Source organism: Alteribacillus sp. JSM 102045 (genome assembly GCF_041949975.1).
GTDB lineage: Bacteria > Bacillota > Bacilli > Bacillales > Marinococcaceae > Alteribacillus.
Genome location: NZ_JBHFQG010000017.1, coordinates 1 through 57,671, shown reverse-complemented (window position 1 = coordinate 57,671; position 57,671 = coordinate 1). Strand labels below are relative to the sequence as shown.

The following is a 57,671-nucleotide window of genomic DNA, read 5'->3' as shown; positions in this document are numbered from 1 at the left end:
GATTCGAACCTGGAATACGAGAACCGGAATCTCGCGTGATATCCCTTTCACCATAGGCGCGATCTGTATTTCTAAAGTAAGACAACGTCAATTTTATATGAGTTTTATTATAGTGTCAATAGTGAATTTGAACGTAATGCCATATCAAAACGGCAGCTATAGGACTGCAGCTGCCGCCTTTTATTCTTCTACTTCTTCCTTCGCACCCTCTTCAAGCATTTGTTCAAACTTCTCACCAATTTGCTCTTGGGTATAGCCTAATTGATGAAGTCGTTTCGTAAAGTTTTGAGCATATAGTTTAGTTCGTTGTGCCATTTTCTTATATTTTTTTGGTTCTGCCGCATTTTTCGAAGTTTTGGCACGGTTTTCAGCATTTGACATAATACTTTCTACGACGAACAAACCTTTCCAAATCTCATCTTCGTTAAATTGCTCGGTATCACTGTCCAAATGAGAAATAACTTCCTGATAAAAGGATCGAAACTCCTTAAAGTCAATTTCTTCATCCATATTTAAGTATTCCTGTACTTGTTCATATAATTTTTCCATTTTATGGTCCGTCCTTTATGTATTAATCTTCAGCTATTATATCATACCATTTTTTATGATAGTCAAGCTAAAGAAAAGAAGAATTACCGCCCACCACTTAAAGTGAAGACGGTAATGGTACGCGTTTTATTCACAATATTCATCAAATGCTTTTTCAAGCTGCTGAACAACTTCAATAGGCTCATGCCCTTCAATCTCATGCCGTTCGACCATTCTTTGAATTTCTCCATCTTTAACAAGCGCAAAGGATGGGGAAGATGGCGGATAGCCTGTAAAATAAGAACGAGCTTTTTCTGTAGCTTCCTTGTCCTGCCCCGCAAAAACTGTTACGAAACGGTCCGGTTTCTTCTCATAATTTCGCATATAAGCAGCCGCTGGTCGAGCAATTCCCCCTGCACAGCCGCAAACAGAATTAATCATTACAAGAGTAGTTCCTTCCCCACCTAAAACCTTCTCTACATCTTCAGGTGTAGTCAGAGATTCATATCCGGCTTCTTCCATTTCTTTTCTTGCCGTCTGCACAACATCATTTATCATAAAGTTAAAATCCATTATATCCTTCCTTTCCTATTCGGATTCATCATTCTTTTCTTATTGTATCGAAAAAATGGAAATGACGGCAAGTAACTTTACTTCAAAATAGTATAAAAAAAGGAAAACAATTATTTATTCAATGCTTCATTTAAATTATCTATATTATTCTCCATAATACTAAAATAATTCTCTCCACCAGCTGCATCATCTTCAGTGAGTGACTCCAAGTTGTGCAAATATAATGCCTCTGCCCCGACTTCCTTTTGAACTACTTGTGCTACTTTAGAAGATACATTTTGTTCAAACATTACATGATTCAGCCCGTTTTCTTCCGCTAAATGGATTATGTCTTGTAATTGTTTTTGAGAGGGTTCATTTGATGGAGAAAGTCCTGAAATACCAATTTGCTGCAAACCATACCTCTCTTCCCAATACCCATAACCTGAGTGAGACACTAAAAATGTGTTATTTTCCGTTTGAGAAGCCGTTTCTTCAAACTTCTCATGAACACTTTCTAATTCTGATTCTAGTTCTTTATAATTTTTTTCGAATAATTCCTCTTTATCAGGTCGGAGGTTAACGAGTTCATCTTTAATTTTTTCAGCAGCTTCCGCTGCAAGAAGAGGATCTAACCAAACATGCGGGTCCTGGTCACCGTGGTAATGGCTATCTTCTTCTGCATTCTGCTCTTCTTTTTCACCGCTCTCATGCTCTTCATGATTTTCTTCTATGTGTGGTTCACTTTCATGATCATGTTCTTCTTCCTCGTGTTGGCTGCCATGATTATCTTCTGATTCTCCATGCCCTTCAAAAGTGTTTAGTTCCATATTTTTTGTTACCTCAATAGATGCCACTCCTTCTTGCTCTGCTGTTTCTCTAACAGCAGCCGCAAAACCTTCCATGCCAGCTCCGTTATAGATAAAAGCATCCGACTCCGCCACTTTTACCATCGTTTGTGCGGTTGGTTCAAAGCTGTGTACGTCACTTCCTTCTGGTACAAGGTTCTCCACTTGCACCTCTTCTCCACCAATTCTTTCTGTAAACTCTTCCCAGGGATAAAGAGTTGTATAAATTTGAAGGGGTTCTTCCCCGTTATTTTCTTCACCACCTGTATTGTCCTGGCCTTCTGCTCCGCATGAAGCCAAAGAAATAGAAGCTCCCAACAAGAACAGAAGAAATGCTTTCTTTTTCATTTTTGTTCTCCTCCCGTAATTATTACGTTTTAGCTTTTAGAATTTTATCGTAAAAATTACGATTTGTAAACAAGAACCATTCTGTTTTATTTGAATGAAACATACATTTATAACAAATTGTAAAAGCCGTTCCTTGTTTTGGAACGGCTGATAGCGATGATTAATATATGTTCTCTTTATCGGGGTTAAATGTCTCAAGTTTTTCTTTTATCGATGCTAAAAACCTGCCGCACACCAAGCCGTCTAAAATACGGTGGTCCAGAGATAAACAAAGGTTTACCATGCTGCGGATTGCAATCATATCTCCTTCCATGACAACTGGCTTTTTATTAATTGATTCAACAGACAAAATAGCTGCCTGAGGATGATTAATAATCGGCATCGACTGAACAGAACCAAATGAACCTGTATTATTAACAGTGAACGTTCCGCCTTTCATTTCGTCACCGCTTAATTTCCCAGTTCTCACTTTCTCAGCCAGCTCATTTATTTCCTTGGCAATACCTTTAACACTTTTTTCATCGGCATTTTTTATGACAGGAACATACAAAGCATCTTCAGTAGCTACTGCTATGGATATATGAATATCTTTTTTTTGAATAATTCTGTCTCCGCCCCAAACAGAATTAATTTGTGGAAATTCTTTTAAGGCTTCAATTACTGCTTTTATAAAAAACGGTAGAAAAGTTATAGAAAACCCTTCTTTTTGTTTAAAGTCATTTTTTACACGGTTCCTATAGGAAACAAGATTTGTGACATCAGCTTCCACCATTGTCCAGGCATGGGGAATTTCTTGTTTGCTTTTCACCATATTAGCTGCAATCGCTTTTCTCACACCACTGACTGGTATTTCTATATCATGAACATCTGCTTTAGATTTTTCTTCTGGTTTTTGGTCATAAGTCGGATACTGTTGTGGCACATATTTTTGTTCTTTGTTTTGTTGGGGTTTTTCTGCTGAAGCTTCAGCTTTTTCAGAGCGTATAATGCGTTCTATATCTTTTCTCGTTATTCTTCCGCTTCTGCCGGTGCCCCCCACTCTCGATAAATCGATGTTGTGTTCCTGGGAAAGCCTCATTACTGCAGGAGAATACCTTTTTTTCATAGTTGAATTACCAGAATCTTCAAGCTCTTGGGCTTGGACTGGTTTTTTTGGTTCTTCTACTTGTTTTGCTTTTTCTTCAGTCTTTTGTTCTGTATCCATATAACATATGAGATCTCCTACCTGAACCGTCTCATCTTCTTTTGCAACAATTTCTGTAATAGTACCTTTATAGGAAGAAGGCACTTCTGCGTTCACTTTATCTGTCATCACTTCAGCTATTGGATCATATTTATTGACTTTGTCACCAGGTTCCACTAGCCACTTTGTAATGGTCCCTTCTGTTACACTCTCACCTAGCTGGGGCATTTTAATTTCTTCGGGCATTTGACCCCTCCTTTCTAAAATTCTGCTAAATCACGTATTGCTTTTTCCACTTTTTCTGGATTTAACATAAAGTATTTCTCCATTGTAGGAGCATAAGGCATTGCAGGCACATCCGGCCCTGCCAGCCGCTGAATAGGAGCATCTAAATCAAATAAGCAGTTTTCTGCAATAAAAGCTGATACTTCGCTCATAATACTGCCTTCTTTATTATCTTCTGTTATAAGAAGTACTTTCCCCGTTTTTGCAACAGCTTGAATAATTGCCTCTTTGTCTAGAGGATATATTGTTCTTAAATCAAGAATCTCTGTTGATATTCCGTCCTCTTCCAGCTTTTCTGCTGCCTGTAAAGCAAAATGAAGGCACAATCCATAACTAATCACCGTAACATCTGAACCTTCTTTTTTAATATCTGCTTTTCCAATAGGCAGGGTGTAATCTTCATCAGGTACTTCTCCTTTTATTAAACGATAGGCCCTTTTATGCTCAAAAAATAAAACCGGATCGTTAGCACGAATTGCAGCTTTTAATAGACCTTTCACGTCATATGGAGTAGACGGCATAACAATTTTCAGTCCGGGCACACTGGCAAAAAGAGCTTCCACTGATTGAGAATGATACAGTGCCCCATGAACCCCGCCGCCATATGGTGCTCGAATCGTTATGGGACAATTCCAATCGTTGTTTGAGCGATATCTTATTTTGGCTGCTTCGGAGACTATTTGATTCACCGCAGGCATTATAAAGTCTGCAAATTGCATTTCTGCAACAGGTCTCATCCCGTACAGTGCAGCTCCAATTCCGACCCCGGCGATAGCAGACTCAGCTAAAGGAGTATCGAGAACTCGTTCGCCTCCAAATTCCTGATAAAGGCCGTCTGTAGCCCGAAACACCCCGCCTCTTGCTCCAACATCTTCCCCTAATACAAAAACTTTTTCGTCTCTTCCCATTTCTTCGCGCAGAGCCGCTGTCACAGCTTGAATATAAGTTAAGACAGCCATTACACCTCACCGTCCTTTTCAGCATATACATGCAGCAGGGTGGATTCTGGATCTGCATATGGAGCTTCTTCTGCTGCTTCTGTTGCTTTGTCTATTGTTTTTCTTATATCTTCCAGCATTTTCTCTTCTTCATGATCTGTTAGTACATTTGTTTCTTTTAGATATTTTGCAAATGTATGAATAGAGTCCACCTTTTTGGCATCTTCAACTTCTTCTTTTGTACGATAAGATCTGTCATCATCGTCACTTGAATGGGGAGTCAGCCTATATGATACGGTTTCAATCAAGGATGGGCCGCCTCCATTTCTAGCACGGTCTGCTGCTTCTTTAACAGCTTCATATACAGCCAGCGGATCATTTCCGTCTACAGTAATTCCAGGCATTCCATAGCCTATTGCTCTATCAGATACCTTTTCACAGGCAAGCTGTTTCTCAATAGGAACTGATATAGCATACTTGTTGTTTTCACACATAAAGATAACAGGCAGCTTATGAACACCTGCAAAATTAGCTCCTTCATGAAAATCACCCTGGTTGGATGATCCCTCTCCGAATGTAGTTAAGGTTACAAAATTCTTTTTTTCCATTTTCCCTGCAAGCGCAATACCCACTGCATGCGGGACCTGGGTGGTTACAGGAGAAGATCCTGTTACAATACGATTTTTTTTCTGCCCGAAATGACCCGGCATTTGGCGGCCGCCTGAATTAGGATCATCTGCTTTAGCAAAACCTGACATCATTAAGTCTTTTGTTGTCATGCCAAAGCTTAGTACAAGACCCATATCACGATAATAAGGCAGTATATAATCCTCTTCCTTATTTAAAGCCATAGCTGCTCCTACTTGAGCTGCTTCTTGTCCTTGACAGGAAATAACAAAAGGTATTTTCCCGGCTCTATTTAACAGCCACATTCTTTCATCAATCTTTCTTGCTAAAAGCATTGTTTTATACATTGATAAAACTTGCTCATTGGATAACCCAAGATGTTCGTGTTTTGTTGAGGTCATAGTATTACCTCCTTCAATAGAATTAAGAGTGAATTGCTTTTCCTTCTACTCCAAGTGCCCCTTCTCCTAAAATCTCAGATAACGATGGGTGGGGATGAATCGTTTCACTAATTTCAAAGTTTGAAGCATCAACTAGTTTTGCAAGCGCCGCTTCAGATATTAAATCTGTGACATGCGGTCCGATCATATGAACTCCAAGCAGGTCATCGTTTTCTTTGTTGACTACAAACTTTACAAATCCATCAGCATATCCGTAAACAAGAGCTTTTCCAATAGCTTGAAAGGAAAATTTGCCCGTTTTGATATCATACCCTTTTTGTTTTGCTTGTTGTGCTGTCAAACCAATACTTGCTGCTTCCGGCCTGCTGTACGTACATCTGGGAACGCTGGTGATATCAAGCGGCATAGGCTGCTGCGACATTAAATGCTCGACAGCAATTAAGCCTTCTCTTGAAGCAACATGTGCAAGCTGCAAGCCTCCAATAACATCTCCAATAGCATATATATGAGATTCTTTTGTTTGGTAAAATTCGTTAACGGCAATATAACCATCTTCTATTTTAATATCCGTATTTTCTAATCCGATATCTTCTACATTTGCTTTTCTTCCTACGGACATCAACAATGTTTCTGCCGTGAAGGTTGTTTCCGTTCCATTTATTTCAGCAGTAACCGATATATTTTCATTTTTCTTTGTTTTCTGCGGCAATATATTTGCATTTGTAACGATCTTTACTCCGCGTTCTGAAAGCCTCCGGGACATTTCATTAGAAATATCTGCATCTTCTCCGGAAAGGATTCTGTCTGAGTATTCTAGAACCGTAACATTCACATCAAAATCTGCTAACATAGATGCCCATTCAATGCCTATTACCCCGCCCCCTGCAATAATGACTGAAGAAGGAAGCTCTTTTAGATGTAAAGCTTCATCGGATGTTAATATTTTTTCACCGTCCACCTCTATTCCCGGAAGCAATCGCGGACGTGATCCTGTAGCGATAATGACATTTTTAGGAATCAGCATGATGTTTTCTGATCCATCTTTCATTTCAACTGAAATTGTTCCCGGGCTAGGAGAAAATATAGAGGGGCCAAGAATACGCCCGTGCCCTTCAAATATATCTATTTTTCCTTTTTTCATTAGGGTCTGTACACCCTTATAAAGCTTGTTTACAATATCGTCTTTTCTTTGCTGTACTTTTTCAAATTGTAAATCTATCTCACTAACGGATATACCGTATTGATGACTATCTTTAATCGTTGCATGAACTTCTGCACTCCGAAGCAATGCTTTACTCGGTATACAGCCTTTATGTAAACAAGTTCCTCCTACTTTCTCTTTTTCTACAACTGCTGTTTTAAGCCCACTTTGAGCAGCTTTTATTGCTGCAACGTATCCACCGGTACCAGCTCCTAGTATGACCAGGTCATATTCTTCAGCCATGATTGTCGCCTCCTTTTATGATCTACCCATAATTTTTTGGCAGTTCTTCTCTTCTTAACACTCTTAAAGCCCCTTGAGCTAAGGCAAAGTGTTCATGTTCTCCAGGATATCGATATACTTCTGCCAGCTGACATGATTTATTATCTCTTGGCAAACCCAATTATTATAAGCGATTCCTCCTGTTAGAACAATAGCATTTACCTGCCCCTTCATTCCAGCAGAAAGGGATCCGATTTCTTTTACAATTTGATAAACCATGGCTTCTGATACTAACTTCGCTTTTTTATCACCTTTTAATCTTTTATTGTCTATTTCCATGAAATCATTCGTACCAAAATAACTTACCAGACCGCCTTTTCCAGAAGTGAACTGCATGATTTCCTTCTTCACTGTACATTCCCGAAAAACAACTTTCAATGATATCTGCAACTGGTAATGTCCCTGAACGTTCAGGAGCAAAAGGACCGTCACCATTTAAACCATTATTAACATCAACTACTTTTCCCTTATAGTGGGCTCCTACAGTAATTCCACCACCCATATGAGCTACAATAAACGTTCCTTCTTCATAAGCAATGCCTGCTTTTAAAGCAGCCTGTCTGGCTACCGCTTTCTGATTTAAGGCGTGAAAAATACTGCGGCGCTCAAAATGCTGATGACCGCTGACTTTTGCTTTTTCAGACATTTCATCTACTACAACCGGGTCGACAATAAAGGCAGGTATATTAAGCTGTCTTGCGATACTCTCTGCAATAGGGGCACCATAGTTTGATGCGTGCTTTCCGTGCACATGATTTTTTAAATCTCTCAGCATTGTTTCATTTACTATATACGTACCGCTCTCTATTGGTTTTAACAATCCTCCTCTTGCAACCACCGCATCAAATTTATTAAAATTTATCTCTTCTTTATCAAGAGCGCTTAATATTTCGTTTTTTCTAGCTTCCAAAACCTCTCGGTCTTTGGTTTGCTGCCGGGAAGATAATTTAAGGTCCCTGATTGTATTGTCCATTAATTGTCTTTCATTCTCAAATACACTAACTTTAGTGGAAGTTGAACCTGAATTAATGGTAAGGATTCTGCTCAACTTGGTTCCTCCTTCCTGCAGTTACTGAGATCGCCTGCTGAGAATGTGGTAACCATTTCTTAAAAATTGCTTTCGGGAGTTTTTCATTTTTTCAATTCTTTCTTCAGCCAGTCTGTCAGCTGCTAAGTAAGTTGGAATACGGTCTCTTTTGGAAATGTCAATCACTTGTTCTATATTTTCATAAACCCCTTCTACTTTTTTCATTGCTCGATCTCTATTGTACCCGTACAGTTCATCAGCTACGTTTATAACTCCTCCTGCATTAATAACGTAATCGGGGGTATAAACGATCCCTTTTTCATGAAGCATTTCTCCGTGTTCATTTCCTTTCAATTGATTATTGGCCGCTCCAGCAACTACTTTTGCTTTTAATCTGTTTATTGTATCATCATTAATAACAGCACCTAAAGCACAGGGACTGAAAATGTCACATTCTACATCAAAAATATTATCTGGCTCTACTGCTTTTGCATTAAAATCATTAACAGCCCGATCTATTGATTCTTTATGAATGTCTGTAACGATTAAGGTCGCTCCTTCTTCATATAAATGTTTACATAAATGATAAGAAACATTTCCTACACCTTGAACTGCAATTGTTTTACCTGCCAACTCATCAGAACCAAATGCCTCTTTGGCTGCAGCCTTCATTCCGACATAAACACCATACGCTGTAACTGGGGAGGGATTACCACTAGATCCAAAAGCTGGAGAGATGCCAGTGACAAAATCTGTTTCATCATGAATGATGTCCATATCCTCCACTGTTGTTCCGACATCTTCTGCTGTTATATAACGTCCATTCAGTCCTTGAATGTACCGGCCAAAAGCACGGAACATTTCTTCATTTTTATCTTTACGGGGGTCTCCAATAATTACCGTTTTGCCTCCGCCAAGATTTAAACCAGCTGCTGCATTTTTATAAGTCATCCCTTTAGCAAGCCGTAAAGCATCTTCAAAAGCTGCTTCTTCGGAGTCATACATCCACATTCTTGTACCTCCAAGTGCAGGTCCAAGCGTAGTATCATGAATAGCTATAATTGCTTTTAAGCCCGATGCATTATCTTGACATACAACCACTTGTTCGTAATCATGCTTTTCCATCGTCATAAACAATCTCATTTTCCAGCGCCCCCTGTTTGTCTAATATGTTTACCCATGTTCAATAACATGACATGCCATTGCAATAGAGTGAAGTTTGCTTTCTGTAAGAGTCTGCTCTTGATGTTAACACTATTGGTGCTTTAGCCCCGGCAATTATTCCCGAACTTTAGCATTTGAAAAATAAACAAGAGATTTATACAGAACATTTCCAATTTCTACAATCGGAACAAGCATTATATCCGCGTGTCCAGCTACTTTGCTCTGTACTCCTCTATACTCAGCTGCATCAATAGAGATAGCATTATCAAGAGCTAAGGGTCCGTCTATATAACAATTCTCAATCTGGCCTCTTCTATTCATCTGCGTTAGCGCCGCAGCATCAAGCGTCGCCTGTATGTCCGGATTTACTACCTCTACTGCTGTTAATGCAGCTACTTTTGGATAATGAATTCCCATCGACCTTGCTGTAATTACTGAATTTTTAACTATCTCCATCTTTTTAGATAAATCAGGTGCAATGTTCATTGCAGAGTCACTTAAAAATAATAAACGGTTAAAATTTGGCACTTCAAAAACAGCTACATGAGAAAGGACACTTCCTGTCCGCAGACCATTTTCCCGGTTGAGTACAGCTTTTAATAATATATTGATCGGCACCATACCTTTCATGAGAATATCCGCTCTTCCCTTATTTACAGAAGCTACTGCAAGAAAAGCTGATTCCGTTTCATTTCTTGTAGGAATTACTTTTATTTTTTCTGGTTCATTACCATCTTTTTTTTAAAAATGGATCTGATTTTTTCTTCATTTCCATATAACCTGAACATACCAAGATTCTGGTCTACGGCAGCTAAAACTACGTCTATGACTCTTTCATCGTCTGCAGCTGCTACAGCGATCTTTTTTTCTCCATAAATAGAAGCTTTTTTTAGTACATCATTTAAGTTCATTTCTTTTTTCTCCTTCTGCTGCTCTACTATGTATAAATGCAATTAGCATGCCAATGACTTATATATTTTGAAACCGCTTTATTTGTAAAGAGGGGTCCTTCAAATAGCATGCAATTTTTTCATACTAAGAAAATTATTGCATGCTATTATTTTCAATATTATGCTTTTTCATTTTGTAATACAAATTCCGTACAGAGATGCCTAATTGTTCAGCACTCCGAGTTTTGTTATTTTGATTGTTTTGTAAAGTTTCTAGAATTTTATTTTTTTCAAATGCATCAAGATCTTCTTGTAAAGTGTTTTGTTCGCTGCTGCTTTTAAGCGATATTGCTGGCTGTTTTACGTTTTGAAGATGCAGGGAAGGCAAATGTCCAACTTTTATCGTTTGTTCGGTAATTTGCATGGAAATAAGAGCTCTTCCTAAAATATTTTCAAGTTCCCTCACATTTCCCGGCCAGTCATACCGATATAGAACTTCCATAGCTTCGGTTGAAATTTCAGAGACATTTCTGCCAAAATCTGCATTAATTCGCTCTAGCAGGTGCCTGCATAACTCTTTTAAATCACTTTTTCTTTCCCTTAAGGCAGGAACATATATTGGCATTCGGTTTAATCGATAATATAAATCTTCTCGGAAATTTTTTTCATGTACAACTTTTTCAAGATTCATATTCGTCGCAGCGATTACTCTTACATCGATATTTATGGATTTTGTCCCACCTACTTTAACAATTTCTCCTTCTTGCAGGACACGTAATAATTTAGCCTGGGTAGAAGGAGCCATTTCTCCGATTTCATCCAAGAAAATACTTCCTTTATCTGCTTCTTCAAACAATCCGCGTTTTCCACCTTGTTTTGCTCCGGAAAACGCCCCTTCTTCATAACCAAAAAGTTCACTTTCTAATAATGACTCTGAAATAGCTGCACAATTTACCCTTATAAATTTATTAAATTTCCGGTCACTTGCATTATGAATAGCATGCGCAAATAATTCTTTCCCGGTACCCGATTCCCCTCGAAGCAGCACAGTTACTGGTACTCCTGCGCTCATTTTTGCTTGCTGCAGAGGTACTTGCATTTCTTTAGAGGTACCAATTATATCTTCGAAATTGTATTTTGCTTCTAATGTCCGTATAAGCTTTCGAGCACGCTTTAATTCTTCAGTTAATGATCGTATTTCTGATACGTCGTGTAAAACACCAACGCTTCCTTTCATCCTTCCGTCCACTATAATGGGGGCCACATTAACTATAACGTCTTTTTTCTTCGGCCCAACTTTCATCCTTACTCCCCGCACAGGTTTTCTTGTTGTCAAAACCTGCATATGCATACTATCTCCTTCTGATATATCAGTATGAGCTGGTTTACCGATAACTTCCTTTTCAGAAAGTCCTGTTAAACGTGTATAGGCAGGATTAATCATGGTACCATACCCGTATTCATCTACCACTGAGATGGCTTCCTCTGAAGAATGGATGATCGATTCTAACATTTGCTGAATACTTTTTAAGTTGGTAACCTCTTCTGCCATATTCGCAATATCTGTAACATCTTTAAAAACAGCTAATGCCCCTATACAAGCATTTTGATGCCATAAAGGAAGACGTGTCGTAATAATAGATCTGCCATTTTGAAAAGTTAGCTTTCGGTTTGTTTCTTCTTTACCGGTTTGTATAATTCTTTTCAGCCCACTTTCCGGCAGTATTTCACCAATCAAAGAACCTTCTGCCTTCGTTTGAGGAATTTCAGTCATTTCAGAAGCAGCCCTGTTAAATAAAATAATTTTTTCTTCATCATTTATAGCAATCATACCGTCATGGGTCGAATGTAAAATAGTAGATCGTACTCTGTCATGTGTTTGTAGAGTTTGAATTAATTGTTCTTTATCATGTATCAAGTCATAAAGAACATTAGCCACTAAGGCTGGAATGACTAAAAATTGATTTTTAGAATGTGAATAAATCTGCTGAAAAATTTTGTCTTCTCCCGTTGCCTCAATAACCATATCCGGATTTAACTGTAATAATTTTTCCCAACTTTCGGAAGTAGAGATCCCTGCTTCCTTCGCTATTATCATTCCAGGGGCTGAAGAATTCACATCAGCTAACCCTATTATTTTAAGTCGTCCGCTCTCCATCAGCATTTTAAAAAGAGCGGTTCCTCCTTTTCCTCCGCCTACAATAATCGCTGTCTTCACACCCATCCCCCTCACCTTTGTGCTGTACACCTTTGGACATTATTGTATAAATAGCGTACAATTAAAAAAGAAACTTGGCAAAGCCAAGCCTACACAGTTATTGACCAGGGAGAGATATTGCTCATGCGGCTGATTGCTTTATTAATATTAGTTATTCCCGGTATTATGGCAGCTTTAGGCATAAAGTTAATGAGAGATATGCTCTTTCAAATTTTACAGCCTCCCTTTCCTTTTTTATGGCTGCAGTTTATTGCCGGTTTAGGAATGCTGGTATTAGGGATTTGGTTTATTTCTGGTTTTGTTCTTTATCGAGACCGCAAAAATAAAAAAGTAAGCCTTCCGTTTCAATCGAAAACAAAAGAAACTGATCCAAGCAGTAAGTAACGGTTGATTCTGGCTACGGAGTCAACCTTTTTTTATTCCAGTTTTTCTCTACGCCCCCAATGATCAATCTCCTTTAATATAGAGACTTTTTGAATAAAAGAATGAATGGAGTTTTTTTCTGCAAAGTAAGTCATCAAAAGAAGAATACCCGTTAACAAAATTTGATACATGGCAGGGGTATATTGCATGGCCACCCATGCCATTATTCCGCCAGACAATGCTGCCCCATTATCTCCAAGCATTCCTTTTCTCGTCATTTCGATATATCCCCAAACAGCCATTACTATAACAATATAAATTTGAATGCTTATAGATATTGACCCCAGCAGAAATAACATAAATATTAAATAATGAATACTGAACCATTTCCAAACTCTTAATGGTCGTGTGTCAAGGGAATTACATACATGCGGGGACAAAATCAATAATGAAAGTGCTATAAGAGTTTCTGCTTGTACAATGTTATTGACTAAACATAAGCTGAGACCCGAAGCAGCTCCTACTAAAACGATTTTTGTAAGTCCCGTTGTCCATTCCCTTTTTTGAAATAAGAACTGCAAATGACCTTTTATTCCTTTTGGAAAACGAGTGCCGAATATATCATCAATCCACCCGGCTGTCCAAAGACCGCCTACATAAATAAGAAAAGCGAATAGATCATTTGGCGGCCACAACCAAATAAAATTAATAACAGCAATGAATAAAACTATCCCAACGGTAAACGGAATATGAGTTTTTTTGTAGTTAAGGGATATCCAGCTGAATTTAAACGAAATATTTCTTACAACCGGCCAGGAAAGTATTATAATGGTGCTTACGAGTATGATTTTCCATATTTCCATAAGCACCTTTCCACCTCCAGCCATTGTTTACCGCGGTGCCATATGCCTGGCAGCCCCCATCCTTTTCCATCATGCATAAATGGCACTTCTACCTCTTTAATTTTAAATCCTTCTTGTATTGCCTTTAACGTCATCATCGTTTCTAAACCAAACCCCTCTGCTTCTAACTGGTGATAATATTCAATATGCTTTCTGTGAAATGCTCTCTGTCCTGACAAAGGAGTTTGCAGCAATAAACCGCTTTTTCTATGAATCAGACGTTGTACTCGTCTTTTAACAAACCCAAATCCATTTTTACCGCTTCCCATAACCGTTCCAATGACTAAGTCTGCTTCATTATTTTGCAAAGGGGATAGAAGCCTTTTTCCATAGACTGCACTTTCTCTTAGATCAGCATCCAAAATGACAATATATTCCCCTTTGCTTGCTAACCATCCCGCTTTTGCAGCTGCCGTTTTTCCATGGTTTTTGATAAAGGAAATGGTGATATCACAATACTTTTCCATAATTCTTCCACTCGCATCAGAGCTTCCATCATTAACTCCAATTAATTCGTTAGTCCAGTCTGCTTTTTTTAAGGTGCGCAACGTGGTTCTTAAATGTTCTTCTTCATTATAAGCTGGAATAATAACACTAGTTTTCACGCTTTTAATTCCCTCATTTCTTTTTTTGGTTTTGAACTGCGCAAGAAAGGTAACGAATGATATGCTTTTCTGAACCGCCAAAAAACGGATGGAATTTTGCTCTTTTTGTTATAAAGATGATGTATACCTTTCAAATCAATGATTTTGCTTCCAGCCAGCATTTTAATCAACAAAGAAGAACCCATTCCTTTTCTCCCTTTACTGAGATATTCTTCCATATCTCTATGGCCGCCAACTAAGTAAATTTTCTTTGCTCCTTCTTTTAGTGCAAAAGCGATTGCAGCATCTTCACTTAATCCAATAAATTTAACTGTATTAGCAGACAGTTTATTTTGCTTCACTCTTTTCATCCCCGGACTTTGCCCTTTGGCTCCTTGATGAACAATTAATTGAGCCCCGCATTGTAAAACGCTGCTGCTGACTGAATCCATATCTCCTATGATATAATCAGGCTCCATGCCCTTACGGAGCATTGCATTAGCTGCACCGTCAACTGCAACGAAAGAGAGGGGATTTTTCTTATTTATAAAATGTTTTTTTATACAGTCTAAGTCTTTTTCATAATCTGTCCCGCGAATAACGATTAATACGTCTTTATCTTGCAAAGCCGATCCTGCTTCCCATTTTTTCCAGCAGTCTAAAAGCTGTATTAAATCTTTTTCTGCGTAAGAAATACTGTTGCTGCTGAATTTTTCAAAAGTGAACGGCAGGTTTTTTTTTGCTCTTTCTTCGAGCAAACGAATAAAAGACATGCTGTATTCTTTCAAGGTTCCCACTTCATATTTCTTTTGAGAATAAATCACAAATAAATAATTATTGTTAATTTCTATCTCTCTTCCATGTATCCATTTACCAATCTCACTTTCTGAATTAATATCAAATATTTTTATTTTATGTTTTAACAGCCTTTTCACTCCTTCATGAAAAAAATCCCCGCTCATGGAGCGCTTTAAGTTTATAACAGCTTTGACTTTTTTTCTTATTAAGCTCTCAGCAGCTATAGGATCTATATCTTCATGAGCAATCACTGCTATTTGATTTTCATCAATTTGATCAGCAAGAGTTTTTGTTTTCTCATGAAAGCATGCTTTCCCTTGAATCTTAGTCACGGTGTTGTTCCCCCCTTTTTTTAGCCTTTTTCTAGTATGGTCCAATTGGGAGGGATTACATGCATACATCTGGGAATGTAGATAAAAGATAAAGTAATAAATTAATTAATGGGAGGGAAAAAATTGTTTCAATTTGTAGAAACAAGACATGGATTTGATATATATCTTGCTTCATATAATGGTGAACATTATGTTATACAGTACGAACCTTCTTCCAGAAGAATTAACCAACTGCGTCCATATACAGAAAGTTCTTCCACCGTATCCAGACTTTTCGAATCATATATTTCCCAAAATAATAAACCGCCCCTACAATGATATGCTCCCCAAATGGTAGACAGATAAAATAAAAAATCTGTTTGGCCTGGAGGGGAGTATTTTTATGGCACAGAGTCGGTTTAATGCAGAACAAAAGCGCAAGCGCCCTGTTCAGCCTCGACAGGTAAATGTTCTTCAGTCATGAAAGGCGCTCTTACTTCCACAGGATGTGGTGACTTCTGCGTTGCACTTTCGTCGCCAAAAACGCCACGTCCTGTGCATCGACGTGTGCGTCTTTAGCAGAAGGGTCCTAAAGGATGTTCGACTAAGAACGTCACGTCCTGTGACAACGTCAAACTGGCTTGCACAGGATGTGCTGACTTTTGCGTTGCGAACACGATGTTCGCGATTCTAGCAAAGTTCCTTAAACCGTCTTGGGCCTCCGAGAGGCTGGGCGCTGAAGCTAGACGCTAATCAAACAGTAGGGAGATAGTTATCCACAATTCGAAAAATATAATTTCCTAAACAACAAGAAAAGCTTGAGGTTATCCAAGCTTTTGAAAAAGGTCGTTCTTCCATTAAAGAAATCATAGAACACTATCAGATTAGCTTATCCACCTTCAAAGATTGGAGAAGAAAATACAATTACCTTGGCCTCGAAGCCTTACAATCTTCCAAAAGCTGGACCCCTTATTCGAAAGAAACAAAATTACAGGCGGTCCACGACTATCTCTCAGGGAAGTATTCTCTGGCGGAGGTTACCATTCGTTTCGGGATATCCAGTCAGTCGGTTTTGCGAAAGTGGATAAAGCAGTATAATGGTCAAAAAAAGATGAAAAAAACCACGGGGAAAAGAGTGAATCGTCCAATGACCAAAGGAAGAACAACCAAATTAGAAGAACGAGTTTTTATAGCTAGAGATTTTATAGAGAATAAGAAGGACTATCAAACCATCGCTGAACGGTATAATGTGTCCTACCAACAAGTGTATCAATGGACCCGAAAATACGAAGAAGGAGGCGAAGATGCCCTTCGAGATCGGCGCGGGAGAGCGAAGATGGAAGACGAACTCACCCCAGAAGAAAAAACGGCGTTACAGATGAAGAAGCTGGAAAAAGATAATGAACGGCTACGTGCGGAGAACGCATTCTTAAAAAAGTTGGAGGAAATCGAAAGGAAGCGAAAATAAATCAGGTTCGGACCGAAAATACCTACTTAGCCATTCAAGAGCTCCATCAATCGGATCACCTGTCCATTTCTTTATTGTGTGAAGTGGCGGGCATTGCTCGCTCCGCGTACTACAAGTGGAAAAATCGCACCCCTACGAAAAATGAAAAACTAAATCAAAAGATCCTGGAGAAAATAAACCAGCTGCATCACAAGGTAGAAGGGGTCTATGGGTGCCGAAGGATGACGATGAATATGCGAAGATGTTCCAGATGCCCTTAAATGAAAAACGGATCTACCGCTTAATGGGGGTCGCTGGCCTGCAATCGGTCATTCGCCGAAAGAAAAAACAGTATGGGAAATCGAATCCTCAACACGTTGCGGAGAATGTGCTCAATCGAGAATTTAAGGCCGATCATCTGAATGAAAAGTGGGTGACGGATGTCACGGAATTCAAATATGGCTCGTCTCACAAAGCCTATCTCAGTGCCATTCTTGATTTGTACGATGGATCGATTGTGAGTTATGTCTTAGGCACGTCCAATAACAATCCATTGGTCTTTAAAACATTAAATCAGGCGACCGAAGTCTTTCCTGATGCAACTCCCCTCCTCCATAGCGATCGTGGCTTTCAATACACTTCTCCTCAATTTAAACGGAAGCAGAAATAAAGCCTAGTATGTCTCGGGTAGGGAAATGCATTGATAATGGACCGATGGAATCTTTTTGGGGCACTCAGTGAGAAGTATTATTTACATAAATTACATTTGATGAGCTGAAACAAGCTATTAATGACTACATGCACTTTGATAATTACAATCGATTACAAAAACGATTAAACGGCCTTACCCCTATGGAATACAGGGATAATGCCGCTTAGATTCTTTTTATTATTTTTATTGTCTACTTGACGGGGTGCAGTTCACAATAGGGACGGTTTTCATATTTAGACGTTAACTGACTTTATGCTCTAGTCTCAATTTATCTGCTACCATAGCAATAAATTCTGAATTCGTCGGTTTGGCTTTAGAAACATTAATCGTGTAGCCGAACATGCGTGAAATGGACTCAAAATTTCCTCTGCTCCATGCCACTTCAATGGCATGTCGAATAGCTCGTTCCACTCTGCTTGATGTAGTGTTATATTTCTTTGCGATATCAGGATAAAGTACCTTTGTTATAGAGCCTAACAAATCAATATCATTATATACCATTGAGATTGCTTCCCTTAAATACATGTATCCTTTAATATGTGCAGGAACGCCTATTTCATGAATAATATTTGTTATGCTTTGGTTTAAATTAATTTCTGGCTCTTCTTTGCTTTCTTTATTATCATGGCCTATTGTCTGCTGTACGACAGATGATTCCTCTCCGTATACTTCTCTAATGTTTGAAATCAACGTTTCCATATCAAATGGTTTTAAAACATAATAAGAAGCACCAAGGTTAACGGCTTTTTTAGTTACATCTTCCTGACCAAAAGCCGTAAGCATAATAATTTTTGGACGAGGATTATAATCCCCGGAATTAATTTTATTTAAAACTGCTAATCCATCCAAATGAGGCATAATAATATCAAGTACAAGAACGTTAGGCTTAGTGTCTTCCACTACTTTCAAACATTCCTGTCCGTTATAAGCGCTTCCTGTAACTTCCATATCTTCCTGTGCACCAATATATTCATTTAATAAACCGACCAATTCTCTGTTATCATCAGCTACACATACTTTGATTTTATTCACGCGAGAACCTCCTTCATTTTTTCTTCACCAAGGTCTGTATATTGTTTTCGACAAGTCTGCCAAATACCCTTTCATTTACTCAAAATTCCTTAATAAATATAATAGAGCTCATTAGACCTTTCATTTTCTAGATATATTGTCGCCTTTCGACATTTGACAAAGGCTGAAATGTATGTTTTTGTCGAAAAATAAACATGCTTATAGTTATTTACTTAATAGTACCACAATTAAAAATATATCCAATACCAAAAAAGGAAAACTGAAATCAGTTTTCCTTAACCAGCTTCTTTCCTTTCTTTTACATACGTATCAATTCCAGCTTCTTCAAGCATCCATTCAATATGAGATGCATATCCCGAGGTGGAATCATTAACAAAGACGTGAGTGACTGCACCAATAAGTTTTCCGTTTTGAATAATTGGGCTTCCGCTCATTCCTTGTATAATTCCTCCGGTTTTTTCTAGTAATTCTTTATCGGTCACTTTAATCACCATTCCTTTTGAAGCAGGATGAAGTTGAGGAACGGATTGAACGATCTCAATATCAAATTTTTCAACCTTTTCTCCTTCTAAAACCGTTAATATTTCGGCCGGTCCCTTTTTGACTTCATGAGCAAATGCTATCGGAAGTGGTTTAGAATATAAAGGCTTTTTTAACAGTTTATTTGTATAAAGTTGGCCAAATACCCCAAATGAGCTGTTTTTCGTTACTTTTCCAAGTATGTCATTACCAGTAGACAGCATTGCCTGTTTTTCACCAGGTTTTCCATTTGAACCCCTTTCAATAGAGGTGACAGAAGATCTGACAATCGTGCCATCTTCTACAACTACAGGCTTTTTAGTATCAGAATCAGCAATAACATGTCCTAATGCGCCAAATTTACCGCTTTTAGGTTCATAAAACGTTAACGTTCCTACTCCTGAAGCAGCATTACGTATATAAGCCCCGATGACACAGCCGTTTTTTCCTTCTTCCATCTTAACTTTTATTGTTTTCTCTTCATTTTCTCTTTTTACAAGAAATGTTACCGAATCATTTTTATCAGTTTGTTTTAAGCTTTGAACAACATCTTCTAAATCCTTTACTTTTTTGCCATTTATAGATATTATTCGATCTCCTGCTTTCATACCTGCTTGTTTTGCTGGAGAAATTCTGCCATTCTCTGCAGTTACTTCATGAAAACCTACGACCATCACTCCATCGGATTGAAGCTTTACTCCTATAGAATCTCCACCCGGAATCATTTTCAAATCTGGAATGGTTTTAATGCTGGTCTGTTTTTTTGGCAAGGCATTTACTTTTATCGTGGCCGTCGATTTTTCTTTGTTTTCATTAATTTGCACATTTTTTGCATCTGTTAAATCTAATTTATTTTGAATGCTGTTCTTTACATCGGCATTTTCTAATTCTGAATCAAAAAAAATAATTTCATCTGGAATATTTAAATACGTTTGTACGGTATCATTTGTTATACATAAGGTAAATAATAATAATAACAAAATACCAGTTAATCTTCTCCCCCAATCCATGCAATAAATCCTCCTCGTCCCCATATAAGTTATCTGCTGTATTCATATAATTGCCTCTTGATAAAGTATTTATAAGCCTGGTCAATTAAAAAAGCCGACCTGTTTTGGTCAGCTTTTCATGAATTGGATTTGATTTTTTCGGCCATAATTAATAACTCATTTGCATTTTCTCTTGTCAATTCCGTTATTTCTACTCCAGAGATCATTCTGGCAATTTCGTCCGTTTTCTTTTTTCCATCTATTGGTTTTACTGTAGTAATGACTCGGTCTTTTTTTTCTTTTTTCTCAATATACAAATGATTATCAGCCATCGCAGCAACCTGGGGGAGATGAGATATACATAATACTTGTGAACCTACAGACACCTGATAAATTTTTTGTGCTATAGCTTGAGCAACACGACCGCTTACACCGGTATCAACTTCATCAAATATTAAAGAAGTAACATGCTGAAACCCTGACAAAATAGTTTTCATTGCCAGCATAACTCTGGAAATTTCGCCCCCGGAAGCAACTTTTGAAAGTGGTTTTAAGGGTTCTCCCGCATTAGCAGCCAATAAAAACTCAATTTTATCTCTTCCATTCTCATTAAAAAAAATGGTACTTCCATGTTCCCATTCAAACTCTTTTCCTTTGGTTAAATCTTTTAAGCTTACTTCCATTTCCGCTTTTTCCATATGAAGAGCTTTGAGTTCAGATTTTATATCTGCTGCAAGCTTTTCCCCTGCCTGCACCCGTAAGTCTCTCAAAGTATCAGCTTCAGCTTTTAAATCTAAGGCAATGGATTTTAGCTTTTCTTCGATTTCTTGAATTTTTTCATCTTTATTTGACAGCTCAACCATTTCTTCTTCAATTTTAGAAGAAAATTCAAGAATTTCGGTGACTGAATTTCCATATTTTCTTTTTAGCTTGTTAATCTCATCTAATCTCGTTTCAATTTCGTTTAACCGTTCTGGATCAAAGGATAAAGAATCTACATGGCTTCTAAGTGAAAAAGCTGCTTCTTCAAGCATGTAATAAGCAGTATGAATGGATTCGTTCACTTTTTCTAAATCATTATCTATCGCTGCCGCTTCTTCTGAATGCGACATAGCAAGACCAGCCCAATCCAGGGCTTTACCTTCCCCGTAGAGACTTTCATAGGTATTATTTAACTGACTGAATAATTTTTCACTATTTGCTAAAATATGTCTCTCTTTTTCTAATTCATCATCTTCTCCAGGGGTTAAACCAGCTTTTTCAATTTCTTCTAATTGATATTGAATAAAGTCAAGGCGATTGGCCGATTCTTGATCATTTTCTTGCCATTTTTTTAATTCAGATTGAAGTTTGGTAAATGTTTTGAATCTACTTTTGTAGTCAGTAAGGGTTTCTTCAAGCTTTTTACCAGCAAAACGATCTAACATCGATATATGTTTCTCTAACTGCATTAATTCCTGATGTTCATGCTGTCCATGTATGTCCACTAAAGACTGTCCAGTTTCCCGTAAAATTGCTAATGTCACTAATTTTCCATTAATACGGCAGACGCTTTTCCCTTGATCCGTAATATCTCTTCTTAATACCACCATCTCTTCTTCCACTTCAATGCCAGCTTCCTCCAGTTTTTTTCTTGAAGGATGCGCTTGGTCCACTCGAAATAAACCTTCTATCTCTGCTCGCTTTTCTCCATGCCGAACATATTCTACTGAACCGCGTCCGCCAATTAATAAGCCGATAGCATCAATTATAATGGATTTTCCGGCTCCTGTTTCTCCTGTTAATACAGTCAGCCCCTGGCCGAAGGGAACCGTTAATTCTTCAATAATCGCGAAATTTTTTATTGAAAGTTCTTCGAGCATGGGAGCACCTCGATTATGTTCTTAATTAAAGCATTTCAAGAAACCTGTCTACAATAGGTCCTGCCTGTTTTTTATTCCTGCAAATAATTAATATCGTATCATCTCCGCAAATCGTGCCCAGTATTTCTTCCCAATCTAAATTATCAATCAATACTGCGACGGCATTTGCGTTTCCTGGTAGAGTTTTCATGACAATAAGATTATCTGCCTGGTCTATCCCGATAAAACTGTCAATAAGTGCCCTTTTCAGCTTTTGTAACGGGTTGAACCTCTGATCGGCGGGCAAGCTGTATTTATATCTTCCATCCATGGTCGGCACCTTAACAAGGTGCAGTTCTTTTATATCTCTAGACACAGTGGCCTGGGTGACGTTATACCCGCCTTTTTTTAATCGATCCACTAATTCATCTTGTGTCTCTATATCTAAATCTGTAATTAGTTCTCTGATTTTAATATGACGCTGCCCTTTATTCATGTGCAACCTCCTCTAGGTGAATCAAAATATTTATACATAGCAAAAAAAGCTATTTGTATCATACCTAACTTTTTATATTTATACAAATTTTTGAGTAAAAATATAGAGAAGGAAAGGAATGCGCATGAAAATGAAAAAGGAGGGTTTCCGTTCAGACAAGGAGATTAACCCTTTTCGCCTCATTGAACGGAATTAAAATGCAAGTGGGCGTTTTCAACTACTGTAGAGATGACGGTTTCCGAAATTATATCATTATTTTTAATTACAGGCTGCCATTGCATATATAATAAAAACTCGATATTACCATCACCGCCGGTTATTGGAGAATAATCAATACCTTTTGGCGTAAAGCCTGCTGATTCGGCAAAGAAAAGTATGTCATCAATAACCTGCCGGTGAACCTTTGCATCACGAATAATACCTTTTTTACCAACTTTTTCCCGGCCGGCTTCAAACTGTGGTTTTATCAATAAACAAACTTGGCTGTCTTCTGCTAATATATTACTTAATGGCGGCAAAAGAAGCTTTAAAGAAATAAAAGATACGTCAGCTACAGCTGCTTCCGGTTTACCTTTTTGAAAATGCTCAGGGGCAGCATAACGGAAATTAAAACGTTCCATAACTTCGACCTTTTCATGCTTCCGAAGTTTCCAGGCCAGCTGATTGTACCCTACGTCCACAGCATATACTCTTGAAGCGCCATTCTGCAGAGCACAGTCTGTAAATCCACCAGTAGAAGCTCCAATGTCTAAAACAATTTTATCTTTAAGATCGAGCGGAAATACTTTTAATGCTTTTTCCAGTTTAAGCCCGCCCCGGCTGACATAGGGAACAGGTTCTCCTTTAAGGCGAAGATCAGCAGTCCTTTCAATTTTTGTTCCGGGTTTGTCAACACGCTCATTATCAGCTAATACCAATCCGGCCATAATGGATCTTTTTGCTTTTTCCCTCGACTCAAAAAAGCCTTGTTCTACAAGCAGTACATCTATTCGTTCTTTTTTCATGAATTACGCCCTTTGCTGTTTTCTAGGCACCAATGCATATATTTTGTTCATAACCTCTTCGGCTGTCAACCCTATTTCTTTATAAAGTTCAGGTACACTGCCATGTTCAATGTACCTGTCCGGAATTCCCATACGATCTATAACGATGTGATGACAGCCAGTGTCATGATAATGTTCAAGAACAGCACTTCCAAAACTACCCTTTAAGGCTGCTTCTTCTAACGTTAGAATAGGCTGGTTCTCTTCTTGTAATTCTTGAAGCATGTCTTCGTCTAGAGGCTTAGCAGAACGAGCATTTACAACACGTACATGTATATTTTGTTCAGACAATGCCTTTGATGCTTCCATAGCTGCCGGAATCATTGTACCAAAAGTTAATATGGTAGCGTCTTTCCCATCTCTTAATACTTCCCACTTACCTATTTCTAACTCTTTCAAGTTATCGTCCATTTCTACTCCATAACCGTTGCCTCTCGGATATCTAACAGCAATTGGTCCGTCATCGTATTGGACAGCAGTATAAATCATATGCTGCAGTTCATTCTCATCTTTTGGCATCAAAATTTTCATATTTGGCAGATGACGTAAATAAGCAATATCAAATACACCTTGGTGGGTTTCTCCATCAGCACCCACAAGACCTGCTCTATCGATAGCAAACAACACATTTAAATTCTGTCTGCAGACATCGTGGACAAGTTGGTCATAACCTCTTTGTAAAAAGGTTGAATACACCGCAAATACAGGTTTCATTCCCTGGGTAGCAAGTCCGCCTGCCATGGTAGTAGCGTGCTGTTCAGCAATCCCGACATCAAACATCCTATCAGGGAATTCAGCACCAAATTGGTCTAGCTTAGTGCCTCCTGGCATAGCAGCTGTTAAAGCTACGATTCTTTCATCTTGACGGGCAAGTCTTTGCAGCGTACTGCTGAAAACAGCACTGTATGCTGGGGGGCCAGGCTTTTTCACAACTTCCCCTGATTCAATTTTATAAGGTCCCAGTCCATGCCATGTACCTTTGGCATCATTTTCAGCTGGAGCGTAGCCTTTTCCTTTTTTTGTTAAAACGTGCACAATTACGGGCCCTTTTGTATCTCTCCCGTATTTGATATTAGACATAAGGTCATCGAAATCGTGGCCGTCTACCGGTCCAAGGTAGGTAAAACCCATTTCTTCAAAAAACATGCCAGAAACGAGCAAATATTTTAAACTGTCTTTCACACGTTCGGCCGTTGAAGCCAGTCTCCCTCCAAAAGCAGGTATTTTTTTGATTAAAAACTCGATATCGTCTTTTACTTTTTGATATTTACCTGTCGTTCTAAGACGACCAAGAACACTATGAAGTGCTCCTACATTTGGAGCTATAGACATCTCATTGTCATTTAAAATAATGGTCAAATTAGTCTGCTCATGACCAATGTGGTTTAATGCTTCTAGAGCCATTCCTCCTGTTAATGCACCGTCTCCTATAACAGCGGCTATTTGGTCATTGCTTCCTTTTAAGTCTCTCGCAACGGCCATCCCCATTGCAGCAGAAAGTGAGGTGGAGCTGTGCCCTGTTTCCCAAACATCATGTTCGCTTTCATCTCTTTTTGGAAAACCGCATAAACCTTTATATTTACGAAGCCTGTCAAATTGATCGGCCCGTCCGGTCAAAATTTTATGCACATAAGTTTGATGACCAACATCCCAAATAATTTTATCTTTTGGTGTATGATAAAGGGAATGTAATGCAAGTGTTAATTCAACCACACCTAAATTCGGCCCTAGATGTCCTCCTGTGACCGACAGCTTACTGATGAGAAAGTCTCTTATCTCCTGAGCCAATCCTTCTAATTCTTTTCGGCTGCATGCTTGTACAAATGCCGGGTCCTTTATCGTTTTTAAATCCATGAAGCGAACCCTCACTTTCAGTCGTTTTAAACATTCTTTGTTTTTTTGGTCGATTTTTTATTAAAAAAAGTGATTTTCAATTTATTTTCAAGTACATAAAAGATACGGCCTACCTGTAAAATAATTGCAGTGGAAAAAGTAATTGCAAATGTTTTGCCTAGCGCTTTTCCCCCAACAGTTAATGCAGCTACTACAGCTGTGAAAATCACATTCAAAATAAATTGAAGCGTACTTCCATCAGCAGAATCAGCAGCAAATGTTAATTGTATGACCACAGCTGAAGCTGCTGTTCCACTAACTACCCCGGAAATGTCACCAATAACATCCGCACAAAAGTTTGCTACTTTATCCGCGTTTCTGGTTATCTTCATCGCCTGGTAAGCACCTGGGATTTTTTTTGAGGCCATCGCATGAAAAGGTTTTTCAGAGGCAGCAGTTGCTGCTACTCCAATCATATCAAAGAAAACACCTATTAACACGATAACTAAAACAATAATCATTCCGATGGCCCACCCCACCCCTGATAATACAGCAGTGGATATAATTGAAAAAATAGCCGCTAACACCAGGGTGATAACGGCAATTAAAACGCTCCAATGTATAGATCTTTTCATTATATTTTTCATTATTTCCATAATCCCCTAATATATTTCACGAATTTGGGTTAAAATAAACATATGTAGACATCGGATGGCCGAGATAAAGCGTAAACATTGTGTCTTAGGTCCAGTAGGTTTTCCCAGCCGTTTGCCAGAGCGTCGCCGCCCTGGTGGTTTCCCTTTAAAAACGACTTGATGCCGTCGCCGGACATCAGACTAGATTACCACTTAGCACACACTGCAATCCGCTTTATTCGTCTGTAAGAACAGTCTAGGAGTTTTCCTCGGCAATTCCGTGCCACTCTCTTAGCCTCTTTTGCAGAGCAGGTTTCAGGTAATAGCAAGATATTCGTTGGCCGACGTCATATCTTTCTAAAAGTTACCTTCCCCGCTACTCCACTCAAGGCAGGCTACGCTGCATACATACCTTCCCTTGTGGCATGTCGTGCAGGTCTTACCTCTTATTTAGTCCAAATAAGAAGCCTCCGCGGCGAAAGGGTTCACGCCCACATGCCTTTGTGGATCGCCCTTACGCCTTTACTCCCAACATCGACCCAAAGCTGGGCGCTTCGAGCCGATATCAGGAACTTCATCGATGTGCCCTTCAGCGGATTTTTAGGCCCGCCCTCGAGAATGGAGAATCGACTAGAATACTGCGCCATCCGAGATTTGTATCACTATTATACCACGAGTTAAAAACTCAGCACAAATAATTAAAATGTGGCAAAATTTATTTTGAACGCTCCGTAATATAATGGACAAAATTCTCCAAAAGCAGGGGATTTCCTGATAAAGACCGTAAGTATTCTTTTGCATTATCTGCATGAAGAAAGAGTTTTTCTTTCGCACCGCCGAGTGTTAATAGTCTTGGGTAAGTGCTTTTACCTCTGCCTTCATCACTTCCAGCTGCTTTTCCCATTTCTTCTGAGTCACCTTCAATATCCAAGATATCATCTTTGATTTGAAATACGAGTCCCAGCTCTCTTGAAAAAGCACGAATACATTCCATATCTGCATTTGGTGCTTCTCCTAAAATTCCTCCGGCAACTATTGAAAAACTTAATAGATCACCTGTTTTATGACGATGAATATACTCAAGCTCCTCGATTGAAAGATCTTTTCCTTCACCATCAAGGTCTGCTGCCTGTCCGCCCACCATTCCTTCTGCTCCGGCAGCTTTGGCCAATTCTCTTATTAGGGCTATCTTGATATTGGCATCGAGCTCATTAATGGAACTAATAACTTCAAAGGCTTTAGTTAATAACGCATCACCAGCCAGGACAGCAAAAGCTTCACCAAAAACTTTGTGGTTAGTAGGTTTACCTCGGCGGTAATCATCATCGTCCATAGATGGCAGGTCATCATGAATTAATGAATAGGTGTGCACCATTTCTACTGCACAAGCAACCTTATAATCAGATTCTTTTATGCTTCTATATGATTGAATCGCAGCGAGCATTAATAAAGGGCGGACTCTTTTCCCCCCCGCATTAATGGAATACAGAATAGCTTCTTTTAAGGAAAAGGGACAATTTAAACTTTCCAAAAATGGTGGGAGCCTCTTTTCTAATTCAATCTTATATCGAGAAATAAATGCTTGTAATTCCGATATGCTCACTCTTCATCCTCCTCGGATAACAGAGGCTTGATTTCCCCATCTTCCTCGACCATTCTATCCATTTGTTTTTCTACCCGCTGCAGCTTTTCATGACAAACATTGGAAAGATTCATACCTTCTTGATACATAGCAATGGCTTTTTCTAAAGGGACTTCTCCTTCTTCAAGTTTTTCTACAATCGTTTCTAATTTTTCCATCGCCTTTTCAAACGATATGTTTTCATAAATTTCATTTGTCATGGTCGCCATCCCCTTTTGCATTTATATTGCTTTGCCACAGTGTTTTATTAGAAATTGATTCGGCTTTAGCATACACTGTACCATCCTGAATGTACATGGTAAGTTTTTCACCTGGTTCAATTTGGTGTATAGAGGTCACTAAACTTTCTTTTTGATCATAGGTCACATTATATCCCCTTTGCATTACTTGAAGAGGATTAAGGAGGTTAAGCTTTTGAAGGACATGAACAAAACGATTATTTTCATTCATAATATGACGATTCATTACTTTATGAGTCTTTTCAGTTGTTTGGATAAGTCTTGACTTTTCACTTTCAAGCAGCCTAGAAGGATGCTGGCGTTCAAGACGTCTTATAAAAGAGTGTAGCTGCTCCAACTGCAACTCCTTTTTAGTTGATAAAGATTTGGTTAACCTTTCTATTAAACGGTCCAGCTCCTGTTCTTTCTGTTTTATTAGGTGCGTTGGGTATCTAAATGCGTAAGACCGTTTAATACGCTCAAGCTTTTCACTTTCTCTTTTCGTTTGATCTTTTAACGCTTTATACAGCCTTGTTTTCAGCTGCAAATGCTGCTTCTCTAATTCGTGTAGAACAGGTACAGCAAGCTCAGCAGCAGCCGTAGGAGTTGCTGCCCTGAGATCAGCTGTGAAATCAGCTATAGTAAAATCTGTTTCATGCCCTACTGCTGAAATTGTGGGGATCGATAAAGAAGCAATTTTTCGGGCGACCGTCTCTTCATTAAAAGCCCACAATTCTTCAATAGAGCCGCCGCCTCTTCCAAATATGATTACATCAAACCCGCCCATTAACTCAGCTTTTTCCATAGCAGAAGCAATAGAAGCAGGAGCATTTTCACCTTGAACGAGTACAGGAAATAACGTAATTCTAATCAAAGGACAACGCCGTTTTAAAGTGGTCATCATATCTTTAATAGCGGCACCCGTTGGCGAGGTTATAATAGCTATCTCACGCGGGAATATAGGTAACTGCTTCTTTCTTTCTGGTGAAAAAAGCCCCTCTGCTTCCAATTGCTTTTTCATTTTTTCATATTGAATATACAATTGGCCGATGCCATCTGGCTGCATCTCGTTAACATAAAGTTGATATTGGCCAAATGGTTCATATACTGAAACATTACCTTTAATCAGCACTTTCATACCATTTTCAGGCTGAAATGTTAAAAAGCGATTGTTTCCAGCAAACATTACGGCTGAAATTCTTGATTTTTCGTCTTTTAAAGTAAAATACATGTGGCCGCGGCTATGTTTTTTGAAATTAGAAATTTCGGCTCTTAACCAAACCTGCTGCAGTTCAGGCTCCATTTCAATGGTTTTTTTTATGTGGGTAGTAAGCTTAGAAACCGTCGTCCATTTTCCGTGCTCAAGAAGCATTATGTTTTAGACCCTTTCTAAATGCTTTTTAGCTGACTGTAAGGTGTTATAAAGCAGCATTGTTATCGTCATAGGACCAACGCCACCGGGTACTGGAGTAATATAAGAAGCTTTTTCTTTCACATTATCATAAGCAACATCTCCACAAAGTTTTCCGTTTTCTTTACGATTCATCCCTACATCTATAACAACCGCTCCTTTTTTAACATGCGTTTCATCAATAAACTCAGCCCTTCCTGCAGCCGCAATTAAAATATCGGCTTGAGTCGTAAACGATGCTAAGTCAGGAGTTTTAGAATGACAATATGTAACAGTTGCATTTTCATTTAAAAGAAGCTGGCCTACCGGTTTACCGACAATGTTGCTGCGTCCTACTATTACTGCATGCTTACCTTCTGTACTTATGTTTTTGTATTTTAACATCTGTAAAATACCAAATGGCGTACAAGGTAAAAAAGCATCCTTTCCAGTCATCATACGGCCAATGTTAACAGGGTGAAAGCCATCTACGTCTTTTTCAGGAGAAATATGTTCAATTACTTTCTTCTCTGAAATATGTTCAGGGAGCGGTAATTGTACAAGGATGCCGTGAATATCAGGATGTGAGTTATAGTGTTCTACCATATCCAACAATTCTTTTTCTGAAATATCTGATGGCAGCTCTTTTAACTCTGAATAGATGCCTACTTCTATTGAAGCTTTCTCCTTTCCTTTTACATAGGACCTAGAAGCAGGATTGTCTCCAACAAGGATGACAGCCAGTCCAGGAGTAACGCTTAATGTAATGACTTCATCTTTAATCTCATTTCGTAAATTCGAAGCTACTTCTTTCCCGTTTATAATTGTCGCAGTCATCTTAACCTCTCCTTTTAGTCACTTCCACATTCTTTTAATATATTTGATAAGACACCGTTAACAAACTTACCAGACTCCGTTCCTCCAAATGCTTTTGCCAATTCAATTGCTTCGTTCACACTAACGTGAAGAGGAACATCTTCCATGTACAACATTTCATGAACAGCATTCTGGAGAATAGAACGATCAACATTACCAACTCTTTCTAAAGTCCAGTGTTCAAGGTTCTTTTTTATATAATTATTAATTTCCTCTTGATGCTTTACAGTGCCTTTTACCGAGCTTATTAAAAATTCATCTGCCGTTTCATCTTCTTCAAGAGTATTATTTAATGCTTCTTGCCAATCTGCATGTGTCAGTCCCATTTGATACAAAGTCTGGACAGCTCTCAATCGTGCTAGACGTCGGTTCATACCTTTTTCTCCTTTTTATAAATCTATCGTAAATCATAGCAGGATAAAAAAGAGGCTGCAATGACAGCATTTCTTCTTCAGCTATCACTTACCAGCCCCTTAACAATTATTCTGCAAAGGTAACTTCATTGAGATGAAAAGCAGATTATTGTTCATCCATATCTTCTGTTACTTCAAATTGTATACCGAGCACGTGGATATTAATAGACTGCAGGGTTATGGAAGTCATGGTTTGAAGCGCTTGCTGGATATTAGTCTGAACATTCCTTGCAACCTCAGGAACAGAGACTCCATAACGCAGCGTTACTGAAATATCAATAGTAACCCCTTCTTCACCAAGCTCTACTTTTACGCCTTTCCCGTGATTTTTCCGGCCGAGCCGCTCTACTACTCCGGCAGCAAAATTCCCTCTCAAAGAATGGACACCTTCCACTTCTGAAGCTGCAAGTCCTGCAATCACTTCAATCACTTCAGGGGATATTTCAATTTTACCTAGCTCATTCTTTTCTTCTTCTAAATCAATTGTCCGGTATTCATTCAAGCTTCTCACCTCCATGACGTACACTGTGCAAATCCTTAACCTCTATATCTAACCCTATTCCTCTGAGTTTGTTTCTTCTTCTGCAGCATTTTCAGCTTGTTTTTGGATATATTCAAATTTATATTGGCGAAAAACAGGAAACTCAGAAAGGTTATCAGGGATTTTCCCATCCTCTAATAATATTATTTTTACTATATTTTTATTTCTTGCCATATGGTACTTATCACCATATTCATTTTCTTTGGTAAATCGTTTTAAATTCTCATAATCGTCTTCTTGTATCGACACTGTATAAGCGTTATCGCCTTCCCCATATTCATGCTCAAAACCTACTTCAAATTCTACGATCTGTATTTGGTCATTTTTCATGTTTCTCGTTTGTTCTAGTACAGCTTTAGCTCCGTCTGTTAAATCATTCCATTCCATGTAAAAATCGCTCCTCGTTCAGCTAATTAACACTATAGATTTAAATATATAAACAAATTATATCACGGTGGAGCCTAATTTTCATTATTCCCTTAATACCCATTCGGTATAATACAAAAGATTGTTTACTGTAAAATTAAATAAAGCCTGTGAGACAACTATCCGAATGTCTCACAGACTTATTTCTTAATTGCCTGCTGCTGTTGCCTGGTGACCAATTACTATGTCAGAGACACCTAAATGTTCGGCTGCAAGGCGGTTCAGTATAACGGCCTCTTCCTTCGTTAACTCTTCTGCCTGTACAATAATCCGTGTTTTATCTTCTTCAGAAATTACAACGGCATCTTCGTATCCTTCCGATTGAATCAAACTCTCAAGAAGGCTTTCATTTTGTTGTTTTTCTTGTAACTGTTCTCGTTTATCAAAAGCTTCACTTTTCTCTGCAGCTGTGAATTCATCAGAAGCAATCGTATCTGTATATTCTTCTCTTAATTTACTTTGTGTTTCTTCTCTCTCTAATCGCAGTTCGCTAAATAAATTCCCTTCCGTATTTGCTGATTCATCTTCCGTGTATATTTCTGCTTCTTCTCCGGTCTCTCCACCTTCTGCTGGTGGTTCAGTTTCTTCGATGGCTGTTTCCATATCTTCTTCTGAGAGCCACTCAATCCATTCTTCTTCTTCTGCTGCAGCTGGCATTTCCTCTGCTTCATCTGCTTCCCGGCTATCTTCAGCTACTTCATTTGGTGAGGTTATATAGTAAACAGCTAATACAATTGTTAAACTCAGCATCGTCATCAGCCAAACCGTTTGTTTTTTTAATACCATAGTTATTCTCCTTCCTCCCTGTTCCTTGGCAATACGGATACCTTATGCGGCGGGATATCCATTACTTTTGTTACTGCTTCCACTACCCATTCCTTTACTTTTATGTCTTCCACACCTTCTGCAACGACCAGCACCCCCCTCGCTTCTGGTTTTTTAGTATGAATAAGAAGCGGCTCTTCTTGTTCGCCTTGTCTTACAATTACAATCTGTTCCTCTTTTGTGCCATCTTCTAAATCTCTTTTTCCGCCTTCTCGATCTTCTTCTGAAGTTATTTGCTGACGGATCGTTGTATCTTTTTCATACACTTTTTCCTCTGTACCTTGTAAATTTACCATTACTTTCACTTCTGAGACTCCAGAAATCTTTTCAAGCATTTCACTTAACCTGGTTTGAATTGCCCTTTCTGTATCTGACACGTCGGAATTTCCAGAAGCCTTGGAATTAGTCTCAATAGCCTCTTCTTGAAGGCCTTCATGTTGGACCAATTGTTCATCTGAAGGTTCCTCTTCTTTTTCTTTACCTAATGTTCCGATAACCATCAAAATAATTCCAAACAAAAGAATGATGATGAGATAAATGGGTACCGGTTTTTTTACAGCTTTTTTATCTTCTTTATTATCGAGCCATTTTTTAAAACGCTCTTTTACACTGTTTTTCTCATCCTGTTCAGTCACTATCCCCCCTCCTTTGTCACTGTTATATGGATTTGTTCTCGATTTACTTCCCATTCTTGAGTTAAATACGCATACATTTCCTCGTCTATTTCTGAAGTGTCTTCTTTGCTTTCTATTTCCTCTTCGTCTTCTATTTGGATTTTTACGGGCTGAATTTCATTGTCACCTGCTTCTGGTGTAAATCTAGTAAGGGAAAGGTGAACATTCATTTCTTCTGGATCTTCTCCTTTCCAGTCTGCATAAAGCTCTTCAATTTCCCACCCCCAACGCTCTTTTAGTGTGTCTTCTACTTGCTCTCTTAGATAGTTAGTTACTTGTTTAGAAATATATGCATCTTGTCCCTCTTCTATTTCGTTTTTCTTTTGATTCATGTTAGATTCTATTGATTCAGAATGAACTGCTTCGTCATTGATACTGGCTATTTCTTGTTCCCATATATCGTCTGCTTGTCCTTTTGTTAACGATAAAAGAGGTTCAATTATAATGAGCATTAATATAAAAGAGAGTACCAGTCTGGCGTATTTTTGCAGGGATGAAGCTGGGAGGAGCATTTCTAAAAGAAAGGCAGCTAGCAAAAACACAATTAAATTGCTCATCCAATTGCCTAACCACTCCAAATTAACTCACCTCACCATCAAGGAAATATTCCCCGAAGCAATGATTAACGTAAGTGCTAGGAAAAACATAAAAGATACAGCAGCTAAAGCTGCAAACATTGAAAGAACGGTTTTTCCAAGTGTGGAGAGAGCATCTAATAAAGCGCCTTCTCCCAATGGTTGTATGAGCGCCGCTGTTAAGTGGAAAATAATCCCAATTACTAATACTTTAATTGCTGGAAAAGCACAAATGATAAAAAGAATCCCTACCCCTGCCAGTCCAATTGTGTTTTTTAATAGAACGGAGGCCCCTAGAGCGGTATCGGCAGCATCCGTAAACATTCTTCCTATTACAGGAACAAAGTTGCCTGCAAGAAATTTTGTAGTTCGAATAGCAATTCCATCGGTTACAGCTGCAGTTGCCCCCTGAACCGAAATAACCCCTAAAAAAATAGTGAAAAAGACAGCCAAAATACCCATCGCGGCATTTCTAAGCAGTTCAGCCAGCTTTGTTACTTTTATGTGTTCATTTAAACTGCTGACAATGCTTAGGACAGCAGAAAAAAATAAAAAAGGTAAAATAACATACTGTATTAATACACCGCTTGACTGCACGAGCATAATGACAAGAGGGTGAAATAAACCTGCTGTTGCTAATGATCCACTTGTTGCTAATAAAGCCAGCATTAAAGGCAGCAAGGCAATCATAAAATGTACCATATCAGCTACGGTGTCTTGGACATAATTCATGGCTATATAAAAACTATTTAGTGCAATAATAATTAATACAATGAAAATAACACCATAAGCAGCTTTACTAACAGATTCTTCTTCAAAGGCATTTTGCAGAGCTTTTAATATAGCACTAAACACTGCTAACAATAATAACGTTCCCATCAATTGACCATTTGCTGTTATTTCATGAAAAGTAAAACGAAGGAAAGCTTTTCCCCAATCTTTTGGATTTAAAGATTTCTCTCCATTCAAGAAATCTTTAAGTGACCCTTTTTGAGACTCTGGTAAAAATACCCCGTATTTTCTTGAAAGTTCTTCCCAAAATTTTGTTACTTCTTCAAGTCCTAAAGCTTCCAAATGATTTTCTTTCAATTCTTCAATTCCAGTATGTTCTTCATCATCTGCTTGATCTGTTTCTGCATGAGCGGGTAATACAGGCAAAAGCAATATTATTAGCAGGAGGCAAAGAGATATTTTTTTTACCATACGTTCACCTCCTTAAGCCCCGCCAGGTACAAGAGCCAATACAGTTTCAATTAAAACTTGAAAAATTGGAATAGCCATCATGATAATCATCATTTTTCCTGCAAGTTCAATTTTAGAAGCAATCGATTCCTGGTCTGCATCTCTTGCTATATGCGCTCCAAACTCAGACAAGTAAGCAATACCAATGATTTTAAGAAGAGTCTGAATATACATATTATTGATCCCAGCTTGTCCTGATAATGTTGAGATAAGTTCTAAAGCTGACTGCAGCGGAGCCATAATAAACAAAAAAATCATGGCTCCTGTTACCAGAGCAATTGCAAGGGCTATTACAGGTTTTTGTTCATTAATTACCATAATTAAAAAAGTGGCGATGAGACCGAAACCGACCACTTGAACGATTTCAATAGCCATCGCCTCCTATCCTTGAAACAAAAAAACGCTTTTAATCTTTTGAAAAAGATCATCTATAATTGATGCCACCATATACAAAACGACTACAAATCCTATTAAAGTAACCCAGTGTGCCCAATCCTCTTTTCCCATTTGCTTTAGTACAGTATGAATCATAGCTACGATAATCCCAATGCCTGCTATTTGAAATATCGTGTTTACATCATAGGCCATTGCTGTGTCCTCCTTTTTCCTCTGAAAATGAGGCTGGACTGGTTCAACTCGATCATAAAAACAGTATGATAAGCAGCAACCCTGCTAAAAACCCAAGTGTTTTTGACATCTTTTCATAACGGTTTTGTTTCTCCTTTGCTTCTGCTTCTTCTTTTTCCAAATGCACCATAGCAAGCCTAATATGTTTTTGCTGCTGCATTTTTTCGTGCTTGCCAAGTGTCGAACCAAATTGCAGCATTACTTCTTTTTCTTGTACTCCCATTGCAGTGTAAGGCCAAGTCTCTTCAAGGCTTTTTGTCCATGCTTTTTGAGCATTTCTTTCCCCATTTTTTAAATAGTCGCTAAAATATTTGAACAAGTAAGATACAGGCACTGGAAGCTGTTTACTAATTTTTTCACTTGCCTCCGCGAGCGGACTCATTCCATACATTATTTCAGCTTCAAAGCTTTGCAGAGCAACTTTTAATTGGCGAAGCTGTCTCGGTCTTTCTGTGAGCTTTTTTGCAATTTCAAACCCTGTCCATGTACAAGCTGTTAATATAAATAATGCACCTAGCCAACTCATATTTCGGCCGCCTTGTAAGATTTTAAGAAGGAATCTATTTTCACGTCCATTATTCCATGATTTCTTTTAAGGGTAACAATATGTTTAAATATGCCATTGGTTAATAATTTTTTTAGAATAGGACGTCTTTTTATTTCATTTAATGAACTTCCGTGAGCCGAACAAATAATTGTCACACCTGCATGAACTGCCTCCATAATAGCTTCAGAGTCTTCCAGTCTGCCGATCTCGTCAACAATAATTAGCTCCGGGCTCATGGAGCGTATCATCATCATCATTCCAACGGCTTTAGGACAGGCATCGAGTACATCTGTCCTTGTTCCAACGTCAAAAGAAGGGATACCTTTGTAACATGCAGCAAGCTCAGAACGTTCATCCACAATTGCTACTTTTTTTGAAGGAAGATTTATTTCCGGCATTCCTTCACTAGCACACCTTGCAAGGTCACGAAGGAAAGTTGTTTTGCCTGATTGGGGAGCACCGATTATCAATGTATCGTCATAACCGGCTGCATACAGCTTGTCTAAATATTTTTCAGCTGCTCCTTTTCGGTCTTTGGCAATTCTGATGTTAAAATATCGAATATGCTTTAAACTTTGAATCACACCATTTTCATGAATGACTTGTCCTCCAACACCCACTCGGTGGCCGCCTTTTGTCGTTATAAAACCTTGCTTGAGTTCTTCTTGGAATGCATACATAGAAAATTCACTTAACTGATTTAATATATATTCAATATCTTCCTCTGTAATGACATACGGATAATTATCATTTGAATAGAGGGGGAATACTTTATCTCTCGTAATAATCTCTATAGGAGTATAAATTCTTAAGCGTATCTCTTCTATGGAAAACCAATCAGACACGCGGTTAAAAAGAGCTTGCAGATGTTCAGGCAGAAGCGCAAGGATATCATCCACTTCTCCTCCTCCTCCCAATTTACCGTTTGTACACCTTATTCAACTTTTCTCTGCATAGAACTCTTCAGTAAAGAAATGGGCTTAAGGGAATAACCCCGAATAATATTTACATGTTATCAGCAGGACGGGGAGGGCTTTTTGTTTGAAAGGTTCCAATCCCTAAAATCAGTTTTATCCCGAAAGTAAAGGATACCCTTCCCTTCTTTTTTGCAGTATTCCCGTGAACGTCCGGTGCCTTTTTCGTTACGTTAAGCAGGGATCTCTCTTGGAACCCGGAACCAGAGGAACCAAAAAGAATTGGTCATCTAGAAAGGGGCTTAGTACCCCCTACAAGAAAGAACGGGCTTCAAGAAAGGTTCTTGGTACCCCGTACCGAAAAAAGACAAGCGGAACAGTAACCAAGGAAAGGATTTTCAACTTCTAGTTACCTGCATTTTGAAGGGGGTTGCTTTTAAACCATGCTTCCAACCTTCTGAATAAGCGCAATAGTACTGCTTTCACAAATAAAACAGCCGGTCGTGATTTATTTTCACGACCGGCTGTTTACCATGCAAGGGCTTTTTTTGAGAAAGCCCCTGGCTTTAAATATGCTATTTATGCTCTGGATACATATTCACCGCTTCTAGTGTCTATTACCAGGATATCTCCTTCATTAACAAAGAAAGGAACTTGTACGGAGTAACCTGTTTCAAGTATGGCTGGTTTTGTCCCGCCGGAAGCCGTGTCACCTTTAATACCAGGTTCTGTTTCTGTCACTTCCAGTTCCACTGTATTAGGAACTTCTACTCCCAGTGTTTCTGAACCGTAACTGATAATTTGCACTTCCATATTTTCTTTTAAAAAGTTAAGCTGATGTTCAATCTGCTTGCTTGTCAGCTCAATCTGATCAAAAGTTTCGTTATCCATAAACGTGTGCGTGTCGCCGCTTGAATATAAGTATTGCATTTTCCTGCGTTCGATATGAGCACGGTTTATTTTCTCTCCAGCCCGAAATGTCTTTTCTTGAATATTACCGGTTCTCAGGCTGCGCAGCTTTGATCTTACAAAGGCTGCACCCTTTCCAGGTTTAACATGTTGAAAATCAATGACCTGCCAAATGTCATTATCGACTTCTACTGTTAAGCCTGTCTTAAAATCATTTACTGAAATCATTACATTTCCTCCAAATCTACCAAATCATTCATTCCATTCTACTATAACACAGGTGTCGGTGGTGTACGAATTATTCTCCAACAATCATTATTTCTTTTGGAGAATGTGTAAGTTTTTCATTTCCCTGTTTCGTAATCACAATATCATCTTCGATTCGGGTTCCCCCGGTTTCAGGAACATACACACCAGGTTCTACGGTTACCACCATTCCTGGTTCCAGCTTTCTATTGCCTTTAGGGGAGAGTCGCGGTCCTTCATGTACCTCCATGCCTAAACCATGTCCAAGCCCGTGTCCGAAATAGTTTCCGTATCCTTGTTTTTTAATGTATTCTCTCGCTATCGCGTCTGCTTCAACACCAGACATTCCTGGCTTTATTTCTGCAACTGCTTTCAATTGGGCTTCATAGACCGTCTGGTAAATTTTCTTTAACTCTCCAGAAGGTTCACCTACTGCCACAGTACGAGTAATATCGGAACAATATCCTTTATAATAAGCTCCAAAGTCCAGTGTAACTAATTCTCCACTTTCAATGGCTTTATTACTTGCAACGCCATGTGGCAAAGCACTCCTCCAACCTGATGCGACAATAATATCAAAAGATGAAGAAACAGCACCTTGTTTTCGCATAAAAAATTCCAGTTCATTACTGACTTCTATTTCTTTCAAACCCGGCTTAATAAATTTTGTAATATGATCGAAGGCTTTATCTGCTATTGAGGCTGCTTCTTTTAATAGCGATAATTCCTCTTCATCCTTAAAGAGCCTGATTTCTTCAACTAGGCCTTCTACCGCTCTTAATTCTGCTTCTGTATTTTTTTCTAATAACTCATAATCAGCATAAGTTAAATATTCTTTTTCAAAACCTAATAAATGAGCATTTGTTTCTTTGACTAATTTACCCAATGAAGCAAATATAGAGGCTGTCTGCTCTATAATTTCAAACTCCCTGCATTGTTTTTGAGCTTGTTGTATGTATCGAAAATCTGTTATCAGGCAGGCTTTGGTTTGCGATATAAAAAGCGCTCCAGCTGTCCCAGTAAAACCAGATAAATACCGTCGATTCGCAGGACTTTTTATAAATACAGCATCAATAGAATTGTTTTTTAAAGTTTGCCGAAGTTTTTCCAGTCTTTTTTTCATACTATTCCTCCCCTATATTTGTTTAAAACCAAATCCTGCAATTGCCCGGATACCAGCGGAGCAAGAAATAAAGTGTAATTTTGTGTTTCAATGAACACTTATTGAAATATTTTACCATAGAGGAGGTTTTTTGAATAGATTACGCTTTATGGCGCTGAAATTCATTATATTCATAAGAAATGGAATATCCTACAAACACACCATATAATATAAAGAGACATAAAGTTGTAACTACTGTAGATGTCCCTAATGTATTTACTGGTCCGACCCCTGGAAATAATGGTCGGAGCAAGTAGAAAACCACTAACCAGAGTACTATCCCAAACCCAATTCCCGGCCAAATCGAATCCCATCTTTGAAATAAAAATCTATAAAAGAAAGCAACAGCAATAGATAATAACGAAATAAATAAAATCCCCGCAATATGGCCCAGGTATGAATTTTTCCATTCTGGGAGAGCCCAAGGAAGCATAGCCATTGCTGGTCCTAATTTAGTGAAGTTTAAATAATGAAGAGCATAACTGATACAGCTCCAAATCAACCCTCCAAAAAAACCTATTGCTGCTACTCTTTGATGATAAAGCCAGCCTTTTTCCATATTTTCACCTCCAATTTACAGCATGCCTGAGGGATCCTCCTCGTAAGTACTCACTTTGTTTTAACAATAAAATTCTGCTTTACGTTGTTTGTATCATTCATACTTTTCTATTCTTTACGTATTTTATTCATTACAGGTGTATTTTTTATAAAAAAGGGAATGGATAAATATAGGAAGTGTCCAATGATGTAAGAGTAGTTATTAGCTTTCCTGTTTTTTGTTGCATTATACCTTTCCTATAGAGGAGATTGACGAATTCATGTAGAATATTAAGTAATATAATAGATGAAGCTGGTTTCAACGCTTTCATAAATATAAGGCACTTTCGTATACTTGTTGCTTCGTTAAGTTTCTTAATGAAAGTCTTGTATAACTTATCATCTTTGGTACTCCTTATTAAATGATTGTTCAAATGTCACGTCGCTGTACACAATGTTATAGCAGGAAATCCACTAGCTATTGAAGAATTTCAAAAGTACAACATTTGCATTATCGCTGTGGAGGCCGGTTTATTTTCTGTTTTGTTAGTCAACGATACAAAGGGGAAATTACTTCAAAAAAACGATTTAAAAAGAAGAAGCATAAAGCAGCATAAATGGCTGAACCGCTTTTTTATAGCTTAAAAAAAATATAGGATTGCGGAGGTGATCCCATGTCCCGTCTACCGGCAAATCCTTTTATAATCATCGTTTTCGGTCTGGCGGCTTTAGGGTTAGGATATCAACTGGTAACAGATCCTCTTGGGTTAATTACCTATTTGGTGGTGGGGGCAGCTGTTGCTGTTGGTCTGTATTTTCTATTCACAAGAGTCATTTTAAAAAGAATGTCTATGAGTCAATATCAGTCCGCTGCGCGCCCAAAATCAGCAGCTAGAAACTTAAACAAGAAGCATTACAAAGCGGCAAAATCTCCCCAAGCAAAAAAATCATCAAAAAAACGCCCCTCTCGAGCAATAAATAAACGGCGAAATGACCATAACTTAACTGTGATTGAGGGGAAAAAGAACCGGAAAAAGAACCGGGCTCTTTTTTAACCTGAGCCCAGTCTTTTTCTTCTTTAAGAAACCAAGGGTGCATTATAAAAAATTTTTCGTTCTAAATTAAACTTGCAGCATCGTCTCAAGTATTTAATCTATTTAACAGAAAAATTCTCTTTACCGGAAGGAGGGAAAGAGATGTTTATGGATTGGATTGCAAACACAGCTGCATTGCTGCTGAATGATTGGTTCTTTTTAACAGTAACCGCACTTATTTTTTGGATAGTCGATAAACATTTAGGTTTTAAGCTGCTTGTAGTTTTTGCTCTTACTGTTTATATACATGGAATCTTAGAATTTTCTCTTCCATCCGAAGCCTCTCAACCCTCGACTGGTTCTGCTTATATATTTCCTCCACGTGAAGTACAAATTGCTGCAGCTTTTTGGGGCTTTCTCATACCTGAGGTATCTGACCGTCGTTTTACCGCACTCGCAAGTGGTATTATAATTTTCATATCAACTAACACTCTCCTTTATGGCGGCCATTCTATTCAGGATATAGGAGTCGCCATTCTTTTAGGCGTTTTTGTGGTTTATATCGTATACCGATCCATGGACTGGATTGGAAGTGTTCCTGACCCTATCATTTTTTCTTTTTCCTTAGTATTGCCATCTTCTTTATTACTTCTGTTTCCTGAAGGAGCACATAATGCGGGACTGCTTTTAGGGGGCGGAACCGGCTACAGCTTTGAATTGATTAAAAGCAGAATGTCTTTTTCAAAACAGCTCTGGAAAAAAGCAGCAGCTGGAAGTATAGGTATAGGCGGCCTTATTCTTATTGTTTATACAGAAAGTTTTTTGCCTCAATTGACCTTGCTGCAATTTTTGCATGCTGCTTTTATAGGACTTTGGATCACACTGCTGCTTCCTATGCTCTCTATAAAACTAGGTTTATACCAGCAAGAAGGTAGTTTGCGTACCGACCTATAAAGAACATTTAATATGAGATGTGGATCTAATAAGACAGCAAATGACTTAGGAAAAGGAATAGTTTTGAGATATAACTATATCTTGTAAATTAACCTTTCCACCTTTTTAAGAATTTTTCTGTTTCTGCACGTCCTATATGAATAAGTTCTTCTTTTTGACTGCTATCTAAATTAAAATTCGTACTTTTTATTTTTTCCACAGGAAGAAACACAATATTTTGTGCCTCATTTTTTGAAATATACCTTAAATCATGAGCTTTTCTCATAGTGTCAAACAATGATTGATATAATTCCACTGCATTTTTTATTTTATGAGGCGGCAATTCTTGAAGAGAAGGTGACAATTGAAATCCCATTACAGGCCTTTTACATAAGCCGGATTTCGCATCTCTAAAGATCCATAACGGAAAGTTACTTAAAATCCCTCCATCAACAATAATATTGCTTTTTCTATATCCTGTTTTTAACTTCACAGGCTGAAAAAAATAGGGCAGCATGCAGCTCATTTTAACCGCTAAAGATATTGGAAATTCTTCTTCCTTATAACCATAATGCGACAGATCATCTGGTAGTACCATTAATCTGCCAGACGTTACATCTGAAGCAATGATTTTCAATTCTCCTTTTGGTAGATCCTTAAACGTATAAATGTTTTTATTAGCCAATAAACTGCTTATCCATCTTTCAAATTTATCTCCTTTGTATAATCCCAGCTTCCAATAAACAGACAACCATGCTAGCCATGGAGCGTGTTCCATAAGTCTTGTTTTATCAAGTAAATCATTTGCTGTTAATGGCATGAATATGGATTTAAGCTCATTTGATGTATACCCTGCTTTTAATAAAGCTGCCATCAACGCTCCTGCACTAGTACCTGCTGTTCTTTCAAAAATATATCCTCTTTTTTCAAGTATCTCTAAAGCTCCAATAAATGCAAAGGCTTTTACACCACCACCAGCAAATACCCCATCAATTTTCATGGACCTCTCCCCATTTAAATTTTCTTTTTTATACTATGGCCTACTTACTATGATTGTGTTTAATCCTTTGCTCCCTTGTTTTGAAAATTAAAAAACCTGTCCGCTTTTGAACAGGCTTACGTTTCTTCTATTTCATTCATTTCATTTTTTCTTTGAATATCTCTTAACAGATTTAATCTTTCTTCATTTTCTTGAAAAAATTGAACAACATCTCCAATTCGATCAATGGCATCCCAGCTAAGGTGATGCTCTATCCCCTCTACATCTTCATATATAAAAACATTGTCAACGCCAATCAACTTTAAAAAATCTTCGAGCAGTTCATGTCTGTAGACTAGTCTTTTTCCTACTTTTTTACCTTTTGCTGTTAACACGAGACCTCTGTATTTTTCATATACTAAATAATCTTTTTTATCCAGTTTTTGTACCATCTTAGTAACAGATGAGGGATGTACTTCAAGAGCTTCTGCAATGTCTGAGACTCTTGCATATCCTTTTTCTTCTATTAATTTATAAATTCGTTCTAAATAATCTTCCATACTTGGGGTGGGCATCCTGGTTCCTCCAATGCAGTATCGCCATATTTAAGCGGCTTCTCTCATTAAAATAGGGTTGCATATAGTGTACAATATATTTTTTTGAACCACAAACCTGCCTTTTTTAATAATAACATGAAAAAAGAGGGATTCGGCCATCCCCCTCTTTTAATTATAATTATTCTTTTTAACTTAAACGGAAGAAAAACTTCCTTTTACAATCCGCATTTTAATTGCGCGCCGCAATTGGTGCAAGTATTACATCCGCCCATATCTTCAACTGTACCTTCGCGGCAGACCGGACAAGTATCACCTATTTCATTTCCAAAATTAATGGTAGTAGATCGTATATCTTTAATTGTGTCTACCAAAACTACTTTATTTTCTTTTTTTTCCTGACGAGCTTCTTCTGTCTCGGAAGTTGACTCTACATTATTTTCTTCTGCTTTAAGAGAAAGAACCTGAGCATCACGGCTTCCATCTACATACACTGTACCGCCTTTGGCTCCTCCGCGATAAAGCCGTTCATATACTTTTTGCACTTGTTCTACCGTATATCCGCGCGGAGCATTTACTGTTTTAGATAAAGAACTGTCTACCCATTTTTGGATCACACATTGAACATCTGCATGCGCCTCTGGGGTTAAATCCATCGCAGATATGAAAAATTCAGGAAGATTGCTGCTGTCAGCTTCTGGATTTTCATTTAAATATTCTTGAACAATTTCAGCATTTACTTCAATGAATTTACCAAGCCGTCCGCTTCGATAATATTTAAAAGAAAAATATGGCTCTAGACCCGTACTGACTCCAACCATTGTACCCGTACTTCCAGTCGGAGCAACCGTAAGAAGATGAGAGTTGCGGATTCCATGCTGTAAAACAGCTTCTCTTATATCTTCCGGCATGTTTTTCATGTAACCTGTATTGATAAACGCTTGACGCAGTTCTTTTGTTTCTTCTTCTGTCTCCCCTATAAGAAATGGAAAGCTCCCTTTTTCCTTGGCTAATTTAATACTTGTCCGGTACGCAGTAGTGGCAATCGTTTTAAAAATTTCATCAATAAGCTGATTGCCTTCTTTTGAGCCGTAGCTTGTTTCAGAGTAAATTAATAAATCATGCAGCCCCATAACACCAAGACCGATTCGACGTTCTCCTTTTGCCTGTTTTGTATTTTCCTCAAGAAAGTACGGCGTGGCATCGATCACATTGTCTTGCATTCTCACTCCTGTTTCTACGGTTTGCTTCAGCTTTTCAAAGTCAACTGTTTTATTCTCTGTATCAGCCATTTCTGCAAGGTTTACTGCTGCCAGATTACAAACAGAATATGGTGCAAGCGGCTGTTCACCACATGGGTTGGTAGCAACTACTTTTTGACCGTAACTCTGAGCATTAGTTTGTTCATTGGCATTATCTATAAAGAAAATTCCAGGTTCTGCTGAGTAAGTGGCACAAATGTTAATTAGTTTCCATAATTCTTTGGCTTTAATCTTTCGGTACGTACGAATACCATACCCTTTTTCTTCCCACTCACGAACATCCCCGCATTCCTGCCAATATTTATTATACTGGTTCATTTCCTGCTCCGTGTAATTTTCTACATCAGGAAAGCGCAGGCTGTACTCTAGATCTTTTTCAACTGCTTCCATAAAATCATTTGTTAAACAAACTGAAATGTTGGCCCCAGTTAAAAATTCTGGTGAATTAACAGAATAAGTTCCGCCATTTTTTAGTTTCTCTTCTGCTTCTTGAATTACTTTAGAGTCAAAGCCGCCTTGACCTGGTATATTTTTGTAATTTAAGACTCCTTGATATAACGCTTCTTCCGTTTCGGTTAAAGGAGTGAATTTTAGCTTTTCTTTTACTAATGTTTTTATCTGCTCATCCTCTGTATGTTCTAACAAAAATCTCAGAATACGAGGATTCTGCATTTTAGATATAATAAATTCTAATATATCCGGGTGCCAATCTGCTAACATGATCATTTGAGCACCTCGGCGTGATCCCCCTTGTTCCACTAAATGAGTAAGCTTTGCAATGTCATCAAGCCAGGAAACAGAACCAGAGGATTTTCCATTTACACCTCTTGCCAATGTATTTCTAGGCCGGAGGGTTGATCCATTTGTACCGACTCCCCCTCCCCGGCTCATTATTTCCATTACCTGTTTTCTGTGTTCAGATATTCCTTCTCGGGAATCTTCTATAAACGGCATTACATAGCAGTTGAAATAAGTGACATCGGTTTTGGCACCTGCTCCGTACAATACACGTCCTGCAGGTATAAAATTCATATTAACTAATTCTTTATAAAATTGATGAAAGGATTGCTCCCTATCTTTTTCTGTTGTTTCTACTTCAGCCAGTCCTGTGGCATTTCTTTTTGCAATTTGTTCATAATATATTTCAAGCGGTTTTTCTATAACGTCGAGGGAACGTGTAACAATGCCTGATTCGGCTTCATGCGGCTCCAGGACATTTTGAAAACTTTGATCTACCAATACTTTCGCTTTTCCATTATCCCAATCCAATTCCATAACAAACCCAAATCCTCTAGCCGGAAATTTTGGATCTTCCTTAACGGTAAGTACAACGAAATCTCCGCTTTTCAACGTTTTTTTCTCTGTATCTTTAAAGGTATACCTATCAAGCATCACTAAACGGGATACGCCTTTTTTTGTCATGTGCATATCTTCAGTAACCGGATGTACCTGGGGAAAAAGTTCAATATCCTGGTTTAATCTTTCCTTATTTATTTTCATTACTTGCTGCATGGTAGCACCCATTTATTTGTCCTCCCCGTTTCTTTATATGGTATGTCTTAGCTTATCATATTTATTCAAAACAAATCAATATATTGTATTCATCAAAGTGTAACAAACACAATATATGGTGATTGATCCTATTTTGCAGTAATTTGTCAACTAAAAAAACAAATGATATCAAGAGTATAATTAAGTATTATCGCTCATTATTTAAATTAATTTCTATCTTGATATTTTTGACAGCTTCCAAAATAGTGTCGCTCAGCTAATTAAAATATCTTATCATTATATTTTCTGTTACCTGTTTTATTGTATGTTAAAGTTTAGGGTGGAAGGTTGTTATATAAATCCAATTCAAAGGAGGCTTATATTTTTGGAATATGTATGGTTAAAAGATAAAATAGTGCCACGACAAGAAGCCTTTATTCATTTCGATGACAGAGGCTACTATTTCGGTGACGGAATATATGAAGTCATCCAGGTTTACAACGGACAGCCGTTTTTATTCCATGAGCATTTTGAACGTTTTTTAAGAAGCGCACAAGAATTAGATATGTCTCTTCCTTTCTCCATAAACGAGATAAAAGAGAATACAAGACTTCTTCTTCAAAAAAATGAAATAAACAATGGTTATGCTTACATTCAAATGACAAGAGGAGAACAAGTTAGAGACCATTTATATTCACGTGATATCTGCCCTGTTATTACTGCTTTTACAAAAGAAGCAGAAGTACCAGCTGATAAACAAAAAAGCGGAATTTCTCTATGGGCCGCCGAAGATATACGGTGGCTGCGCTGCGATATAAAAACCATTAATCTTTTAGGCAACGTTCTAGCCAAAAGAAAAGCAGAAGACAACCATTGTGAAGAAGCATTACAGCATCGAGGTCACACTGTGACAGAAGGATCTTCAACTAACATATTCATGGTGAAAAAAGGAGTGATTTATACTCACCCTGCTAATCATTTAATATTAAATGGCATTACAAGACAAAATGTAGTAAACCTTGCAAAAAATGAAAGATTCCCTGTTTATGAAGAAGCTTTCTCTCTAGAAGAAATCATGGATGCTGATGAAATATTTGTAACAAGTACTACATTAGAAATTGTTCCGGTAGTGAATATAAAAGGTTCGATAGAAATCTCACTGCAGCCCGGAACTGTTACCCGAAAACTGCAGCAAGCTTTTAAAGAACAAACATCAGCATAATTGTTTCCTGTCTTAAGACATATAACAGCGGTTCCTCATATCATTGCGGAACCGCTCCCCTCCTTTAACGGCGAAAATTCCATTCTTCTAATTCATATTTGGTTTTTGCAAGCTCCCATACTTCACTCTCTTCTTTATCATTTAATTGATAAGGCTCCCAATTCACATTCAACCCGTCTGCAAACCCTTTGTGAAACGCATCGGATACTTCCTGCAAAGTAACTGGTGTACTCTTTAGCTCGTTAATCGCTACAGCTTTATTTTTAAATGCGTTTTGCATTCTTTGTCTTACCCGGTCACTTGGATATTTAAAAAGGTCAAATAATTTATCCTCATCAATATCCAAAATAATGGAACCGTGCTGCAAAATAACTCCTTTCTGTCTTGTTTGAGCACTGCCTGCTATTTTTCTTCCTTCCACTACAAGTTCATACCATGAAGGAGCATCAAAACAAACAGCAGACCGCGGGTTCTTCAATTCATTTTCTTCTTCTTTCGTTCGCGGAACAGAAAAGTAGGCATCGAGTCCAACATACCGAAACCCTTGTAAAATACCTTCTGATATTACTCGATAAGCTTCAGTAACCGTCGCCGGCATTTGTGGATGATCTTCTGACACGATAACACTGTATGTTAACTCCTGGTCGTGAAGTACTCCGCGCCCGCCAGTTGGCCTTCTTACAAAACCTAATCCATGTTTATGAACCGCCTCTAGATCTATTTCTTTATGTACTTTTTGAAAATAACCGACAGAAAGAGTAGGTGGGCTCCAACCATAAAATCGTACTATCGGAGGGATCTCCCCCTTGCTGTGCCAATTCAAGAGCATTTCATCCATTGCCATATTATAAGCAGGTGAACAATTACCCGAGTCTATAAAATACCATTTTTCTTTATTCATAACCTCCACCTTTCTTCCTTCTCCTAACAAAAATACCTGTAAGCTGGAATATTTATAAACAAATATATAATATCTCGTTTCTAGTGCAAAAATAGTCTACCAAACCTTTGAAAAAAACAAAAGTTTGATGATTTTTAAGAAGTTCACATGAAAAGGCTTTGCTTACTGACACAATCATTATTATAATACATCATGTAGCCTAATAAAGGAGTGGGAGATTAAATGATTACTTGGATATTATGGGGGATATTAACAGCCGTTCTCGTTATCATGATTGTACGGCGTTTTGTAAATCCAAAATTTTTAACGGAATTGACTCAAGATGAATTTATAAAAGGGTATCGCAAAGCCCAATTAATTGATGTTCGTGAACCGCGTGAGTACGACGGCGGACACATACTTGGTGCAAGAAATATCCCATTATCTCAGTTGAAGCAGCGTTCCAATGAAATTCGGCCCGACCAGCCTGTATACCTTTATTGCCAATCAGGCACAAGAAGCCGCCAGGCCGCCAGAATTATAAAAAAAGAGCGGGAAACTGAAAATATTTTCCATTTAAAAAAAGGCTTTAAAAAATGGACAGGAAAAATTAAAAAATAAAAAAGACTCCGTTCCAATGGTCTTTGGAACGGAGTCTTTAAATATTTGGAAATCCATTATTACTAGCTTGTTTTCTCATACTTAAGAATAGGCTTCCGTGCAGCCGTTGTTTCGTCCAGTCGTTTTATGACAGTCGTATGAGGGGCTTCCTGAACAGTTTCTGGTTCCGCTTCTGCTTCCTGAGCGATTTGTAGCAATGCATCTGCAAATTGATCAAGGGTTTCTTTTGATTCTGTTTCTGTTGGCTCAACCATCATACATTCCTCTATATTGATTGGAAAATAAATGGTTGGAGGATGATACCCAAAATCAAGAAGTCGTTTAGCCATGTCAAGGGTTCTCACCCCTAGTTTCTTTTGACGTTTTCCAGACAAAACAAACTCATGCTTACAATGACGATCATATGGTAACTCAAAATATTGCTGCAGCCGTCTCATCAAATAATTTGCATTTAACACCGCATACTCCGAGACTTTTTTTAAGCCCTCTGCTCCCATCGTTCTAATGTAGGCATAGGCTCTTACATTGATGCCGAAATTCCCGTAATACGGTTTGACTCTGCCGATTGATTTCGGCCGGTCGTAATCCCATGAATAATCCGCTTCTCTTTTCACTAAAATCGGTTTAGGCAAAAACGGCACGAGGTCTTTTTTCACTCCGACTGGACCGCTCCCTGGACCGCCTCCTCCATGAGGACCTGTAAATGTTTTATGCAAATTTAAATGGACAACGTCAAAACCCATGTCCCCTGGCCTTGTAATACCGAGAATCGCATTTGAATTTGCACCATCATAATACAATTTACCTCCAGCATCATGAATAATAGAAGCCATTTCAATTATATCTTTTTCAAACAATCCCAGGGTATTAGGGTTTGTTAACATAAGCGCTGCAGTATCATCTCCCGTAACTTCTTTTAAATGTTCTAAATCAACCAAACCTCTTTCATTTGTTCGAACGGTTACCGATTCAAAACCTGCCACCGCTGCGGAAGCGGGGTTCGTTCCGTGTGCGGAATCTGGTACAATAACTTTGTTTCGATGGATATCTCCGTTAGCTTCATGAAAAGACCTGATCATCATCAAACCGGTCCATTCTCCTTGAGCACCAGCTGCAGGCTGCAAAGTGACTTGATCCATTCCCGTAATTTCGGCAAGAGATTCTTGAAGCTCATACATCAATTTCATAGCTCCCTGCACCTGTTCTTCGGGCTGGTATGGATGAATATGAAGAAAACCATGCATACGAGCAATGTCTTCATTAATTTTTGGGTTATACTTCATCGTACATGAACCTAGGGGATAAAAACCTGAATCTACGCCATGATTTCTTGAAGATAGCGCTGTGTAATGTCTCATAATTTGAAGTTCTGATACTTCTGGAAGTTCAGGCTCATTCGTCCGTATATAATCTGCTGGAAGTAAATGTTCTACATTCATTTCAGTCAGTTCATCTTCAGGGAGTGAGTAACCCGTGCGTCCAGGTCTGCTCATTTCAAAAATGAGTTCCTGCTCTTGAGTCTGCATTTACAACGCCTCCTCCAATTCTTTTACAAATTGTTCGATTTCTTCTTTTGTTCTAAGTTCAGTGACGCAAACAAGCATTTGTCCGCTTTTATTGGAATGAACAGCAGAAAGATCATACCCCCCAATAATTCCTCGTTTGCGCAGTTTTTTATTCACATCCGAAACTGCAGTGTTTAAATCGACAACAAACTCATTAAACACTGGCTGATCATCTATAATACTAATGCCTGCTTTTTTTAGTTTGTCTTTCAAATAAAAAGTATTTTTAACATTCTGCACAGCCATTTGTTTTAGCCCTTTCCTGCCAAGAACACTCATCGCTACAGAAGCTGCCAATGCGTTTAAAGCTTGATTGGAGCAAATATTAGAAGTAGCTTTATCTCGACGAATATGCTGTTCTCTAGCTTGGAGTGTTAAAACAAATCCCCGCCGGCCATCTTCGTCCACTGTTTGTCCGACTAACCTGCCAGGTACTTTTCTCATTAATTTTTTGGCAGCTGCAAAATAACCACAATGAGGCCCGCCCATTTGTGACGGAATACCAAAAGGCTGGGCGTCCCCCACAACGATATCAGCACCAAATTCACCAGGCGGGGCTAGAACTCCAAGAGCCAGCGGATTGCTTGACACGATAAATAAGGATTTATACTGATGTACTACATGTTCAATCTCTCTTAAATTTTCTATCGAGCCATAAAAATTTGGGTATTGTACAATGACTCCCGCCGTGTTTTCATCGATGGCCTCTTTTAAAGCTTGAACATCTGTTTGTCCTTTAAAAAGCGGTATTTGTTCCACGGTTAAATCTGGACCGCTGGCATAGGTTTTAAGGACATCCAGCGCTTCTGGATGAACACCTTCTGATACCAATATTTTAGTTCTTTTCATTTTGCTTTGTGTTGCAGCAACTAAAGCTGCTTCTGCTAAAGCAGTACCTCCGTCATACATAGAAGAATTTGCAATTTCCATTCCCGTTATTTCACAGATCATCGTCTGAAATTCAAAAATTGCTTGAAGTTCTCCCTGAGATATCTCCGGCTGGTAAGGTGTATAAGCTGTATAAAATTCAGACCTGCTTATTACATGATCAACAATACTCGGGATATAGTGATCATAAACACCAGCCCCTAAAAAAGATGGATAAGCTTTTATGTTATCGTTTTGGCTGCTTAATTCTTGAAATTCTTTTATAAGAGCGGATTCGGAAACAGGAGGAGCTAAATTCATTTCTTTCTGAGAACGAATTTTTTCTGGTATGTCGGTAAAAAAATCATCCGTACTTTTAACTCCCACGTAATCTAGCATTTCTTGTTTATCTTCTTCTGTCATTGGCAAATAACAAAAATTCAACGTTTTAGCCTCCTTTTTTAAGCCTTTTTATAAAAAGGTACAGGAACTACGACCGCTTTTACCGTTTTGTTGCGGATTTTTATATAAAGCTCTGTGTCCAATTCGGCATATGGAGTTTCAATAAGGACAAGACCCACATTTTTGTCTAAAGTTGGAGATTGCGTGCCCGATGTAACATATCCAATGGTCATGCCATTTTTATTTAACACTTCATAACCTGTTCGAGGTATCCCTTTTTCCACCATTTCAATTCCGGCTAGTTTACGTTTGACTCCCGATTCTTTCTCTTTTTTTAACGCTTCTTTACCTATAAAATCACTATTTTTTTGTAATTTCACAGCAAACCCAAGGCCTGCCTCTAAAGGGCTGATTGTTTCATCTATTTCCTGGCTGTAAAGAGGCAGACGAGCTTCAAAGCGCAGTGTGTCCCGAGCCCCCAGTCCACATGGTATCAACCCATGCGGCTCACCTGCATTTAAAATTGCCTTCCATAATGAAGGAGCTTTTTCGGCACTGCAGTATATTTCAAAACCATCTTCCCCGGTATAACCAGTTCTAGAGACAAGCGCGTTTATTCCATTAAGATCCACATTATTGTGAAAGCGGAAAAACCCAATTTGTGCTAAATCCTCATTTGTTAGTCTTTGCACAATTTGTTCAGCTTTTGGTCCTTGAACAGCTAGTTGAGCAAACGAGGAGGAAACATCGTTAATGATCTCTGATTCTCCAGCATGCTGCTTAAACCAATTAATATCTTTTTCGGTATTAGCAGCGTTTAGCACCAGCAAATAATCATTCTCGGCAAGCTGATATATCAATAGATCATCTACCGTACCGCCTTTTTCATTACAAAGCAGGGTATAAAGAGCTTTTCCTGATTCAAGTTTAGTCATGTCATTTGTAATAACAGATTGCAGGAATTCGAAAGCGCCTCTTCCTTTTACCTCAGCTTCTCCCATATGACTGACATCAAATAAACCAGCCCTCTCTCGGACAGCACGATGCTCTTCTTTAATGCTTGTGAACTGTACAGGCAGCTCCCAGCCCCCAAAATTAACTGTTTTAGCCCCCCATTCCGTGTACAAAGGATATAAGGTAGTACGTTTTAATTTGCTCATCTTCAAACCGCCCTTCTTTTTTCAGAAATTCAAATTTCTTTAGAAAATTCATTTTAATACTTAGAACCACCCTGACTAATTATGAGACCTGTATTAACACTCTTTTAAATCAAAGCCTCAGCTGCGTAGAATTCATTTAGAATACGGCAATTTGCTAACAAGGATTCTGAAGTAAAAAAATAGAGGAACCCCTTTATAAAAGGTTCCTCTGTCCTACAACCAGAAAGTTTCTTCTCCAAAGAGGAGAATGTCTTCGTGGGTGGCTCTTTCAGAGCTCTCTCCAGAGATGCGTCAGGCAAAAGTCTTTTTGCCTGAGAGATTCACTGCATAACAGCTTGCTCCTTCGGCGCCGTATAAAACGATCTCTCCCTTTGCCATCATCCGCTTTACTTTAATATTTTCCTTTAAACAATCGAGTTTTTCACTTTTCATGAATAAAAATTTTCAAAATTGAACCATACTAATCATACTGCTTTTTTTATTTTTTATTCTATCATGAGGCTTAAAACTTGACAATCTATTTTCTGCAAAGGGGCGAACATTATGGAGCCAGAAATAAGCTTTCTTTCGGAATGGAATCTTCCGAAAGACAAAAACTATGAAAATCGTCTGATTTCTTCATGGGAACAATTTTCTTTAGCTTATGAATCCGAACAATGGACTTCGACCCCTTCATTCGATGGATTGTTGTGTCAAAAGCACTTATCTGCTCTTGAGTTATTTCCTCATCAGGAAAAAACCGCAAAACGAGTGATCGAAGAAATGGATGGTAAAGCTATTCTTGCAGATGAAGTTGGATTAGGAAAAACCATTGAGGCTGGTCTCATTTTAAAAGAATACATGGTCCGCGGTTTAGTAAAAAAAGTACTGATTCTTGCGCCAGCCTCTTTAACAGGTCAATGGGCAAAAGAGATGAACGAGAAATTTTACATCCCAGCGATCACGCAAAGGAAAGCTTATTTATGGGAAGAAGCTGATATAATCGTAGCATCCATTGACACAGCAAAGCGCCCGCCGCACAGAGATATTGTTCTTCAACAAGAATACGACATGATTATTTTTGACGAAGCACATAAATTAAAAAACCCTAAAACGAAAAACTATGAATTTGCACGGCTTTTACAAAAGAAATTTTGCCTGATGTTAACTGCAACTCCAGTCCAGAATAATCCCGGAGAGCTATATCATTTAATAAATTTATTAAAACCCGGCCTTCTCGGTAGTGTTCAAGAATTCAAAACACTTTTTAAAGAAAAAGGACAGGAAGCTGTTAAACATATTGTTCAAAAAATAATGGTTAGAAATCGCAGGGATCAAACTGGCCTTACATGGACCAAGCGAAATGTTTATTCAACCTATATAGATTTTAGTCAAGAAGAAAGGTTATTTTATGATACGCTGTTTCAATTAAAAAATAACCAGGAAAATGCTATTCATGGCTTTACTGCCACCACATTGTTAAGAGAATCTTGCAGCAGTAAAGAAGCTGCTTATTTGACGTTAAAAAATTTATATGATCAAGAAGAAATTTCTCATCCGCTATTTGAACAGCTTATCTCCTTTTTGCAAAATATTTCTTCTAACAGTAAAGCTGAAAAAGCTTTGGAAATCATTCAGCAAACAAATGAAAAAGTGGTTATATTTACCGAATATCGAGCAACACAGATTTATTTACAATGGTTTTTACGTCAGCACGGAATTATTTCTGTTCCTTTTCGTGGAGGCTTTAAAAGAAGTAAAAAAGAATGGATGCAGCAGCTTTTTAAAGACCGGGCTAAAGTAATGATTGCTACGGAGGCTGCCGGTGAAGGAATTAATCTGCAATTTAGCAGCACCATTATAAATTATGACCTGCCTTGGAATCCTATGCGATTAGAACAAAGAATAGGCCGCCTGCACCGGCTCGGTCAAACAAAAGACGTGGAGGTTTATAATTTCGCTGTTAAAAATACGGTCGAAGAACACATACTTTCTTTGTTATATGAAAAAATTAAACTGTTTGAAAATGTTATTGGCGAATTAGATACTATTTTAGCTTCTACTTCTTATTCGTCATTTGAAGGATATATTACAGATGCACTTCATTCTTCTGATTCAGAAAAAGAGATCGAGTTAAAACTGCATCACCTTTCTGAATTAATGCAGCAATCTAATTAAAGAGAAGGTGTCCTGTTATGGAACAAAAAGTTCTCCATCAATTTATTCAGCGGTACTTTCAAGCTAACGGTGCAGACATCATTACAAATGATAACAAACGACTTAAAGTACAGCTTACAGAAGAGTTAGATCAATTATTAATGAACCGGCCTTTTTACTGGCAGTATATAAAAAAAACAGGCGGCATTCCGCAGCCCATGACACTAACCTTTATTACGGATGGAGAAAAAGAAAAAAACGAAAAAGCGGAATACCTACACTTTGGATCGCCGCGTTTGCATCAAATTTTTCAATCTGCCAAAAACCTTGGGAATTGGACCATTCTATACGAAGAAAACAAAGAAGGACAAAAGCCGTCACCTTTGTTCCCATGGCTTGTTGTTAATGTAAAAATATCTTATATATCTTATCAGAGAAAAGACATTATACAATCATTCGGACTTCAATTAATACACGGTCAAATTGTTAATGAAATGATGGAGCGTGTTAGTCATAAGAAATTAAATAATGTTATTCCGGCCCAAACCTTTCCCATGCATTCACTTATCCAGGTTAACAGCGGTATGCAGCGTATTAAACGACATATTGAAAATAATATTCTTCATGAGCCTAAAGAATGGGCAGATAAAGCTTACCATAGAATGGAAGAAGAAATCAGAATTTTGGATGCTTATTACCGGTCTTCTTCTCAACCAGATGAAGAATATATACAGGAGAAAACTGCGATTATGGAAAGGTACAAACCGAGGATAGCAGTAGACATTATAAATTCAGGGCTTTTTTATGTAGGAAATTCTTCTTTTGTTAACAAATAAATAAAAAACGAGGCCCATTTAATGGTACCTCGTTTTTTATTCTCCGTGCATTTTATACCTCTGGCGCTCCGCTTATAAATATGGTCATTATTGAGAACCATCCGAAGACTAAAAAGGAAATCCCTGCGAAGCCTACTGCAAAAAAGTTTCTTCTTTTAATTTCACGGATTGTGGCTATTCCGCAAAGAATAGCAACGACTAGCATCATAACACCAAGAGCCATGGAGCACTCCCCCCTTTATGTATTGGTTCCTCATTTTAACTATATTAATTGGATTAGACAGAATTCATTTTTATTATACCCTTTTTTAAAAATACATGCATTAAAAATTTTAACTCTTATACACTCACTGATATAATAGTATCATCAAACTTAGAAGAAAATGGGGGAATATTTATGAATTGGAAGCAGATACCATTAGGTCCTTTACAGACAAATTGTTACGTTTTGTATGATAATGAAAAAGATGCAGTTATATTTGACCCGGGCGGCGATGCACCTATTTTAAAAAAATGGCTGCAAGAAAATGAATTGAAACCGTTAGCGATTCTGTTAACTCATGCTCACTTTGACCATATAGGAGCGGTGAGTGAAATAAGACAATTATATAATATTGAAGTATACCTCCATGAAAAAGAAAAAGATTGGTTAACGGACCCGCATAAAAACGGTTCTGCTCTTTTTATGGGAGATGAGTTCATTACATCAGAGCAAGCGGATCACCACATTAATCGAGAAGGCAAACTCTCCATTGGCTCGTTTTCATTTGAAATGTTCGAAACTCCAGGACATTCACCTGGCAGCGTGAGCTTTTATCATTCGGAGAGCGAGACGATTTTTTCTGGAGATGTGTTATTTTCAGGAAGTATCGGCCGAACAGACCTTCCTGGAGGCAGCCATCAAGAATTACTAAATTCTATTCACGATAAACTTATTGACCTCCCTGAAAACACTCAAGTAGCATGCGGTCACGGACCTACCACTACAATTGGAGCTGAAATGGACAGCAACCCTTTTCTAAATGGATTTTAAGTAAAATAAGGATATACTGAACATTAATGAGAATAAGAAACAAAAAAGAAACGTATTGAAGATGGTCCTTCCCTAATGTATACATAAATAGAAACGGTTCATAGTTAAAGCTGCTTTCTATTTCACTATACTTTAGGGATTTTTTATGTAGGCAGCAAAAAAAGGGATAATATATTTAACCATAAGAAAAAAGATCTCCCGGGGGAGGGAGATCTTTAAGGGGAGTAAATCGTATTGAAAAATGAACTATGAGGGGGAGGGGGACTCCCTAATCATTGTTCCAACAATGTGTTTTTAGTATATTACATGGATTAACACTATGTCAATAGTATAAACTCATATTGTATGCGTCAAGTTTTTCTCGACATGGTTATAACACCACTATTTTTAGCACTCTATTTTTGTACGCTTTAAAACCAGCTACCGCGCTTCGCTTGGTGGCCTCCACTTTTTCGGAACCTTCTTTCGAAGCTTCCGAAAAAATGGAGGTATCATTGAAAGCTTTTCATTAACTTTCCCATGGCGGTGGAATGGGCGGTGTACAGAGCCACAGATCCTTCTTTTACCCCAATGGAAGGATGCGTAGGCTGGCGCAAATGCTCTGTCATGCGCACGATCTTTCTGAGTTCTCGCTGCTGCCTTGTACTTCTAGGTTGATGCTTAAGATAAGCTTCCCGAAGCGTTTGATTGCATATCCCTTGCTTGATTTTTACCATGGATTCACCGCCCTTAGCACTCCAATGCATGCCTCTTTTTTTCATTCGAAAGGAGACATGACGCTGATTGGATTCCATGGCTCCCAGGCTCCTTGCTCCTCCCGGCGGATTTTTTACCTTTTCTCGCCAGTCAAAAATCCGGCTCCAATTTCGAAGGATATAGGTGCGAAATTCCTTTACCTTTTCGATCTTTTTTGCTTCTTCCAGCGTACTTTCATA

The 57,671-nt window shown here is 38.2% G+C and carries 54 protein-coding genes, 1 tRNA gene, 3 pseudogenes and 1 riboswitch (1 of these 59 running past the window's edge); of the genes and pseudogenes, 9 read left to right on the top strand and 49 right to left on the bottom strand.

All coding sequences use genetic code 11. From position 1 onward, the window contains the following. The 12 genes and pseudogenes from ACE1TI_RS12510 to ACE1TI_RS12455 form a co-directional block, all read right to left on the bottom strand. Positions 1-60, bottom strand: a tRNA-Arg gene (locus ACE1TI_RS12510) (it extends 15 nt beyond the left edge of the window). Positions 61-180: 120 nt separating this feature from the next. After that, on the bottom strand, positions 181-549 hold the full coding sequence (locus tag ACE1TI_RS12505; RefSeq protein WP_375007908.1) for a hypothetical protein: 369 nt from the start codon (positions 547-549) through the stop codon (positions 181-183). A gap of 126 nt (positions 550-675) precedes the next feature. Then, positions 676-1,101: a BrxA/BrxB family bacilliredoxin gene (locus ACE1TI_RS12500; RefSeq protein ID WP_375007907.1), complete on the bottom strand. Its 426-nt coding sequence runs from the start codon at positions 1,099-1,101 to the stop codon at positions 676-678. Between the two features lie 110 nt (positions 1,102-1,211). Further along, positions 1,212-2,276: a metal ABC transporter solute-binding protein, Zn/Mn family gene (locus tag ACE1TI_RS12495; protein ID WP_375007906.1), complete on the bottom strand. Its 1,065-nt coding sequence runs from the start codon at positions 2,274-2,276 to the stop codon at positions 1,212-1,214. A gap of 160 nt (positions 2,277-2,436) precedes the next feature. Further along, on the bottom strand, positions 2,437-3,705 hold the full coding sequence (locus ACE1TI_RS12490) for a dihydrolipoamide acetyltransferase family protein (protein ID WP_375007905.1): 1,269 nt from the start codon (positions 3,703-3,705) through the stop codon (positions 2,437-2,439). 14 nt (positions 3,706-3,719) lie between these two features. Then, on the bottom strand, positions 3,720-4,703 hold the full coding sequence (locus ACE1TI_RS12485; protein WP_375007904.1) for an alpha-ketoacid dehydrogenase subunit beta: 984 nt from the start codon (positions 4,701-4,703) through the stop codon (positions 3,720-3,722). Next, positions 4,703-5,710 (bottom strand): thiamine pyrophosphate-dependent dehydrogenase E1 component subunit alpha, encoded by a 1,008-nt coding sequence (locus tag ACE1TI_RS12480; RefSeq protein ID WP_375007903.1) that lies wholly within the window; start codon positions 5,708-5,710, stop codon positions 4,703-4,705. The genes ACE1TI_RS12485 and ACE1TI_RS12480 overlap by 1 nt, the downstream gene beginning before the upstream one ends. A 22-nt stretch (positions 5,711-5,732) precedes the next feature. After that, positions 5,733-7,154 carry a dihydrolipoyl dehydrogenase gene (gene lpdA, locus ACE1TI_RS12475; RefSeq protein WP_375007902.1) on the bottom strand — a complete coding sequence of 474 codons (1,422 nt, stop codon included), beginning with the start codon at positions 7,152-7,154 and terminating at the stop codon, positions 5,733-5,735. A gap of 22 nt (positions 7,155-7,176) precedes the next feature. Next, a pseudogene (gene buk / locus ACE1TI_RS12470) lies at positions 7,177-8,262 on the bottom strand (butyrate kinase). After that, positions 8,263-9,363 (bottom strand): branched-chain amino acid dehydrogenase, encoded by a 1,101-nt coding sequence (bcd, locus tag ACE1TI_RS12465; protein ID WP_375007901.1) that lies wholly within the window; start codon positions 9,361-9,363, stop codon positions 8,263-8,265. It abuts the pseudogene before it with no gap. A gap of 30 nt (positions 9,364-9,393) precedes the next feature. Continuing rightward, positions 9,394-10,295 (bottom strand): annotated as a pseudogene (gene yqiS, locus ACE1TI_RS12460) (phosphate butyryltransferase). Positions 10,296-10,428: 133 nt separating this feature from the next. Further along, positions 10,429-12,492 (bottom strand): sigma 54-interacting transcriptional regulator, encoded by a 2,064-nt coding sequence (locus ACE1TI_RS12455; protein WP_375007900.1) that lies wholly within the window; start codon positions 12,490-12,492, stop codon positions 10,429-10,431. A gap of 123 nt (positions 12,493-12,615) precedes the next feature. Here ACE1TI_RS12455 and ACE1TI_RS12450 point away from each other — a divergent pair, with 123 nt between their 5' ends. After that, a complete protein-coding gene (locus tag ACE1TI_RS12450) occupies positions 12,616-12,876 on the top strand; it encodes a DUF2627 domain-containing protein (protein ID WP_375007899.1) in 261 nt (86 codons plus the stop codon). Positions 12,877-12,908: 32 nt separating this feature from the next. On the opposite strand, the gene ACE1TI_RS12445 is transcribed toward ACE1TI_RS12450, so the two are convergent. The 3 genes from ACE1TI_RS12445 to steA are packed head-to-tail and all read right to left on the bottom strand — an operon-like array spanning position 12,909 to position 15,471. Beyond that, positions 12,909-13,718 (bottom strand): hypothetical protein, encoded by an 810-nt coding sequence (locus tag ACE1TI_RS12445; RefSeq protein ID WP_375007898.1) that lies wholly within the window; start codon positions 13,716-13,718, stop codon positions 12,909-12,911. After that, positions 13,691-14,362 carry a glycosyltransferase family 2 protein gene (locus ACE1TI_RS12440; RefSeq protein WP_375007897.1) on the bottom strand — a complete coding sequence of 224 codons (672 nt, stop codon included), beginning with the start codon at positions 14,360-14,362 and terminating at the stop codon, positions 13,691-13,693. The genes ACE1TI_RS12445 and ACE1TI_RS12440 overlap by 28 nt, the downstream gene beginning before the upstream one ends. Continuing rightward, positions 14,359-15,471, bottom strand: a complete 1,113-nt coding sequence (gene steA, locus ACE1TI_RS12435; protein WP_375007896.1) for a putative cytokinetic ring protein SteA — start codon at positions 15,469-15,471, stop codon at positions 14,359-14,361. The genes ACE1TI_RS12440 and steA overlap by 4 nt, the downstream gene beginning before the upstream one ends. Before the next feature lie 787 nt (positions 15,472-16,258). Here steA and ACE1TI_RS12430 point away from each other — a divergent pair. Further along, a pseudogene (locus tag ACE1TI_RS12430) lies at positions 16,259-17,776 on the top strand (IS3 family transposase); the annotation flags it as partial. A 73-nt stretch (positions 17,777-17,849) separates the two neighbouring features. Here ACE1TI_RS12430 and spo0A read toward each other — a convergent pair. The 25 genes from spo0A to ACE1TI_RS12305 form a co-directional block, all read right to left on the bottom strand. Beyond that, positions 17,850-18,641 carry a sporulation transcription factor Spo0A gene (gene spo0A, locus ACE1TI_RS12425; protein ID WP_375007895.1) on the bottom strand — a complete coding sequence of 264 codons (792 nt, stop codon included), beginning with the start codon at positions 18,639-18,641 and terminating at the stop codon, positions 17,850-17,852. A 275-nt stretch (positions 18,642-18,916) separates the two neighbouring features. Continuing rightward, entirely contained in the window at positions 18,917-20,170 is a 1,254-nt protein-coding gene (gene spoIVB / locus ACE1TI_RS12420) for a SpoIVB peptidase (RefSeq protein WP_375007894.1), read from the bottom strand. Between the two features lie 116 nt (positions 20,171-20,286). Then, positions 20,287-22,011: a DNA repair protein RecN gene (gene recN, locus ACE1TI_RS12415; protein ID WP_375007893.1), complete on the bottom strand. Its 1,725-nt coding sequence runs from the start codon at positions 22,009-22,011 to the stop codon at positions 20,287-20,289. A gap of 25 nt (positions 22,012-22,036) precedes the next feature. Next, positions 22,037-22,486, bottom strand: a complete 450-nt coding sequence (ahrC, locus tag ACE1TI_RS12410; protein WP_375007892.1) for a transcriptional regulator AhrC/ArgR — start codon at positions 22,484-22,486, stop codon at positions 22,037-22,039. A 179-nt stretch (positions 22,487-22,665) separates the two neighbouring features. Continuing rightward, positions 22,666-23,490, bottom strand: a complete 825-nt coding sequence (locus tag ACE1TI_RS12405) for a TlyA family RNA methyltransferase (protein ID WP_375007891.1) — start codon at positions 23,488-23,490, stop codon at positions 22,666-22,668. Between the two features lie 3 nt (positions 23,491-23,493). Further along, positions 23,494-25,383 carry a 1-deoxy-D-xylulose-5-phosphate synthase gene (dxs, locus tag ACE1TI_RS12400; protein WP_375007890.1) on the bottom strand — a complete coding sequence of 630 codons (1,890 nt, stop codon included), beginning with the start codon at positions 25,381-25,383 and terminating at the stop codon, positions 23,494-23,496. A gap of 26 nt (positions 25,384-25,409) precedes the next feature. Beyond that, a complete protein-coding gene (locus tag ACE1TI_RS12395) occupies positions 25,410-26,009 on the bottom strand; it encodes a hypothetical protein (protein WP_375007889.1) in 600 nt (199 codons plus the stop codon). A 703-nt stretch (positions 26,010-26,712) separates the two neighbouring features. Continuing rightward, on the bottom strand, positions 26,713-27,600 hold the full coding sequence (locus ACE1TI_RS12390) for a polyprenyl synthetase family protein (protein WP_375007888.1): 888 nt from the start codon (positions 27,598-27,600) through the stop codon (positions 26,713-26,715). After that, positions 27,597-27,839, bottom strand: a complete 243-nt coding sequence (gene xseB, locus ACE1TI_RS12385) for an exodeoxyribonuclease VII small subunit (RefSeq protein ID WP_375007887.1) — start codon at positions 27,837-27,839, stop codon at positions 27,597-27,599. The genes ACE1TI_RS12390 and xseB overlap by 4 nt, the downstream gene beginning before the upstream one ends. Continuing rightward, positions 27,829-29,229: an exodeoxyribonuclease VII large subunit gene (gene xseA / locus ACE1TI_RS12380; RefSeq protein ID WP_375007886.1), complete on the bottom strand. Its 1,401-nt coding sequence runs from the start codon at positions 29,227-29,229 to the stop codon at positions 27,829-27,831. The genes xseB and xseA overlap by 11 nt, the downstream gene beginning before the upstream one ends. A 6-nt stretch (positions 29,230-29,235) precedes the next feature. After that, positions 29,236-30,084 (bottom strand): bifunctional methylenetetrahydrofolate dehydrogenase/methenyltetrahydrofolate cyclohydrolase FolD, encoded by an 849-nt coding sequence (gene folD / locus ACE1TI_RS12375; RefSeq protein ID WP_375007885.1) that lies wholly within the window; start codon positions 30,082-30,084, stop codon positions 29,236-29,238. 14 nt (positions 30,085-30,098) lie between these two features. Then, positions 30,099-30,497, bottom strand: a complete 399-nt coding sequence (gene nusB / locus ACE1TI_RS12370) for a transcription antitermination factor NusB (protein WP_375007884.1) — start codon at positions 30,495-30,497, stop codon at positions 30,099-30,101. Between the two features lie 145 nt (positions 30,498-30,642). Next, a complete protein-coding gene (locus ACE1TI_RS12365) occupies positions 30,643-31,038 on the bottom strand; it encodes an Asp23/Gls24 family envelope stress response protein (RefSeq protein ID WP_375007883.1) in 396 nt (131 codons plus the stop codon). Between the two features lie 54 nt (positions 31,039-31,092). Further along, entirely contained in the window at positions 31,093-31,464 is a 372-nt protein-coding gene (locus ACE1TI_RS12360; protein ID WP_375007882.1) for a hypothetical protein, read from the bottom strand. Positions 31,465-31,650: 186 nt separating this feature from the next. Then, positions 31,651-32,289, bottom strand: coding sequence for a SpoIIIAH-like family protein (locus ACE1TI_RS12355; RefSeq protein ID WP_375007881.1), 639 nt, complete (start codon positions 32,287-32,289; stop codon positions 31,651-31,653). A 2-nt stretch (positions 32,290-32,291) separates the two neighbouring features. Then, entirely contained in the window at positions 32,292-32,963 is a 672-nt protein-coding gene (spoIIIAG, locus tag ACE1TI_RS12350; RefSeq protein WP_375007880.1) for a stage III sporulation protein AG, read from the bottom strand. Next, positions 32,963-33,580: a stage III sporulation protein AF gene (spoIIIAF, locus tag ACE1TI_RS12345; RefSeq protein WP_375007879.1), complete on the bottom strand. Its 618-nt coding sequence runs from the start codon at positions 33,578-33,580 to the stop codon at positions 32,963-32,965. The genes spoIIIAG and spoIIIAF overlap by 1 nt, the downstream gene beginning before the upstream one ends. A 6-nt stretch (positions 33,581-33,586) precedes the next feature. Then, on the bottom strand, positions 33,587-34,780 hold the full coding sequence (gene spoIIIAE / locus ACE1TI_RS12340) for a stage III sporulation protein AE (RefSeq protein ID WP_375007878.1): 1,194 nt from the start codon (positions 34,778-34,780) through the stop codon (positions 33,587-33,589). Positions 34,781-34,792: 12 nt separating this feature from the next. Beyond that, a complete protein-coding gene (spoIIIAD, locus tag ACE1TI_RS12335; protein ID WP_375007935.1) occupies positions 34,793-35,188 on the bottom strand; it encodes a stage III sporulation protein AD in 396 nt (131 codons plus the stop codon). 12 nt (positions 35,189-35,200) lie between these two features. After that, the gene (gene spoIIIAC, locus ACE1TI_RS12330) at positions 35,201-35,407 is read right to left on the bottom strand and encodes a stage III sporulation protein AC (protein WP_375007877.1); all 207 of its coding nucleotides are present in this window, start codon (positions 35,405-35,407) and stop codon (positions 35,201-35,203) included. A 52-nt stretch (positions 35,408-35,459) separates the two neighbouring features. Beyond that, positions 35,460-35,972, bottom strand: coding sequence for a stage III sporulation protein SpoIIIAB (spoIIIAB, locus tag ACE1TI_RS12325; protein ID WP_375007876.1), 513 nt, complete (start codon positions 35,970-35,972; stop codon positions 35,460-35,462). After that, positions 35,969-36,892 carry a stage III sporulation protein AA gene (spoIIIAA, locus tag ACE1TI_RS12320; RefSeq protein ID WP_375007875.1) on the bottom strand — a complete coding sequence of 308 codons (924 nt, stop codon included), beginning with the start codon at positions 36,890-36,892 and terminating at the stop codon, positions 35,969-35,971. The genes spoIIIAB and spoIIIAA overlap by 4 nt, the downstream gene beginning before the upstream one ends. A 594-nt stretch (positions 36,893-37,486) precedes the next feature. Then, complete coding sequence (efp, locus tag ACE1TI_RS12315; protein ID WP_375007874.1) at positions 37,487-38,044, bottom strand: elongation factor P; 558 nt, start codon at positions 38,042-38,044, stop codon at positions 37,487-37,489. 70 nt (positions 38,045-38,114) lie between these two features. Beyond that, positions 38,115-39,185: a M24 family metallopeptidase gene (locus ACE1TI_RS12310; RefSeq protein ID WP_375007873.1), complete on the bottom strand. Its 1,071-nt coding sequence runs from the start codon at positions 39,183-39,185 to the stop codon at positions 38,115-38,117. Between the two features lie 139 nt (positions 39,186-39,324). Further along, on the bottom strand, positions 39,325-39,783 hold the full coding sequence (locus ACE1TI_RS12305; RefSeq protein ID WP_375007872.1) for a YqhR family membrane protein: 459 nt from the start codon (positions 39,781-39,783) through the stop codon (positions 39,325-39,327). A 652-nt stretch (positions 39,784-40,435) separates the two neighbouring features. Between ACE1TI_RS12305 and ACE1TI_RS12300 the strand changes: the two genes are divergently transcribed. Both ACE1TI_RS12300 and ACE1TI_RS12295 read left to right on the top strand, forming a co-directional pair. After that, positions 40,436-40,816, top strand: coding sequence for an SA1362 family protein (locus ACE1TI_RS12300; RefSeq protein WP_375007871.1), 381 nt, complete (start codon positions 40,436-40,438; stop codon positions 40,814-40,816). Between the two features lie 141 nt (positions 40,817-40,957). Then, positions 40,958-41,749: a phosphatase PAP2 family protein gene (locus tag ACE1TI_RS12295; protein ID WP_375007870.1), complete on the top strand. Its 792-nt coding sequence runs from the start codon at positions 40,958-40,960 to the stop codon at positions 41,747-41,749. An 88-nt stretch (positions 41,750-41,837) separates the two neighbouring features. Here ACE1TI_RS12295 and ACE1TI_RS12290 read toward each other — a convergent pair whose 3' ends face one another. The 3 genes from ACE1TI_RS12290 to ACE1TI_RS12280 all read right to left on the bottom strand — a co-directional run bounded on the left by ACE1TI_RS12290 (position 41,838) and on the right by ACE1TI_RS12280 (position 46,047). Continuing rightward, the gene (locus ACE1TI_RS12290; RefSeq protein WP_375007869.1) at positions 41,838-42,728 is read right to left on the bottom strand and encodes a patatin-like phospholipase family protein; all 891 of its coding nucleotides are present in this window, start codon (positions 42,726-42,728) and stop codon (positions 41,838-41,840) included. A 116-nt stretch (positions 42,729-42,844) separates the two neighbouring features. After that, positions 42,845-43,282 (bottom strand): transcriptional regulator MntR, encoded by a 438-nt coding sequence (gene mntR / locus ACE1TI_RS12285; RefSeq protein ID WP_375007868.1) that lies wholly within the window; start codon positions 43,280-43,282, stop codon positions 42,845-42,847. 197 nt (positions 43,283-43,479) lie between these two features. After that, positions 43,480-46,047 carry a vitamin B12-dependent ribonucleotide reductase gene (locus ACE1TI_RS12280; RefSeq protein WP_375007867.1) on the bottom strand — a complete coding sequence of 856 codons (2,568 nt, stop codon included), beginning with the start codon at positions 46,045-46,047 and terminating at the stop codon, positions 43,480-43,482. Between the two features lie 352 nt (positions 46,048-46,399). Between ACE1TI_RS12280 and dat the strand changes: the two genes are divergently transcribed. Then, positions 46,400-47,236 (top strand): D-amino-acid transaminase, encoded by an 837-nt coding sequence (gene dat, locus ACE1TI_RS12275; protein ID WP_375007866.1) that lies wholly within the window; start codon positions 46,400-46,402, stop codon positions 47,234-47,236. A gap of 64 nt (positions 47,237-47,300) precedes the next feature. Here dat and ACE1TI_RS12270 read toward each other — a convergent pair whose 3' ends face one another. After that, the gene (locus tag ACE1TI_RS12270) at positions 47,301-48,137 is read right to left on the bottom strand and encodes a lipoate--protein ligase family protein (protein WP_375007865.1); all 837 of its coding nucleotides are present in this window, start codon (positions 48,135-48,137) and stop codon (positions 47,301-47,303) included. Between the two features lie 222 nt (positions 48,138-48,359). Here ACE1TI_RS12270 and ACE1TI_RS12265 point away from each other — a divergent pair, with 222 nt between their 5' ends. After that, complete coding sequence (locus ACE1TI_RS12265) at positions 48,360-48,737, top strand: rhodanese-like domain-containing protein (RefSeq protein ID WP_375007864.1); 378 nt, start codon at positions 48,360-48,362, stop codon at positions 48,735-48,737. 62 nt (positions 48,738-48,799) lie between these two features. Here ACE1TI_RS12265 and gcvPB read toward each other — a convergent pair whose 3' ends face one another. The 3 genes from gcvPB to gcvT are packed head-to-tail and all read right to left on the bottom strand — an operon-like array spanning position 48,800 to position 52,731. Then, the gene (gene gcvPB / locus ACE1TI_RS12260) at positions 48,800-50,263 is read right to left on the bottom strand and encodes an aminomethyl-transferring glycine dehydrogenase subunit GcvPB (RefSeq protein ID WP_375007863.1); all 1,464 of its coding nucleotides are present in this window, start codon (positions 50,261-50,263) and stop codon (positions 48,800-48,802) included. After that, positions 50,264-51,592, bottom strand: coding sequence for an aminomethyl-transferring glycine dehydrogenase subunit GcvPA (gene gcvPA / locus ACE1TI_RS12255; protein ID WP_375007934.1), 1,329 nt, complete (start codon positions 51,590-51,592; stop codon positions 50,264-50,266). A gap of 38 nt (positions 51,593-51,630) precedes the next feature. After that, on the bottom strand, positions 51,631-52,731 hold the full coding sequence (gene gcvT / locus ACE1TI_RS12250) for a glycine cleavage system aminomethyltransferase GcvT (RefSeq protein ID WP_375007862.1): 1,101 nt from the start codon (positions 52,729-52,731) through the stop codon (positions 51,631-51,633). Positions 52,732-53,020: 289 nt separating this feature from the next. Further along, positions 53,021-53,112, bottom strand: a riboswitch (glycine riboswitch). A gap of 162 nt (positions 53,113-53,274) precedes the next feature. Here gcvT and ACE1TI_RS12245 point away from each other — a divergent pair. Beyond that, a complete protein-coding gene (locus ACE1TI_RS12245) occupies positions 53,275-54,888 on the top strand; it encodes a DEAD/DEAH box helicase (RefSeq protein ID WP_375007861.1) in 1,614 nt (537 codons plus the stop codon). 17 nt (positions 54,889-54,905) lie between these two features. Next, positions 54,906-55,703, top strand: a complete 798-nt coding sequence (locus ACE1TI_RS12240; RefSeq protein ID WP_375007860.1) for a YqhG family protein — start codon at positions 54,906-54,908, stop codon at positions 55,701-55,703. A gap of 52 nt (positions 55,704-55,755) precedes the next feature. Here ACE1TI_RS12240 and ACE1TI_RS12235 read toward each other — a convergent pair whose 3' ends face one another. Next, entirely contained in the window at positions 55,756-55,926 is a 171-nt protein-coding gene (locus ACE1TI_RS12235) for a DUF2759 domain-containing protein (RefSeq protein ID WP_375007859.1), read from the bottom strand. A 174-nt stretch (positions 55,927-56,100) separates the two neighbouring features. Here ACE1TI_RS12235 and ACE1TI_RS12230 point away from each other — a divergent pair, with 174 nt between their 5' ends. Then, positions 56,101-56,736 carry an MBL fold metallo-hydrolase gene (locus tag ACE1TI_RS12230; protein ID WP_375007858.1) on the top strand — a complete coding sequence of 212 codons (636 nt, stop codon included), beginning with the start codon at positions 56,101-56,103 and terminating at the stop codon, positions 56,734-56,736. A 491-nt stretch (positions 56,737-57,227) separates the two neighbouring features. Here ACE1TI_RS12230 and ACE1TI_RS12225 read toward each other — a convergent pair. Next, the coding region (locus ACE1TI_RS12225; RefSeq protein ID WP_375007857.1) for a UPF0236 family transposase-like protein at positions 57,228-57,671 on the bottom strand (444 nt) is incomplete at its 5' end.

Excerpts from the sequence above, each read along its gene's own strand:
- ACE1TI_RS12505 (WP_375007908.1), bottom strand. The coding sequence starts at position 549 with ATGGAAAAATTATATGAACAAGTACAGGAATACTTAAATATGGATGAA.
- ACE1TI_RS12500 (WP_375007907.1), bottom strand. The coding sequence starts at position 1,101 with ATGGATTTTAACTTTATGATAAATGATGTTGTGCAGACGGCAAGAAAA.
- ACE1TI_RS12495 (WP_375007906.1), bottom strand. The coding sequence starts at position 2,276 with ATGAAAAAGAAAGCATTTCTTCTGTTCTTGTTGGGAGCTTCTATTTCT.
- ACE1TI_RS12490 (WP_375007905.1), bottom strand. The coding sequence starts at position 3,705 with ATGCCCGAAGAAATTAAAATGCCCCAGCTAGGTGAGAGTGTAACAGAA.
- ACE1TI_RS12485 (WP_375007904.1), bottom strand. The coding sequence starts at position 4,703 with ATGGCTGTCTTAACTTATATTCAAGCTGTGACAGCGGCTCTGCGCGAA.
- ACE1TI_RS12480 (WP_375007903.1), bottom strand. The coding sequence starts at position 5,710 with ATGACCTCAACAAAACACGAACATCTTGGGTTATCCAATGAGCAAGTT.
- lpdA (WP_375007902.1), bottom strand. The coding sequence starts at position 7,154 with ATGGCTGAAGAATATGACCTGGTCATACTAGGAGCTGGTACCGGTGGA.
- bcd (WP_375007901.1), bottom strand. The coding sequence starts at position 9,363 with ATGAGATTGTTTATGACGATGGAAAAGCATGATTACGAACAAGTGGTT.
- ACE1TI_RS12450 (WP_375007899.1), top strand. The coding sequence starts at position 12,616 with ATGCGGCTGATTGCTTTATTAATATTAGTTATTCCCGGTATTATGGCA.
- ACE1TI_RS12445 (WP_375007898.1), bottom strand. The coding sequence starts at position 13,718 with ATGGAAATATGGAAAATCATACTCGTAAGCACCATTATAATACTTTCC.
- spoIVB (WP_375007894.1), bottom strand. The coding sequence starts at position 20,170 with ATGGATTGGGGGAGAAGATTAACTGGTATTTTGTTATTATTATTATTT.
- recN (WP_375007893.1), bottom strand. The coding sequence starts at position 22,011 with ATGCTCGAAGAACTTTCAATAAAAAATTTCGCGATTATTGAAGAATTA.
- ahrC (WP_375007892.1), bottom strand. The coding sequence starts at position 22,486 with ATGAATAAAGGGCAGCGTCATATTAAAATCAGAGAACTAATTACAGAT.
- ACE1TI_RS12405 (WP_375007891.1), bottom strand. The coding sequence starts at position 23,490 with ATGAAAAAAGAACGAATAGATGTACTGCTTGTAGAACAAGGCTTTTTT.
- dxs (WP_375007890.1), bottom strand. The coding sequence starts at position 25,383 with ATGGATTTAAAAACGATAAAGGACCCGGCATTTGTACAAGCATGCAGC.
- ACE1TI_RS12395 (WP_375007889.1), bottom strand. The coding sequence starts at position 26,009 with ATGAAAAATATAATGAAAAGATCTATACATTGGAGCGTTTTAATTGCC.
- xseB (WP_375007887.1), bottom strand. The coding sequence starts at position 27,839 with ATGACAAATGAAATTTATGAAAACATATCGTTTGAAAAGGCGATGGAA.
- xseA (WP_375007886.1), bottom strand. The coding sequence starts at position 29,229 with ATGCTTCTTGAGCACGGAAAATGGACGACGGTTTCTAAGCTTACTACC.
- folD (WP_375007885.1), bottom strand. The coding sequence starts at position 30,084 with ATGACTGCGACAATTATAAACGGGAAAGAAGTAGCTTCGAATTTACGA.
- nusB (WP_375007884.1), bottom strand. The coding sequence starts at position 30,497 with ATGAACCGACGTCTAGCACGATTGAGAGCTGTCCAGACTTTGTATCAA.
- ACE1TI_RS12360 (WP_375007882.1), bottom strand. The coding sequence starts at position 31,464 with ATGGAATGGAATGATTTAACAGACGGAGCTAAAGCTGTACTAGAACAA.
- ACE1TI_RS12355 (WP_375007881.1), bottom strand. The coding sequence starts at position 32,289 with ATGGTATTAAAAAAACAAACGGTTTGGCTGATGACGATGCTGAGTTTA.
- spoIIIAE (WP_375007878.1), bottom strand. The coding sequence starts at position 34,780 with ATGGTAAAAAAAATATCTCTTTGCCTCCTGCTAATAATATTGCTTTTG.
- spoIIIAC (WP_375007877.1), bottom strand. The coding sequence starts at position 35,407 with ATGGCCTATGATGTAAACACGATATTTCAAATAGCAGGCATTGGGATT.
- spoIIIAB (WP_375007876.1), bottom strand. The coding sequence starts at position 35,972 with ATGAGTTGGCTAGGTGCATTATTTATATTAACAGCTTGTACATGGACA.
- efp (WP_375007874.1), bottom strand. The coding sequence starts at position 38,044 with ATGATTTCAGTAAATGATTTTAAGACAGGCTTAACAGTAGAAGTCGAT.
- ACE1TI_RS12310 (WP_375007873.1), bottom strand. The coding sequence starts at position 39,185 with ATGAAAAAAAGACTGGAAAAACTTCGGCAAACTTTAAAAAACAATTCT.
- ACE1TI_RS12305 (WP_375007872.1), bottom strand. The coding sequence starts at position 39,783 with ATGGAAAAAGGCTGGCTTTATCATCAAAGAGTAGCAGCAATAGGTTTT.
- ACE1TI_RS12300 (WP_375007871.1), top strand. The coding sequence starts at position 40,436 with ATGTCCCGTCTACCGGCAAATCCTTTTATAATCATCGTTTTCGGTCTG.
- ACE1TI_RS12295 (WP_375007870.1), top strand. The coding sequence starts at position 40,958 with ATGTTTATGGATTGGATTGCAAACACAGCTGCATTGCTGCTGAATGAT.
- ACE1TI_RS12290 (WP_375007869.1), bottom strand. The coding sequence starts at position 42,728 with ATGAAAATTGATGGGGTATTTGCTGGTGGTGGTGTAAAAGCCTTTGCA.
- mntR (WP_375007868.1), bottom strand. The coding sequence starts at position 43,282 with ATGCCCACCCCAAGTATGGAAGATTATTTAGAACGAATTTATAAATTA.
- ACE1TI_RS12280 (WP_375007867.1), bottom strand. The coding sequence starts at position 46,047 with ATGGGTGCTACCATGCAGCAAGTAATGAAAATAAATAAGGAAAGATTA.
- ACE1TI_RS12270 (WP_375007865.1), bottom strand. The coding sequence starts at position 48,137 with ATGAATAAAGAAAAATGGTATTTTATAGACTCGGGTAATTGTTCACCT.
- ACE1TI_RS12265 (WP_375007864.1), top strand. The coding sequence starts at position 48,360 with ATGATTACTTGGATATTATGGGGGATATTAACAGCCGTTCTCGTTATC.
- gcvPB (WP_375007863.1), bottom strand. The coding sequence starts at position 50,263 with ATGCAGACTCAAGAGCAGGAACTCATTTTTGAAATGAGCAGACCTGGA.
- gcvPA (WP_375007934.1), bottom strand. The coding sequence starts at position 51,592 with ATGACAGAAGAAGATAAACAAGAAATGCTAGATTACGTGGGAGTTAAA.
- gcvT (WP_375007862.1), bottom strand. The coding sequence starts at position 52,731 with ATGAGCAAATTAAAACGTACTACCTTATATCCTTTGTACACGGAATGG.
- ACE1TI_RS12245 (WP_375007861.1), top strand. The coding sequence starts at position 53,275 with ATGGAGCCAGAAATAAGCTTTCTTTCGGAATGGAATCTTCCGAAAGAC.
- ACE1TI_RS12240 (WP_375007860.1), top strand. The coding sequence starts at position 54,906 with ATGGAACAAAAAGTTCTCCATCAATTTATTCAGCGGTACTTTCAAGCT.
- ACE1TI_RS12235 (WP_375007859.1), bottom strand. The coding sequence starts at position 55,926 with ATGGCTCTTGGTGTTATGATGCTAGTCGTTGCTATTCTTTGCGGAATA.
- ACE1TI_RS12230 (WP_375007858.1), top strand. The coding sequence starts at position 56,101 with ATGAATTGGAAGCAGATACCATTAGGTCCTTTACAGACAAATTGTTAC.